53 protein-coding genes (1 of these 53 only partly in view) are annotated in these 56,883 nt (G+C 59.3%); 28 read left to right on the top strand and 25 right to left on the bottom strand.

Going from position 1 to position 56,883, the window contains the following annotated elements; genetic code table 11:
* The 4 genes in view from trkA to def are tightly spaced (at most 57 nt apart) and all read right to left on the bottom strand, a layout consistent with a single transcriptional unit that may run on beyond the window.
* A protein-coding gene (gene trkA / locus FQ185_RS19975; RefSeq protein WP_149418934.1) for a Trk system potassium transporter TrkA crosses the window boundary here: on the bottom strand, positions 1–606 show its beginning. Its footprint begins 768 nt before the window's first position; 606 of the gene's 1,374 nt are visible here — the first part of the coding sequence; the start codon lies at positions 604–606; the stop codon falls past the left edge of the window.
* Between the two features lie 21 nt (positions 607–627).
* Positions 628–1,938, bottom strand: coding sequence for a 16S rRNA (cytosine(967)-C(5))-methyltransferase RsmB (rsmB, locus tag FQ185_RS19970; RefSeq protein WP_149418933.1), 1,311 nt, complete (start codon positions 1,936–1,938; stop codon positions 628–630).
* A complete protein-coding gene (gene fmt / locus FQ185_RS19965) occupies positions 1,935–2,894 on the bottom strand; it encodes a methionyl-tRNA formyltransferase (protein ID WP_149418932.1) in 960 nt (319 codons plus the stop codon). Before fmt ends, rsmB begins: the two co-directional genes overlap by 4 nt.
* 57 nt (positions 2,895–2,951) lie before the next feature.
* A complete protein-coding gene (def, locus tag FQ185_RS19960) occupies positions 2,952–3,458 on the bottom strand; it encodes a peptide deformylase (protein ID WP_046056612.1) in 507 nt (168 codons plus the stop codon).
* Positions 3,459–3,629: 171 nt separating this feature from the next.
* On the opposite strand from def, the gene FQ185_RS19955 reads away from it, so the two are divergent.
* The 3 genes from FQ185_RS19955 (at position 3,630) to FQ185_RS19945 (ending at position 6,455) form a co-directional block, all read left to right on the top strand.
* The gene (locus FQ185_RS19955) at positions 3,630–4,655 is read left to right on the top strand and encodes a LysM peptidoglycan-binding domain-containing protein (RefSeq protein ID WP_149418931.1); all 1,026 of its coding nucleotides are present in this window, start codon (positions 3,630–3,632) and stop codon (positions 4,653–4,655) included.
* Between the two features lie 80 nt (positions 4,656–4,735).
* Positions 4,736–5,842: a DNA-processing protein DprA gene (dprA, locus tag FQ185_RS19950; RefSeq protein WP_149418930.1), complete on the top strand. Its 1,107-nt coding sequence runs from the start codon at positions 4,736–4,738 to the stop codon at positions 5,840–5,842.
* 55 nt (positions 5,843–5,897) lie between these two features.
* Positions 5,898–6,455 (top strand): L-threonylcarbamoyladenylate synthase, encoded by a 558-nt coding sequence (locus FQ185_RS19945; protein ID WP_149418929.1) that lies wholly within the window; start codon positions 5,898–5,900, stop codon positions 6,453–6,455.
* A gap of 41 nt (positions 6,456–6,496) precedes the next feature.
* Here the strand turns inward: FQ185_RS19945 and FQ185_RS19940 are convergent, their stop codons facing one another.
* Complete coding sequence (locus tag FQ185_RS19940; protein ID WP_149418928.1) at positions 6,497–7,474, bottom strand: NADPH:quinone reductase; 978 nt, start codon at positions 7,472–7,474, stop codon at positions 6,497–6,499.
* 163 nt (positions 7,475–7,637) lie between these two features.
* On the opposite strand from FQ185_RS19940, the gene hemF reads away from it, so the two are divergent.
* Both hemF and aroE read left to right on the top strand, forming a co-directional pair.
* Complete coding sequence (hemF, locus tag FQ185_RS19935) at positions 7,638–8,552, top strand: oxygen-dependent coproporphyrinogen oxidase (protein WP_149418927.1); 915 nt, start codon at positions 7,638–7,640, stop codon at positions 8,550–8,552.
* A 13-nt stretch (positions 8,553–8,565) separates the two neighbouring features.
* Entirely contained in the window at positions 8,566–9,387 is an 822-nt protein-coding gene (gene aroE / locus FQ185_RS19930; protein ID WP_149418926.1) for a shikimate dehydrogenase, read from the top strand.
* A gap of 119 nt (positions 9,388–9,506) precedes the next feature.
* Here aroE and FQ185_RS19925 read toward each other — a convergent pair whose 3' ends face one another.
* The 3 genes from FQ185_RS19925 to betC form a co-directional block, all read right to left on the bottom strand.
* Positions 9,507–11,075 (bottom strand): SulP family inorganic anion transporter, encoded by a 1,569-nt coding sequence (locus FQ185_RS19925; RefSeq protein WP_149418925.1) that lies wholly within the window; start codon positions 11,073–11,075, stop codon positions 9,507–9,509.
* 99 nt (positions 11,076–11,174) lie between these two features.
* A complete protein-coding gene (choX, locus tag FQ185_RS19920; protein ID WP_149418924.1) occupies positions 11,175–12,095 on the bottom strand; it encodes a choline ABC transporter substrate-binding protein in 921 nt (306 codons plus the stop codon).
* Positions 12,096–12,111: 16 nt separating this feature from the next.
* On the bottom strand, positions 12,112–13,626 hold the full coding sequence (gene betC, locus FQ185_RS19915; protein WP_149418923.1) for a choline-sulfatase: 1,515 nt from the start codon (positions 13,624–13,626) through the stop codon (positions 12,112–12,114).
* Between the two features lie 114 nt (positions 13,627–13,740).
* Between betC and FQ185_RS19910 the strand changes: the two genes are divergently transcribed.
* Positions 13,741–14,691, top strand: a complete 951-nt coding sequence (locus FQ185_RS19910; protein ID WP_149418922.1) for a LysR family transcriptional regulator — start codon at positions 13,741–13,743, stop codon at positions 14,689–14,691.
* On the opposite strand, the gene FQ185_RS19905 is transcribed toward FQ185_RS19910, so the two are convergent.
* Complete coding sequence (locus tag FQ185_RS19905) at positions 14,684–15,349, bottom strand: NAD(P)-dependent oxidoreductase (protein WP_149418921.1); 666 nt, start codon at positions 15,347–15,349, stop codon at positions 14,684–14,686. The genes FQ185_RS19910 and FQ185_RS19905 overlap by 8 nt on opposite strands.
* Before the next feature lie 83 nt (positions 15,350–15,432).
* Between FQ185_RS19905 and FQ185_RS19900 the strand changes: the two genes are divergently transcribed.
* The gene (locus FQ185_RS19900; RefSeq protein ID WP_149418920.1) at positions 15,433–15,759 is read left to right on the top strand and encodes a DOPA 4,5-dioxygenase family protein; all 327 of its coding nucleotides are present in this window, start codon (positions 15,433–15,435) and stop codon (positions 15,757–15,759) included.
* Here the strand turns inward: FQ185_RS19900 and FQ185_RS19895 are convergent, their stop codons facing one another.
* Positions 15,760–16,161, bottom strand: a complete 402-nt coding sequence (locus FQ185_RS19895) for a GFA family protein (RefSeq protein WP_149418919.1) — start codon at positions 16,159–16,161, stop codon at positions 15,760–15,762.
* 320 nt (positions 16,162–16,481) lie between these two features.
* On the opposite strand from FQ185_RS19895, the gene FQ185_RS19890 reads away from it, so the two are divergent.
* The 9 genes from FQ185_RS19890 to FQ185_RS19850 all read left to right on the top strand — a co-directional run bounded on the left by FQ185_RS19890 (position 16,482) and on the right by FQ185_RS19850 (position 26,888).
* On the top strand, positions 16,482–17,789 hold the full coding sequence (locus FQ185_RS19890; RefSeq protein WP_149418918.1) for a CitMHS family transporter: 1,308 nt from the start codon (positions 16,482–16,484) through the stop codon (positions 17,787–17,789).
* Positions 17,790–17,874: 85 nt separating this feature from the next.
* Positions 17,875–18,642, top strand: a complete 768-nt coding sequence (locus tag FQ185_RS19885; RefSeq protein WP_149418917.1) for a TerC family protein — start codon at positions 17,875–17,877, stop codon at positions 18,640–18,642.
* 291 nt (positions 18,643–18,933) lie between these two features.
* The gene (locus FQ185_RS19880; protein WP_149418916.1) at positions 18,934–20,592 is read left to right on the top strand and encodes a Na/Pi cotransporter family protein; all 1,659 of its coding nucleotides are present in this window, start codon (positions 18,934–18,936) and stop codon (positions 20,590–20,592) included.
* A gap of 191 nt (positions 20,593–20,783) precedes the next feature.
* Entirely contained in the window at positions 20,784–22,172 is a 1,389-nt protein-coding gene (locus FQ185_RS19875; RefSeq protein WP_149418915.1) for a pitrilysin family protein, read from the top strand.
* Positions 22,173–22,293: 121 nt separating this feature from the next.
* The gene (locus FQ185_RS19870) at positions 22,294–23,322 is read left to right on the top strand and encodes a DUF5924 family protein (RefSeq protein ID WP_149418914.1); all 1,029 of its coding nucleotides are present in this window, start codon (positions 22,294–22,296) and stop codon (positions 23,320–23,322) included.
* Between the two features lie 54 nt (positions 23,323–23,376).
* Positions 23,377–24,525: an ABC transporter permease gene (locus FQ185_RS19865; RefSeq protein WP_149418913.1), complete on the top strand. Its 1,149-nt coding sequence runs from the start codon at positions 23,377–23,379 to the stop codon at positions 24,523–24,525.
* The gene (locus tag FQ185_RS19860) at positions 24,522–25,325 is read left to right on the top strand and encodes an ABC transporter ATP-binding protein (protein WP_149418912.1); all 804 of its coding nucleotides are present in this window, start codon (positions 24,522–24,524) and stop codon (positions 25,323–25,325) included. The genes FQ185_RS19865 and FQ185_RS19860 overlap by 4 nt, the downstream gene beginning before the upstream one ends.
* A 1-nt stretch (position 25,326) precedes the next feature.
* Entirely contained in the window at positions 25,327–26,265 is a 939-nt protein-coding gene (locus tag FQ185_RS19855) for an MlaD family protein (RefSeq protein ID WP_149418911.1), read from the top strand.
* Positions 26,262–26,888, top strand: a complete 627-nt coding sequence (locus FQ185_RS19850) for an ABC-type transport auxiliary lipoprotein family protein (RefSeq protein WP_149418910.1) — start codon at positions 26,262–26,264, stop codon at positions 26,886–26,888. The genes FQ185_RS19855 and FQ185_RS19850 overlap by 4 nt, the downstream gene beginning before the upstream one ends.
* Before the next feature lie 119 nt (positions 26,889–27,007).
* Here the strand turns inward: FQ185_RS19850 and FQ185_RS19845 are convergent, their stop codons facing one another.
* The 5 genes from FQ185_RS19845 to FQ185_RS19820 form a co-directional block, all read right to left on the bottom strand.
* Positions 27,008–28,237, bottom strand: a complete 1,230-nt coding sequence (locus FQ185_RS19845) for a nucleoside recognition domain-containing protein (RefSeq protein WP_149418909.1) — start codon at positions 28,235–28,237, stop codon at positions 27,008–27,010.
* A gap of 190 nt (positions 28,238–28,427) precedes the next feature.
* Complete coding sequence (gltP, locus tag FQ185_RS19840; protein ID WP_149418908.1) at positions 28,428–29,759, bottom strand: glutamate/aspartate:proton symporter GltP; 1,332 nt, start codon at positions 29,757–29,759, stop codon at positions 28,428–28,430.
* Between the two features lie 706 nt (positions 29,760–30,465).
* Positions 30,466–30,930 (bottom strand): inhibitor of vertebrate lysozyme family protein, encoded by a 465-nt coding sequence (locus tag FQ185_RS19830; RefSeq protein ID WP_149418906.1) that lies wholly within the window; start codon positions 30,928–30,930, stop codon positions 30,466–30,468.
* Between the two features lie 2 nt (positions 30,931–30,932).
* On the bottom strand, positions 30,933–31,097 hold the full coding sequence (locus tag FQ185_RS19825; RefSeq protein WP_003177151.1) for a DUF1328 domain-containing protein: 165 nt from the start codon (positions 31,095–31,097) through the stop codon (positions 30,933–30,935).
* Between the two features lie 81 nt (positions 31,098–31,178).
* Positions 31,179–31,463 carry a hypothetical protein gene (locus tag FQ185_RS19820; RefSeq protein ID WP_149418905.1) on the bottom strand — a complete coding sequence of 95 codons (285 nt, stop codon included), beginning with the start codon at positions 31,461–31,463 and terminating at the stop codon, positions 31,179–31,181.
* 436 nt (positions 31,464–31,899) lie between these two features.
* Between FQ185_RS19820 and algB the strand changes: the two genes are divergently transcribed.
* Complete coding sequence (algB, locus tag FQ185_RS19815; protein ID WP_149418904.1) at positions 31,900–33,246, top strand: sigma-54-dependent response regulator transcription factor AlgB; 1,347 nt, start codon at positions 31,900–31,902, stop codon at positions 33,244–33,246.
* Positions 33,247–33,256: 10 nt separating this feature from the next.
* Complete coding sequence (locus FQ185_RS19810; RefSeq protein WP_149418903.1) at positions 33,257–35,047, top strand: ATP-binding protein; 1,791 nt, start codon at positions 33,257–33,259, stop codon at positions 35,045–35,047.
* 12 nt (positions 35,048–35,059) lie between these two features.
* On the opposite strand, the gene FQ185_RS19805 is transcribed toward FQ185_RS19810, so the two are convergent.
* The 7 genes from FQ185_RS19805 to FQ185_RS19775 form a co-directional block, all read right to left on the bottom strand.
* On the bottom strand, positions 35,060–36,676 hold the full coding sequence (locus FQ185_RS19805) for an EAL domain-containing protein (RefSeq protein ID WP_149418902.1): 1,617 nt from the start codon (positions 36,674–36,676) through the stop codon (positions 35,060–35,062).
* Between the two features lie 72 nt (positions 36,677–36,748).
* Positions 36,749–37,528 carry an N-acetylmuramoyl-L-alanine amidase gene (locus FQ185_RS19800; protein WP_149418901.1) on the bottom strand — a complete coding sequence of 260 codons (780 nt, stop codon included), beginning with the start codon at positions 37,526–37,528 and terminating at the stop codon, positions 36,749–36,751.
* A gap of 102 nt (positions 37,529–37,630) precedes the next feature.
* Positions 37,631–39,709 (bottom strand): diguanylate cyclase, encoded by a 2,079-nt coding sequence (locus tag FQ185_RS19795; protein ID WP_149418900.1) that lies wholly within the window; start codon positions 39,707–39,709, stop codon positions 37,631–37,633.
* A complete protein-coding gene (locus FQ185_RS19790; RefSeq protein WP_149418899.1) occupies positions 39,706–40,584 on the bottom strand; it encodes an endonuclease/exonuclease/phosphatase family protein in 879 nt (292 codons plus the stop codon). The genes FQ185_RS19795 and FQ185_RS19790 overlap by 4 nt, the downstream gene beginning before the upstream one ends.
* Before the next feature lie 14 nt (positions 40,585–40,598).
* A complete protein-coding gene (locus FQ185_RS19785) occupies positions 40,599–41,240 on the bottom strand; it encodes a thiol:disulfide interchange protein DsbA/DsbL (protein ID WP_149418898.1) in 642 nt (213 codons plus the stop codon).
* A gap of 200 nt (positions 41,241–41,440) precedes the next feature.
* Positions 41,441–42,052 carry a cytochrome c gene (locus tag FQ185_RS19780; RefSeq protein WP_149418897.1) on the bottom strand — a complete coding sequence of 204 codons (612 nt, stop codon included), beginning with the start codon at positions 42,050–42,052 and terminating at the stop codon, positions 41,441–41,443.
* A gap of 46 nt (positions 42,053–42,098) precedes the next feature.
* Positions 42,099–42,389 carry a cytochrome c5 family protein gene (locus FQ185_RS19775; protein WP_074872298.1) on the bottom strand — a complete coding sequence of 97 codons (291 nt, stop codon included), beginning with the start codon at positions 42,387–42,389 and terminating at the stop codon, positions 42,099–42,101.
* A 191-nt stretch (positions 42,390–42,580) separates the two neighbouring features.
* Between FQ185_RS19775 and yihA the strand changes: the two genes are divergently transcribed.
* On the top strand, positions 42,581–43,225 hold the full coding sequence (yihA, locus tag FQ185_RS19770; protein ID WP_149418896.1) for a ribosome biogenesis GTP-binding protein YihA/YsxC: 645 nt from the start codon (positions 42,581–42,583) through the stop codon (positions 43,223–43,225).
* Between the two features lie 287 nt (positions 43,226–43,512).
* Here the strand turns inward: yihA and polA are convergent, their stop codons facing one another.
* Positions 43,513–46,284, bottom strand: a complete 2,772-nt coding sequence (gene polA, locus FQ185_RS19765; RefSeq protein WP_149418895.1) for a DNA polymerase I — start codon at positions 46,282–46,284, stop codon at positions 43,513–43,515.
* 74 nt (positions 46,285–46,358) lie between these two features.
* Between polA and FQ185_RS19760 the strand changes: the two genes are divergently transcribed.
* A complete protein-coding gene (locus FQ185_RS19760) occupies positions 46,359–46,649 on the top strand; it encodes a DUF2782 domain-containing protein (protein ID WP_128874653.1) in 291 nt (96 codons plus the stop codon).
* A 59-nt stretch (positions 46,650–46,708) separates the two neighbouring features.
* On the top strand, positions 46,709–47,659 hold the full coding sequence (locus tag FQ185_RS19755; protein WP_149418894.1) for a homoserine kinase: 951 nt from the start codon (positions 46,709–46,711) through the stop codon (positions 47,657–47,659).
* A gap of 106 nt (positions 47,660–47,765) precedes the next feature.
* Here the strand turns inward: FQ185_RS19755 and znuA are convergent, their stop codons facing one another.
* Positions 47,766–48,686, bottom strand: coding sequence for a zinc ABC transporter substrate-binding protein ZnuA (gene znuA / locus FQ185_RS19750; protein ID WP_149418893.1), 921 nt, complete (start codon positions 48,684–48,686; stop codon positions 47,766–47,768).
* A 66-nt stretch (positions 48,687–48,752) separates the two neighbouring features.
* On the opposite strand from znuA, the gene zur reads away from it, so the two are divergent.
* The 4 genes from zur to FQ185_RS19730 are packed head-to-tail and all read left to right on the top strand — an operon-like array spanning position 48,753 to position 51,555.
* Positions 48,753–49,235: a zinc uptake transcriptional repressor Zur gene (gene zur / locus FQ185_RS19745; protein ID WP_149418892.1), complete on the top strand. Its 483-nt coding sequence runs from the start codon at positions 48,753–48,755 to the stop codon at positions 49,233–49,235.
* Positions 49,235–50,020 carry a zinc ABC transporter ATP-binding protein ZnuC gene (gene znuC / locus FQ185_RS19740; RefSeq protein ID WP_149418891.1) on the top strand — a complete coding sequence of 262 codons (786 nt, stop codon included), beginning with the start codon at positions 49,235–49,237 and terminating at the stop codon, positions 50,018–50,020. Before zur ends, znuC begins: the two co-directional genes overlap by 1 nt.
* Entirely contained in the window at positions 50,013–50,801 is a 789-nt protein-coding gene (gene znuB / locus FQ185_RS19735) for a zinc ABC transporter permease subunit ZnuB (protein WP_149418890.1), read from the top strand. Before znuC ends, znuB begins: the two co-directional genes overlap by 8 nt.
* A 37-nt stretch (positions 50,802–50,838) precedes the next feature.
* A complete protein-coding gene (locus FQ185_RS19730) occupies positions 50,839–51,555 on the top strand; it encodes a PA5502 family lipoprotein (RefSeq protein ID WP_149418889.1) in 717 nt (238 codons plus the stop codon).
* Between the two features lie 134 nt (positions 51,556–51,689).
* Here FQ185_RS19730 and katE read toward each other — a convergent pair whose 3' ends face one another.
* Entirely contained in the window at positions 51,690–53,828 is a 2,139-nt protein-coding gene (gene katE, locus FQ185_RS19725; RefSeq protein ID WP_149418888.1) for a catalase HPII, read from the bottom strand.
* A 266-nt stretch (positions 53,829–54,094) separates the two neighbouring features.
* On the opposite strand from katE, the gene FQ185_RS19720 reads away from it, so the two are divergent.
* From FQ185_RS19720 to FQ185_RS19710, 3 genes are all read left to right on the top strand, one after another.
* Positions 54,095–55,102, top strand: coding sequence for a methionine ABC transporter ATP-binding protein (locus tag FQ185_RS19720; protein ID WP_149418887.1), 1,008 nt, complete (start codon positions 54,095–54,097; stop codon positions 55,100–55,102).
* Complete coding sequence (locus FQ185_RS19715) at positions 55,102–55,776, top strand: methionine ABC transporter permease (RefSeq protein ID WP_149418886.1); 675 nt, start codon at positions 55,102–55,104, stop codon at positions 55,774–55,776. Before FQ185_RS19720 ends, FQ185_RS19715 begins: the two co-directional genes overlap by 1 nt.
* A gap of 62 nt (positions 55,777–55,838) precedes the next feature.
* Positions 55,839–56,612 carry a MetQ/NlpA family ABC transporter substrate-binding protein gene (locus tag FQ185_RS19710; protein WP_149418885.1) on the top strand — a complete coding sequence of 258 codons (774 nt, stop codon included), beginning with the start codon at positions 55,839–55,841 and terminating at the stop codon, positions 56,610–56,612.
* The last annotated feature ends 271 nt before the right edge of the window (positions 56,613–56,883 follow it).

The following is a 56,883-nucleotide window of genomic DNA, read 5'->3' as shown; positions in this document are numbered from 1 at the left end:
GATCACCGTATCGCCCTGCGGCAGAATCGGTCGGTCACGCCGGAAAATCGCCGCGACGCGGGTTTCGACATTCGGCATGTGTTCGCGCAACTGGCGCAGTTGCTGACCCACCAGCGGGCCGCCGTAGTACGCCTTGACCGCCACCAATTGGGCTTTACCTTCGGCGAAGTCGATCACCTGCAAGGCGCCCGGATGCTGGATCAGGCGCTTGATGTAATTGGTGACCACTTGCTCCGGGCTGATCAGCACGTCCACCGGAATTGCTTCGTTGTCGAACAGGTCGGTGCGGGTCAGGTACGCGGCTTCGCGGACCCGGGCGATCTTGGTCGGCGTATGAAACAGGGTGTGGGCGACCTGGCAGGCAACCATGTTGGTTTCGTCACTGCTGGTGACTGCCACCAGCATGTCGGCGTCGTCCGCACCGGCCTGACGCAGCACGGTCGGGAGCGAGCCGCGGCCCTGTATCGTGCGGATATCCAGCCGATCGCCGAGGTCGCGCAGGCGTTCGCCGTCGGTGTCGACCACGGTGATGTCATTGGCCTCGCTGGCCAGGTGTTCCGCCAGCGAACCGCCGACCTGCCCTGCGCCGAGGATGATGATTTTCATCCAGTCACTCCTTAAAACCCATTAACCGCGTGCGGCGGCGATCTTGATCAACTTGGCGTAGTAGAACCCGTCGTGGCCGCCGTCCTGGGCCAGCAGTTGACGGCCATGAGGCTGTTTGATGCCGGCGACCGTTGCGAGGTCCAGTTCACGGGCGCCCGGTGTACGAGCGAGAAAGGCTTCAATGACTTCGGTGTTCTCGGTCGGCAGCGTGGAGCAGGTGGCGTAAAGCAGGATGCCGCCGACTTCCAGAGTTATCCACATGGCGTCGAGTAACTCTCCCTGAAGCACCGCCAGCGCGGTGATGTCGTCGGGTTGGCGAGTCAACTTGATGTCCGGGTGACGGCGGATGACGCCAGTCGCCGAGCACGGCGCGTCCAGCAGGATGCGCTGGAACGGTTTGCCGTCCCACCAGGTCGCTGTGTCGCGGCCGTCGGCAGCGATCAGTTCGGCGCTCAGGCCCAGGCGTGCGAGGTTCTCGCGCACTCGCACCAGACGCTTGGCTTCCAGATCCACCGCCACGACGCCAGCCAATTCAGGCTCGGTTTCAAGGATGTGGCAGGTCTTGCCGCCCGGTGCGCAGCAGGCGTCCAGCACCCGTTGGCCCGGCGCCAGGTCCAGCAGATCGGCGGCCAGTTGCGCGGCTTCGTCCTGCACGCTGATCCAGCCTTCGGCGAAACCCGGCAAGCTGCGCACGTCGGCAGCGGCTTGGAGAATGATGCCGTCCTGACTGTAAACACACGGCGTGGCGGCGATGCCGGCGTCGGTCAGCAACCCGAGATAAGCATCGCGGCTGTGATGACGACGGTTGACCCGCAAAATCATCGGCGGATGCGCGTTGTTCGCTGCGCAAATGGCTTCCCACTGCTCAGGCCAGAACGCTTTCAGGGATTTTTGCAGCCAGCGTGGATGGGCAGTGCGCACCACCGGGTCGTGTTCCAGCTCCGCCAGCAGCGCTTCGCTTTCACGCTGGGCGCGGCGCAACACGGCGTTGAGCAAGGCTTTGGCCCAGGGCTTTTTCAGTTTGTCGGCGCAACCGACGGTTTCACCGATGGCGGCGTGGGCCGGGACGCGGGTATAGAGCAATTGATAGAGACCCACCAGCAGCAACGCCTCGACATCGGCGTCCGCAGCCTTGAATGGTTTTTGCAGCAGCTTGGCCGCCAGCGCCGACAGACGCGGTTGCCAGCGAGCGGTGCCGAACGCCAGGTCCTGAGTGAAGCCGCGATCGCGGTCTTCGACTTTGTCCATTTGTGTCGGAAGAGAGCTGTTGAGTGAGGCTTTTCCGTTAAGAACAGCAGCCAGTGCCTTGGCGGCGGCCAGACGTGGATTCATTGAGCGTCCGCCGTTTGACCTAGGACGGTGCCGACGGCGAATTTCTCACGACGGCTGTTGAACAAGTCGCTGAAGTTCAGCGCCTTGCCGCCGGGCAATTGCAGACGGGTCAGACACAGGGCTTGCTCACCGCAGGCGACGATCAAACCCTCCTTGCTGGCGCTGAGGATTTCACCCGGATTGCCCTGCTCTTCAGCGATGCTCGCGGCGAGCACTTTCAGCGCTTCACCGTTCAGCGTGCTGTGGGTAATCGGCCACGGGTTGAAGGCGCGAACCAGACGTTCCAGTTCAACCGCCGGGCGGCTCCAGTCGATACGCGCTTCGTCCTTGTTCAATTTGTGAGCATAAGTGGCGAGGCTGTCGTCCTGCACTTCGCCTTCCAGCGTGCCCGTAGCGAGGCCGGTAATCGCCTGAATCACCGCTGGCGGACCCATTTGCGCCAGACGGTCGTGGAGGCTGCCGCCGGTGTCTTCAGCGGTGATCGGCGTGGTGACTTTCAGCAGCATTGGTCCAGTGTCGAGGCCCAGTTCCATGCGCATGACGGTCACGCCGCTTTCGCTGTCGCCCGCTTCGACGGCGCGCTGGATCGGCGCCGCACCGCGCCAGCGTGGCAGCAAGGAGGCGTGGCTGTTGATGCAACCCAGGCGCGGAATATCCAGCACCACTTGCGGCAGGATCAGACCGTAGGCGACCACCACCAGCAAATCCGGCTTTAGCGCGGCCAGTTCAGCCTGGGCGTCTTCGTTGCGCAGCGTCGGCGGTTGCAACACCGGGATGTTGTTTTCCAGCGCCAACTGCTTGACCGGACTTGGCATCAACTTTTGCCCGCGACCCGCCGGACGGTCCGGTTGGGTGTAGACCGCGACGATCTCGTAAGGGCTGTCGAGCAGGGCCTTGAGGTGTTCGGCGGCGAATTCCGGGGTGCCGGCAAAGACGATGCGCAGTGGCTCAGTCATGGGAGCAATCTCTGAAAAGAAAAAGGCTTGCCGCAGCAAGCCTTTGAAAGGAGGGCATCAAGCGTTCTGGCGATGGAGCTTTTCCAGTTTCTTCTTGATTCGGTCGCGTTTTAGATTAGACAGGTAGTCGACGAACAATTTGCCGTTCAGGTGGTCGCATTCATGCTGGATGCACACCGCGAGCAGGCCTTCGGCGATCAGTTCGTAAGGCTGGCCGTCGCGGTCCAGGGCCTTGATTTTGACCTTCTGCGGGCGATCGACGTTTTCGTAGAAGCCCGGCACAGAGAGGCAGCCTTCCTGATACTGCTCCATCTCGTCGGTCAGGGTTTCGAACTCGGGGTTGATGAACACCCGTGGTTCGCTGCGGTCTTCGGAGAGGTCCATCACGACGATACGTTTGTGCACGTTGACCTGGGTCGCGGCGAGGCCGATGCCTGGCGCTTCATACATTGTTTCAAACATGTCATCGACCAACTGACGCACTTCGTCGTCCACTACGGCCACAGGTTTGGCGATAGTGCGCAGGCGCGAGTCGGGAAATTCGAGGATGTCTAAAATGGCCATAAGCTTATTTGCTGCACGTGTGAGGTAAAGTCGGGTCGATGGCCTGACGTGTCCGAAGATGCAGGCTACCGTTGTAAAACGTAGCTCCCTTTTCTTCATAAACAAATGGGGGAGCGAGCCACGGGGGCTCTGGCGTTCTACGCGAATGCACATAATAAAGGGATTCACCGCATGAGGAAATCACTACTCGCCTTGCTCCTTCTGGCCTCGGCCGGTTTTGCGCACGGGCAAGTGCAACTCAAGGAAGGTTTTCCACAGCAATACACCGTGGTAACGGGCGACACACTCTGGGACATATCGAGAAAATTCCTCCGTGAGCCGTGGAAATGGCCGGAGCTATGGCAGGCCAATCCACAGATCGAAAACCCCAATCTCATCTATCCCGGCGACTTGCTGTCGCTGGTCTACGTCAATGGCCAGCCGCGTCTGACCCTCAATCGCGGGGCTTCCAGGGGCACCATCAAGCTTTCGCCACGGGTGCGCAGTTCGCCGGTTGCCGATGCGATCCCAAGCATTCCGCTGCAAGCGATCAACAGCTTTTTGCTGAGCAATCGCATCGTCGACAAGGTTGAGGATTTCGACAAGGCGCCTTACATCGTCGCCGGTGATGCCGAAAGAGTGCTCAGCGGCACGGGGGATCGCATCTTCGCTCGTGGCCACTTCGACCCGGCTCAGCCGGTCTACGGCATCTTCCGTCAGGGCAAGGTCTACACCGATCCGCAGAGCAAGGAGTTTTTGGGGATCAATGCCGACGACATTGGCGGCGGCGAGATTGTTGCCACCGAAGGTGACGTCGCTACGTTGGCCCTGCAACGCACGACTCAGGAAGTGCGACTCGGCGATCGGCTGTTCAGTGGCGAAGAGCGATCGATCAACTCGACCTTCATGCCCAGCGCACCGAAGAGCGAGATCGACGGCTTGATCATCGATGTGCCACGCGGGGTTACCCAGATTGGCGCGCTGGATGTGGTCACCCTGAACAAGGGCCAACGTGATGGTCTGGTCGAAGGCAACGTGTTGGTGGTGATGAAAACCGGCGAAACCGTGCGTGATCGAATCACTGGCCAGCCGTTGAAAATCCCTGATGAACGCGCCGGTTTACTGATGGTGTTTCGTACCTACGACAAGCTCAGCTACGGGCTGGTGCTCAACGCATCGCGCTCCTTGGCGGTGATGGACAAGGTGCGAAATCCGTAAGCCTGCTCCACAAGTTACCAACAGAGTTATCCACAGCTTATTCCCGTTTGAACGGGGCTCATAACGATCAAGGATGATCCATGTCGCTGTCTACCGTCACACCGGTTTCCCCTGCGGAACTGGAAGCTCGTTTACGTCTGCATCGCTTGCCGGATCTCGGCCCTGCGCGATTCAAGAAATTGCTTGAGGCCTTCGGTTCGGCGTCCAAAGCCATCAGCGCCCCCGCCAGCGCCTGGCGTTCGCTGGGTCTGCCATTTGCTTGTGCGGAGGCCAGGCGCTCCAATGAAATCCGTGACGGCGCGAGCCACGCATTGGCCTGGTTAGAGCGTCCGGGTCAGCATTTGCTGATGTGGGACCAGCCTGAGTACCCAGCGCTGCTGGCGGAAATCAGTGATGCGCCGCCGCTTTTATTCGTTGCGGGCGATCCAGGCATCCTGGAAAAACCGCAGCTGGCGATGGTTGGCAGCCGTCGCGCTTCACGGCCGGGTATGGACACCGCCGCCGCATTTTCGCGAAGTTTGGCCGGCGCCGGTTTTGTCATTACCAGCGGTCTGGCCCTGGGCATTGATGCCGCTGCGCACCAGGCAGCGCTGGACGTTGGCGGGCGAACGGTAGGGGTACTTGGCACGGGCCTTGAAAAGTTTTATCCACAGCGCAACCGTCGGCTGGCGGACGCCATGATCGCCTCGGGCAGCGCGGTGCTTTCGGAGTTCCCGCTGGACGCCGGCCCGAGCGCCAGCAACTTCCCCCGGCGCAATCGAATCATCAGCGGTTTATCCCTCGGCGTGCTGGTGGTTGAGGCCAGCGTCGCCAGCGGTTCATTGATCACCGCGAGACTGGCGGCGGAGCAAGGTCGCGAGGTGTATGCGATCCCGGGATCGATCCATCATCCCGGCGCGCGCGGTTGCCATCAGTTGATCCGCGATGGCGCGGTGCTGGTGGAAACCATCGAACACATCCTCGAAGCCTTGCGCGGCTGGCAACAGTTGCCGTTATCCACAGAGGCGTCGTCAATTGCGGTGTCTCATCCTTTGCTCATGTTGCTTCACGCGGCACCGCATACCAGTGAGGCTTTGGCACAAGGCAGCGGCTGGACCTTGCCGAAAGTGCTGGCAGCGTTGACTGAACTGGAAATGGAAGGCCGGGCGGTCTGCGAAAGCGGGCGCTGGTTTGCACGGGTGAGCTAGGTTTTATAAGGAAGATCGGTAAACTGCGCAGAGCCTTATTCCGGAGAGTTTTTTCATGGTCAACAGTTGGCGTGTGCAACAAGCCGCACGAGCCATTCGCGCAGGCGCGGTGATTGCCTACCCAACCGAAGCGGTCTGGGGCCTGGGTTGCGATCCGTGGGACGAAGAGGCGGTCTATCGTCTGCTGGCGATCAAGGGGCGGTCGGTGGAAAAAGGGTTGATCCTGGTGGCCGACAACATTCGCCAGTTCGACTTCCTCTTCGAAGACTTCCCGGAATTGTGGATGGATCGCATGGCCAGCACCTGGCCAGGACCGAACACCTGGCTGGTGCCGCATCAGAATATGTTGCCGCAGTGGATTACCGGTGTGCATGAAACGGTGGCATTGCGGGTCAGCGATCATCCGCAGGTGCGGGATTTGTGTGCGTTGGTGGGGCCGTTGGTGTCGACTTCCGCCAACCCTCAGGGCAGGCCGGCGGCGCGGACGCGGATTCGTGTCGAGCAGTATTTCCGTGGGCAGGTCGATATGGTGTTGGGCGGTAACCTCGGTGGGCGCAAGAACCCCAGCGTGATTCGCGATCTGGCGACCGGCAAGGTTTTGCGCCCGGACTAGCACAAGATCGTTCCCACGCAGAGCGTGGGAACGATCAGTGTTCAGGGCAACAGAATCGTCGAGCCAGTCGTACGCCGCGCCGACAACTCAGTCTGCGCCTTCGCCGCTTCGGCCAATGGATATTTCTGGCTGATGTCCACCTTCAGCTTGCCGCTGATGATCATTTCGAAGAGTTCATCCGCCATGCGCTGCAGGTTTTCGGCGTTGTTGGCGTAGGTCGCGAGCGTCGGCCGGGTCACATACAGCGAACCCTTCGCCGAAAGAATCCCCAGGTTCACGCCATCCACTGCGCCGGACGCATTGCCGAAACTCACGACCAACCCGCGTGGCGAAACGCTATCGAGCGAAGTCACCCAGGTGTCCTTGCCGACGCCGTCGTACACCACCGGGACTTTTTTGCCGTCAGTCAATTCCAGTACGCGTTGTGCGACATTTTCATGGCTGTAATCGATGGTTGCCCAAGCGCCGTTAGCCTTGGCCAGTGCGGCTTTCTCGGGGGAACTGACCGTGCCGATCAGCTTTACACCCAAGGCCTTGGCCCATTGGCAGGCCAGGGAGCCGACACCACCGGCTGCGGCGTGGAACAGAATGGTTTCACCACCCTTGAGTTCATAAGTCTGACGCAGCAGGTACTGCACGGTCAGGCCTTTGAGCATCACACCGGCAGCCTGTTCGAAACTGATGGCGTCCGGCAAATGCACCAGATTAGCCTCCGGCAATACGTGGACGTCGCTGTAGGCGCCCAACGGACCGCTGCCATAAGCCACGCGATCGCCAACCTTGAACCGGGTGACTTCGCTGCCCACCGCCTCGACCACCCCCGCGCCTTCTGAGCCCAGACCCGATGGCAGGGCCGGGAGTGGATAAAGGCCGCTTCGGTAATAGGTGTCGATGAAGTTCAGGCCGATGGCCTTGTTGGCCACGCGCACCTGCTGCGGGCCCGGTTCGGCGGGTTGGTAATCCGCATATTCGAGTACTTCGGGGCCGCCATGGGCACGGAACTGGATACGCTTAGCCATCTGCCTACTCCTTGGTTCGTTTGCGAAGCTCCCTATCGAACTCCTAAGCTTGACCTTCGTCAACTGCGAAGGGTCGACCTGCGATGTTATGCTACGCGCCCATTTGCGCCGGCCCCTGCTCCAAGGGAGCGCCGCGTAGCTTTGCCCGATTCAAGGTGATGACATGACAACCCGCACCGAGGCCGTAAAAGCCTACCTGCTCGACCTGCAAGACCGCATTTGCGCGGCCCTCGAAGCTGAAGACGGCGGCACGCAGTTCGTCGAAGACGCCTGGACCCGGCCTGCCGGCGGTGGCGGTCGCACCCGGGTGATCGAAAACGGCTTGGTGATCGAAAAGGGCGGCGTCAACTTTTCCCACGTCTTTGGCAGCGGACTCCCACCGTCCGCCAGCGCGCATCGGCCGGAACTGGCCGGGCGTGGTTTCGAAGCCTTGGGCGTGTCGCTGGTGATTCACCCGCACAATCCGCATGTGCCGACTTCCCACGCCAACGTGCGATTTTTCATCGCTGAAAAAGAAGGTGAAGAACCGGTCTGGTGGTTCGGCGGCGGCTTCGACCTGACCCCTTACTACGGCAACGTCGAGGATTGCGTGCACTGGCACCGGATCGCCGAGCAGGCCTGCGCGCCGTTTGGCCCGGATGTCTACTCGCGCTACAAAGCCTGGTGCGACAGCTACTTCCACATCAAGCATCGCCACGAACCACGGGGCATCGGCGGTCTGTTTTTCGATGACTTGAACGAGTGGGACTTCGACACTAGCTTCGCTTTCATGCGCGCCATCGGGGATGCGTTTATCGAAGCGTATCTGCCGATTGTGCAGCGTCGCAAAAATACTGCGTTCACCGCCAAGCAGCGTGAGTTCCAGGAATTCCGCCGTGGCCGCTACGTTGAATTCAATCTGGTCTACGACCGCGGCACGCTGTTCGGCCTGCAATCGGGCGGACGTACCGAGTCGATCCTCATGTCCCTGCCGCCGCAAGTACGCTGGGGATACGACTGGAAAGCCGAGCCCGGCAGTGAAGAAGCGCGCCTGACCGAGTATTTCCTGCAAGACCGCGATTGGTTGGCCAAGGCCTGAACGAGGAGTTCTGATGGACCGTTACGTCGTATTCGGTAACCCGATCGGCCACAGCAAATCGCCGCTGATCCATCGTTTGTTCGCCGAGCAGACTGCTCAGCAATTGGACTACAGCACTTCGCTGGCGCCGCTCGACGATTTTTCCGACTTTGCGCGGGCGTTTTTCCGTGAAGGTCGCGGTGCGAACGTGACAGTACCGTTCAAGGAAGAGGCCTACCGCCTGGCGAACAGTCTGACGGCGCGGGCCCAGCGGGCCGGTGCAGTGAACACGCTGAGCAAACTGGCCGACGGCAGTTTGCTGGGCGACAACACCGATGGTGCCGGGCTGGTGCGGGACCTCACGGTGAACGCCGGTTTCAGCCTCAAGGGCAAACGCATCCTGCTGCTCGGTGCCGGCGGCGCGGTGCGCGGTGCGCTGGAACCCTTGCTGGCCGAGCAACCGGCGTCGGTCATTATCGCCAACCGTACGCTGGAAAAAGCCGAACTGCTGGCGGAGTTGTTCGCTGATCTGGGGCCGGTGTCGGCCAGCGGTTTTGACTGGCTGCAGGAGTCTGTGGACCTGATCATCAACGCCACGTCCGCCAGTTTGTCAGGCCATATACCGCCGATTGCCAGCAGCTTGATCGAGCCGGGCAAGACGGTTTGCTACGACATGATGTATGGCAAGGAACCGACCTCATTCTGCCGCTGGGCCAGTGAACACGGTGCAGCGGTATCGATGGACGGTTTGGGGATGCTGGCCGAGCAGGCGGCCGAGGCCTTCTATCTTTGGCGTGGTGTGCGACCGGATACGGCGCCGGTACTTGCCGAGCTGCGTCGGCAGTTGGCCCTTTAAAAGCATCGCGGGCAAGCCCGCTCCCACAGTAGATCCTCAGTGAACACAGATTTTGTGAACGACGAAAATCCAGTGTGGGAGCGGGTTTGCTCGCGAATGGCAGCGACACCGATTTCGGACTAATCCTCAAACCGGATCGGACATTTCTCCGCGCCTTCCAGCTTGCGCAACTCCTCCACCACCTGTGGCCGCGCCCGCCGCAGGGTCAGGCTGCGATCCTGGCGCAGTAGCCGTCGTGCTTCCTGGTGCAGCATCTCCACACCCGAATAGTCGATGAAGTTGATCTGTTGCGCCTCGATCACCACGCGCGCGCCATGCATGCGTTGCAGACGTACTTGCAAATAATGGCTGGCGCCGAAAAAGATCGAACCACCGACCCGCAGAATATCCTCCTCCCCTTCGCGCCAATGCTGCACTCGCGGTTGCGAGGTGCGTTTGAGGTAGAAGAACAGGGAAGCCAGCACGCCGGCATAGATCGCCGTCTGCAATTCCAGCAACAGTGTGGCGACGCAGGTCAGCGCCATGACCAGGAACTCGGCGCGGCTGACCCGTAATAACGCACGAATGCCGCGATGATCCACCAATCCCCAGGCGATCAACAGAATGCTGCCGGCCATGGCCGGGATGGGAATGTGCGCGATCAATGTCGCGCCAAAAATGGCGAACAGTGCCACCCATAACGCCGAGAAAACGCCGGCCAGAGGCGAGCAGGCACCCGCTTCGTAGCTAAGACCGGAGCGGGTGAAAGAACCGGCCGACAGTGAGCCGGAAAAAAACGCACCGACAATATTCGATAAACCCTGGGCGCGGACTTCCTGGTTTGCATCAAGCAATTGTTGCGAGCGCGCCGACAAGGAACGGGCAATCGACAGACTCGTCACCAGCCCAAGCATGCCTACCGCCACTGCGCTGGGCAGCAAACGCAGGATCAGATCCACGTCCAGCGGCAGCGGACTGAAGGGCGGCAGGCGCCCGACAAACGCGCTGACCAACTTCACATGGCCGAACATTGACGGCCAGAACCACACCAGCAGTCCGCTCAGCACTAAGGTGATCAATAGCGTTGGCCAGCGTGGCAGTAGCAATTTGAGGATCACGCCCACCACGACCGTCGCCAGGCCCAGCACCAGTGAAGGTTTGTCCACTGTGCCGAGATGACTCAAGAGCATCATCAAGCTGTTCAGCGCCGTTGCCTGATAGGGCAAGTCCAGCCCCAGCAGGTTTGGCAGTTGGCCGATGGCAATTACCACCGCTGCGCCGAGGGTGAAGCCCAGCACCACCGAGTGAGAAACGAAATTCACCAACGCGCCAAAACGCAGCAGACCGAGCAGCCATTGGAAAATGCCGGCGAGTAGTGTCAGAAGCAGGATCAGCGTGATGTAGTCCTGCGACGCGGGGACCGCCAGAGGACTGACGCTGGCGTACAGGACAATGGAAATGGCCGCGGTCGGACCGCAGATCAGGTGCCACGACGAACCCCAGAGGCAGGCGATCAACACCGGAATAATCGCAGCGTACAAGCCGTATTCCGGTGGGAGACCGGCGATCAAGGCGTAGGCAATGGATTGCGGTAACGCGAGAATTGCACCGCTCAGACCGACGATAAGGTCACGACCGACACTGGCGCGCGTCTGCCGGGGCAACCAGCTGAGGAAGGGAAAGAGTGAATGGCGGCTGGGGAAGGCCATGGGTCCTCTCGGGTGGGATTTTGCGCAAGGGTAGCAGGACCGGCCAAAGATCGTTCCCACACGGAGCGTGGGAACGATCAAAACGATCAGCGGCGAGCGTTAGAGCTTGGCTTTGACCGCCGTCAGCGCATCTTTCCCATCCACTGTCTTCACGCCATCCAGCCATTTATCCAGCACCGCCGGATTGGCCTTGATCCACGCCTTGGCCGCGTCAGCATTGCTGACTTTCTTGTTCACCACCTCAGCCATGATGCTGTTCTCCATCTCCTGGGTAAAACTGAGGTTGGTGAGCAGCTTGCCAACGTTCGGGCAGGCCTGTGCATAACCTTTGCGGGTGAGTGTATAAACGCTGCCGGTATCGCCGAAATACTTCTCGCCGCCCTTCAGGTAATGCATCTTCAGCTGAACGTTCATCGGGTGCGGAGTCCAGCCGAGGAAAGTGACAAATTTCTGCTTCTTCACCGCGCGAGACACTTCGGCCAGCATCGCCTGTTCGCTGGACTCGACCAGTTTCCACTGACCCATCTCGAAGTCATTCTTCTTGATGATTTCCTGCAAGGAAATGTTTGCAGGAGCGCCGGAGCCGATGCCGTAGATCTTTTTGTCGAACTTGTCGGCGAATTTATTCAGGTCGGAAAAGTTACGCACACCCGCGTCCCAGACGTAGTCCGGGACCGCCAGGGTGAATTCGGTGCCGTCGAGGTTCTTCGCCAGTTGAGTGACATCGCCAGTGGCCACGAACTTGTCATAGAAGCCCTGCTGCGCCGGCATCCAGTTACCCAAAAACACATCTACCTGACCATCCTTGAGCCCGCCAAAGGTAATCGGCACCGCCAAGGTGTCCACTTTGGCCTTGTAGCCCATGCCGTCCAGCAGAAACCCGGTGATGGCGTTGGTCGCGGCGATGTCACTCCAGCCTGGGTCGGCCATTTTCACCGTCTCGCAACTCTGATCGGCATACGCCGATGCACTGCCCAGGGCTAGCACCCCGACCGTCAGTACTGTGGATAACTTACGCATGGCATTCCCCTTAACATTATTGGTTTTGGCAGGGTTGTGGATAACGTGCTTTGCGCTCCAGATCGTCGAGGTCGATGTGGTTGCGCATGTACTGCTGACTGGCGTCCACCAGCGGCTGGTGATCCCAGCTCTTCAGCTTGCCGAGAGTCAGTGCGTCGGCGACGAATCGCCGGCGGCGCTGGCTCGCGAGCACCTGTTGGTGAATGGCCGGGATATCCCATTTGGCCCGTGCTTCGCTCAGAAATTCCTCGAACAGTTGCTGATGTTGTGGCGACTGGCTGAGTTCTTCCTGCTCGCGCGGGTCGTTGTGTACATCGAAGAGTAGGCAAGGGTCGTCTTCGCTGTAGATGAATTTGTAGGCGCCGCGGCGAATCATCATCAGCGGGCTGATGGTGCCTTCGGCCATGTACTCGCCGAAAACTTCGTCATGACCGCCCTGCCCTTGCAGATGCGACACCAGCGAGCGACCGTCCAGCGGCAAGCCCGGTTCCAGGGAACCTCCGGCCAGTTCCACAAAAGTCGGCAGCAGGTCGGCGGTAGACACAGCCGCACTGACCCGACCGGCGCCGAACTGTCCTGGCGCACTTATCAACAGCGGGACTCGCGCGGCCATTTCGTACCAATGCATTTTGTACCAGAGCCCACGCTCGCCAAGCATGTCGCCGTGATCGCCGGAGAACACAATAATGGTGTCGTCGATCAGCCCGGTTTCCTCGAGTGTTTGCAGGAGTTTGCCGACGTTACTGTCGATATAGCTGCATGCACCGAAGTAAGCACGGCGAGCATCGCGAATCTTATCCACAGGCAGCGGTTTGTCCCACAAGTCATAAACCTTGAGCAAACGTTGAGCGTGCGGATCAAGTTCGGACTGGTCCGGGGTTTCGGGCATCGGGATGTCGGCGTCGTCATACATATCCCAGAAAGCTTTGGGAATTGTGTACGGGTCGTGTGGGTGAGTCATCGAAACGGTCAGGCAGAACGGCTGATCGCCATCCTCACGGATGTGGTCGAACAGGTATTGCTGGGCCTTGAATACAACCTCTTCGTCGAAATCCAGCTGATTGGTACGTACGCACGGCCCGGCTTGCAGCACTGACGACATATTGTGATACCAAGTTGGACGCACGTCTGGCTCATCCCAGTTCACTGACCAGCCGTAGTCGGCCGGGTAAATATCGCTGGTCAGGCGTTCTTCATAGCCGTGGAGCTGATCAGGACCACAGAAATGCATCTTGCCTGACAGCGCGGTGCGGTAGCCGAGTCGTCGTAGGTAGTGGGCATAAGTCGGTACATCGGCGGGAAAATCGGCCGCGTTGTCGTAGGCGCCGATCTTGCTCGGCAACTGACCGCTGACCAAGGTAAATCGCGATGGTGCGCACAATGGGCTATTGCAATAAGCAGCATCGAACACCACGCCTTCGGCGGCGAGGCGGCTCAGATTAGGCAATTTGATGGGCGAAGGGCCGTAAAACGGCAACATTGGCGCGGCCATTTGATCGGCCATGATGAAAAGAATATTTTTGCGCTTCATGTGATCGCGGCATTCCATAGTGAATATTTATGCGAGAGTGCTGCGATCGAGCATGTAGCCCATACACTTTGTGGTAAAGCCCATGCCAAGCAATGACTAGGATAAGCACAGCTTATGTATGACGCCCTTGGTGATTTGTCTCTGGATTTGCTGCGTGCCTTCGAAGTGGCGGCCCGTCAGCGCAGCTTCACTGCCGCCGCCGTGGAGCTCGGCACGACGCAGCCGGCGATCAGTCAGCAGATCAAGCGGCTGGAAGAGCAGCTCGACACACGGTTGTTCGATCGCATCTATCGCGGTATCGAACTGACCGAGGCCGGAACGATTCTTTTCGAGCAAGTTCAACTAGGTTTGCAGAATATCGACGCAGGATTAAGCGCAATCAGTGCACAACATCAGCATGAAGTGCTGCAGGTCGCTACCGACTTCGCCTTCGCCGCGTATTGGCTGATGCCACGCCTGCACCGCTTTCATGCCGCCAACCCTCAGGTTGATGTGAGCCTGGTCACCAGCGAACGCAGCCTCAACATGCTGCGCACCGATATCGATGTAGCGATATTGTTCGGCGATGGCCGCTTCAAACAGGGCGAGAGCCATTGGCTGTTCAGCGAAGAAGTGTTTCCGGTTTGCAGTCCACTGCTATTGAAGGATCGTCCGCTGCCCATGCCGGCCCAGGCATTGCTGGAATTTCCGCTGCTACACCTGCGAGGTGAAAACAGCAGCAACTGGTTTGACTGGAGCGGTGTATTTCGCGAACTGGGGATTACTTCCGCGCCCGCGCCGGGGCAATTGCGCTTCGACAATTACACGCTGCTGATTCAAGCGGCGATTGGTGGCCAAGGCGTGGCGATTGGATGGCGCCACCTTGTGGATAACTTGCTGGCACAAGGTTTGTTGTGCCGGCCGATCGCGGACACGGTGATTTCCAGGCTGGGTTATTACGTGGTCTTGCCCCAACGCAAACGGCGCGGAGCATTGATTCAACAGTTTGTGGACTGGTTGATGGCCGAGCAGGCCAGCAGCGCACAATCGCTGAACGGCCTGTCGCTGCCGTCTATTGCTATCTAGCGTCGGTCGCGACGAAGGTCACGTGTTCGCCGACATGCAGGTTCAACTGTAATTCATCGGCAATTCCCACCGCCACCCGACTCAACCGTTCAATCGGTTGGGCCAGACCCGGCTCAAGGCTGCTGCTGACCTGGCTGAAGTGTTCGATGGTCAGCCCCGGCGTAGCGCGTGGCGCATTCACCATTGTCCAGTGCAAGAGGCTGCTTTGCAGGGCCTCGCGGATTTCTTCGGCGGCATGGCGTTGCAGTTGATCTTCAATCTCCGGATCGTCCAGGACCTCGAAATCTCCGACCAGAAACAGCCGGACAATCCCTGAGGCCTGCATGCCATCAATCAGAGCATCCACCGCCAGCACTTGCTCGACCGGGCCGGGCACGATGGCTTTTTCCACGTGCTCGCTGTTCATCGGCAACCCGGGTGCATCCAGCAGACAGATCACCGCCGAACACCCGGCGACGCTCTGCTTGACCCGTTTGGCGTCGAACAAATCACCGGTCTTGGTCCGCAATCCCGGGCGCGGTGCGAGCGCCGTCAGGTCATCGAGAATTGCGATCACTTCATGTTGACGCCGCAGCATTTCAGCCATCAGCGCACTGCCCAGGCTACTCATGGCACCATAGAGCACCACTTTCACCACGGGGGTTTCGGCGTTTTTCATCGCTGAGTTCCTTGTTTCCTACCTATATGGCGTGTGACCTGTAGGAAACGGTGAGGGTTCTACCGGTTTTTCGAGAGGTTCACATGCAGCAGATCACCGGCTACCACGCCCATGTCTATTTCGACGCCAGCACGATCGACCAGGCACGGTCTTTGTGTGAGCAGGCGGCGCAATTATTCCCGTTGAAGATGGGGCGCGTGCATGAGCGCCCGGTGGGGCCGCACCCGGACTGGAGCTGCCAATTGGCCTTCGAGCCGCAACACATTGGCGACGTGCTGCCGTGGTTGGCGCTCAATCGCCAAGGATTGGTGGTGTTCCTGCACCCGGACACCGGCGACGATCTGCTTGACCACACCGAGCATGCGATCTGGATGGGCGCGATTCGACCGCTGAATCTGTCTGTTTTTTGATCAGAGTGTTTCTTCCGGCTCACCGGGCAATTGCTCGTCCAGGTGCAGCCAGGGGAGGCGGCTGTCAGTCCAGATGTGTCGTTCGGCTGGGGCCTGTTCGGGATGATCGAGGGTGGCGATGGTCACGTCGATGCTTTCGGGGCTGAGGCGAGTCACCAACGCCAACTGCGCCCCACAACTTGGACAGAAATACCTTACGCAGGTAGATGAAGAGTCGTACTGCGCGGGTATCCCCTTCACCCATTCGAACGCTGGCGCGGGCACGGTGATCCAGGTGGTCACAATCCCGCCACTGACCCGTCGGCAAATCGAACAATGACAATGGGCGATGTCGTGCAACGGCGCGTTGAATTGATAGCGCAGATGTCCGCAGTGGCAGCCGCCCGTATGCATTCCGTCCATTTTTTTTACCTCCTGCCCCGTATTCCGGGACTTTAAACCCGTCCGACGACCGGTTGCACATCGGGTCAATGCTTTTATCCGCGAAAGCTGGGTGAAAGCTTCCGCGATTAGGATCGCCTCACTGCCGGCAACAGACCGGTTGGCCAAAGCGAGTGTTTGATTGCTCGCACGGTCCATTTAACAACAACAATGGTGATCCTGATGTCCCTTACTACCCGCCGCTTCGCTGTCACTCCGCCCGTATCTCTCGTGCTTCCCGTTCTGCGCTGACCCCACCCGGTTCGCCCATTCCTTAGCCGCGCTATGCCTGGAGTATTCCCATGCTGACTTTCCTTGGCTTTGCCATGGTCATCACGTTCATGTTCCTGATCATGACCAAGCGCCTGTCCGCGCTGATCGCTCTGATCGTCATCCCGATCGTGTTCGCCCTGTTCGGCGGTTTTGCGCCGAAGATCGGTCCGATGATGCTCGAAGGCATCACCAAGCTTGCACCGACCGGTGTGATGCTGATGTTCGCCATTCTTTACTTCGCCCTGATGATCGACTCCGGCCTGTTCGACCCGGCTGTGCGCAAGATCCTCAAACTGGTCAAAGGCGACCCGTTGAAAGTTTCGGTCGGCACCGCCGTATTGGCGCTCGTCGTTTCCCTCGATGGTGACGGCGCGACCACTTATATGATCTGCGTGGCCGCCATGCTGCCGCTCTACAGCCGCATCGGCATGAGCCCGCGGATCATGGCTGGCCTGATCATCCTCGCCGGTGGCGTCATGAACATGACCCCATGGGGTGGCCCGACCGCCCGTGCGGCCAGTGCGCTGCATGTGGATCCGTCCGATATCTTCGTACCGATGGTTCCTGCGATGTTGGCCGGCGTGGTCGCAATCCTGGCGATTGCCTACTTCTACGGTAAACGCGAGCGCGCTCGTCTGGGCGAATTGCACCTGGTCGGTGATGAAATCGACCACAGCGAAATCAGCGTTTCCCAGTTCCCTGACGCCCGTCGTCCGAAGCTGATCTGGTTCAACGGCGCCCTCACGCTGGCGTTGATGTGCACCCTGATTGCTGGTCTGTTGCCGCTGCCCGTGCTGTTCATGGTGGCTTTCAGTATCGCGATGATCGTCAACTACCCGTGCCTGCAACAGCAGAAGGATCGCATTGCGGCCCATTCCGGTAGCGTGCTGGCGGTGGTCGGTCTGATCTTTGCCGCGGGTATCTTCACCGGCATCCTGTCGGGCACCGGTATGGTCGACGCCATGTCGAAAAGCCTGCTGGCGGTGATCCCCGATTTCCTCGGCCCGTACCTGGCCGTGATCACGGCGCTGGTGAGCATGCCGTTCACCTTCTTCATGTCCAACGATGCATTTTATTACGGCGTGTTGCCGGTACTTGCCGAAGCGGCCAGTCACTACGGTATAACCGCAGTTGAAATGGCACGTGCCTCGATCGTCGGTCAGCCCGTCCACTTGTTGAGCCCGCTGGTACCATCGACGTATCTGTTGGTGGCGCTGGCCGGTATCGAATTTGGTGATCACCAGCGCTTTACGCTGAAGTGGGCAGTGCTGGTTTGCCTGTGCATACTGGTCGCCGCATTGCTGATGGGGATTTTTCCGCTGTTCAGCACTCTATAAGCCCAAGACTCACCATGACGGGTCCAGGCTTCGCTGTTTGAAGCCCGGGCCCTTCGTGGTTTAACAACTGCTCAAAGGAATACACATGGAATGGCTGACCAACCCTGAAATCTGGGTTGCCTTCTTTACCCTGACCGCCCTGGAAATCGTCCTGGGTATCGATAACATCATCATGATTTCGATCCTGGTCAGCCGCATGCCCAAACACATGCAGCAGCGCACCCGGATCTTCGGCCTCGCCCTGGCCATGATCACGCGGATTCTGTTGCTGCTGTCGATCACCTGGGTCATGCGTCTCACCGCCGACCTGTTCGAAATGTTCGGCCAGGGTATTTCCGGGCGTGACCTGATCCTGTTCTTCGGTGGTCTGTTCCTGCTGTGGAAGAGCTCCCAAGAGATGTACCACGCACTGGAAGGCGAAGACGAAAGCGGCGACGAACCTTCGGGCAAGGGCGGCAACTTCCTCTACACCATCATCCAGATTGCGATCATCGACATCGTGTTCTCGCTGGACTCCGTGATCACCGCGGTGGGCATGGTTTCCCACGTACCGGTCATGGTTGCAGCGATCATCGTTGCGGTGCTGGTGATGATGGTCGCCTCGCGCACCATCAGCGAGTTCATCGACAAGCACCCTTCGTTGAAAATGCTGGCGCTGTCGTTCCTGTTGCTGGTCGGCACTGTGTTGATTGCCGAGTCTTTCGACGTGCACTTGCCAAAAGGCTACGTCTACTTCGCCATGGCGTTCTCGCTGGCGGTGGAAACGATCAACATCAAGATGCGCATCGCGATGATGAAAAAGAAGAAGCAGCAGGATCCAGTGAAACTGCGCAAGGATGTTCCGGGTCAGTAACACCTATGGGAGCGAGCCTGCTCGCGAAGAGGGGGTGTCAGCCAACATCAACGTTGCCTGGCACATCGCTTCGCGAGCAGGCTCGCTCCCACATGAACCAAGGGGCCTCCGGGCTCCTTTTTTACATCTGCGTCAAGCTGTTTTTATGACAGTTTTGTTTCAATCGCTTCTTTAGCTGTGCGATGCTGGCGCGCAGACCGTTAGCCAACTACAGCTTAAGTACACAACGTAGAAAGTCGCGCGGCACCGTCAACTTGCCCCTTTGGGGCGCTACCACCACAGGGGGCCTGCATGCTCACCCTGCTCAATTTGTTATCTGCCGTGGCCTTGTTGATTTGGGGCACGCACATCGTCCGAACCGGCATCCTGCGGGTCTACGGTTCCAACCTGCGCCATGTGATTGGCCAGAATATGTCCAGGCGCTGGCTGGCATTCATCTCGGGGATCGTCGTGACCGCGATGGTCCAGAGCAGCAACGCCACCGCCATGCTCGTCACCTCCTTTGTCGGTCAGGGCCTGATGGCGCTGACCCCTGCCCTGGCGACCATGCTCGGGGCGGATGTCGGTACTGCGCTGATGGCGCGGGTGCTGACCTTCGATTTGTCGTGGCTGTCGCCGCTGCTGATCTTCCTCGGGGTGATTTTCTTCCTGTCCCGCAAGCAGACCCGATTGGGCCAGATGGGCCGGGTCAGCATCGGTTTGGGACTGATCATTCTGGCGCTGCAATTGATCGTCGAATCCGCGGCACCGATCACTCAGGCGCAGGGTGTGAAGGTGATTTTCGCCTCTCTGACCGGCGACATCCTGCTCGATGCCCTGGTTGGCGCGCTGTTCGCGATGATTTCCTACTCCAGCCTGGCCGCCGTCCTGCTGACCGCGACACTGGCGGGTGCCGGGGTGATCAGTTTGCCAGTGGCCATTGGCCTGGTGATTGGCGCCAACATCGGCAGCGGCATCCTTGCCTTCCTCAGCACCAGCATGCAGAACGCCGCCGGCCGGCAGGTGGCCCTCGGCAGCCTGTTATACAAACTGATCGGCCTGCTACTGATCATTCCAGTGCTCGACCCGTTGGTGCATTGGATCGACAGCCTCGACTTCAGTCCCCAGGAAATGGTCATCGGCTTCCATCTGCTCTACAACACCGTGCGCTGCTTGATCCTGCTACCCAGCGTCGGTCCGATGGCCAGGCTCTGCGCCTGGTTACTGCCGGAGCGCCCGGAAATCAACGGCACCGCCAAACCCCGTCATCTCGACCTGACGGCGTTGGTCACCCCCAGCCTGGCACTGGCTAATGCCGCCCGGGAAACCCTGCGCATCGGCGACCTGATCGACAACATGCTCGAAGCCATGCTCGACGTGCTACGGGGTAATCAAACCGCCGTCACCCAGGAAATGCGGCGCATGACCGATGATGTGGAGTCGCTCTACAGCGCGCTCAAACTCTATCTGGCGCAAATGCCCCGCGAAGACCTCAGCGAGCAGGACAGCCGCCGCTGGGCAGAAATCATTGAATTGGCGATCAATCTAAAACTCGCCAGCGACCTGATCGAACGCATGCTGCGCAAGGTTCAGCAGCAGAAAACCTCGCAACGCCGGTCTTTTTCCGAGGTCGGTCTGGAGGAGTTGGCGGGGCTGCACAGTCAGTTGATTTCCAACCTGCGTTTGGGGCTGTCGGTGTTCCTCAGCGCCGATAAGGAAAGTGCCCGCCAGTTGCTGCGCGAGAAACGTCGCTTTCGCGCACAGGAACGCCGCCTGGCCCATGCTCATGTCAGTCGATTGCAACGTAAGATCGTGCAGAGTATCGAGACCAGTTCGTTGCACCTGGAGCTGATTGCCGACATGAAACGTTTGAATTCGCTGTTCTGCAGCAGCGCCTACGTAGTGCTGGAAACGTCTGACACTGGCGCACTGGTGGTCGACGATATGGCTGACATCACGCATTCGCCTTGAACGTCTGGCAGTGTGGTCAGTCAGTAACATTGATTCAGCCTTGAAATCGCCTTCGCGAGCAAGCCCGCTCCCACAGGTTTTGCGGTGGCCACAACTAATTGGCCCGCCTCAATTTCTGTGGGAGCGGGCTTGCTCGCGATAGCGGCCTAAAGGACGACACGGATCTCCAATCAGCCGTATGGAAGCTCGCTATGCGTTGTCTGTTGTTCGCCTGTCTATTGCTGGGTTCATTCCCTTCATTCGCCCTGGATCGTTTTCAGGTCGAAGGTTATACGTTGCGCAATGGCCTGCAATTGCTGCTTAAACCCGGCGTCGAGCGCGGGCATGTGGCGATTCGTCTGGTGGTCGGCGTTGGCCTGGATGATTTCAGTTGCGCGGAAAAAGAGCTGCCACATTTGCTCGAACACTTGCTGTTCAGTGGCATCGACGCGACCGGCGAAGGCGGGCTGGAAGAGCGTATGCAGGCACTCGGTGGTGAGTGGAATGCCTACACCAGCAATGCCGACACGACGTTCGTCATCGAAGCACCGGCGAAAAACCAGCGCAAGGTTCTTGACCTGTTGCTGGCGCTGCTGACCCAGACCCGAATCGACGACAACGCCATCAACGCCGCCAAGCAAGTGGTCGAGCGCGAAGATGGCGGCCATTATTCGCACCTGCAACGCTGGCTGGATCGCCAGGACCTGGGCCACACCGCCAGCAATCAATTGGCGGTGGAACTGGGCCTCAAATGCCCTGAGCGGGCCGAGGTCGATCACCTGACCCGCGAACAACTGGAGACGGTGCGCAAGGCCTGGTACGCGCCCAACAACATGACCCTGATTGTGGTGGGCGAACTCGACAAACTGCTGCCGGCCTATCTGGAACGGTCCTATGGCACGCTTGAAGCGGTCGACCCGACTGATCACCCGCCCTTGCCGGAAATCCAGACCAGTGCTGCCCACGAGCGCACCTTAAGTGACGGTTTCGTCGGCGGTGGCGCCAAGCTGCATTGGCTGGTCCCGGAGCCGGTGCTGGAAAACCAGCACGACGAAACCTTCGATTTGCTCAAGGAGTACCTGGACTGGGCGCTCTATCGCCAATTACGGCTGGCCCATGGTTTGTCCTACGGGCCATCGGCCGAGCGCGAGGTGTTTGGCGGAGTGGGTTTCATGAGCCTGAATGCGGACCTTGAGCGTGACGACGTGGCTGAAGCCGAACAGGTGCTGGATGATTTGAAGGCTGGCCTGCTCAAGGACGGTCTCAACGCGGGCACCTTCAACCGACTCAAACAAGCCGCCATCGCCCGTCAGGCCTGGGCCGTGCAGGGCAACAGCGCGCTGGCCGATTACTACTGGAGCGCTCTCGGGAACTACGAGGACGGCCGATTCGCCGCCCCGGCCAGAGCGTTGCAGGGCGTGACGCTGGACGAGGCAAACAAGGCGATGCGCGAGTTGCTCCTGCAGCCGGGGTATTTGCGGATCGAGAAACCGCTAGTCAGTTATGACCAGTTGATGTGGTGGAGCGCTGGCGTGCTGGGGCTCATTGTATTGATGCCTTTGGGTTGGCGCTTGCACCGCAGAGCGCCGAGAACCCTGTAGCTGCTGGCGCAGCCTGCGTTCGGCTGCGTCAGCTGCTATGTATGGACTGCGGCCCTCGCCACACCGCTCCCCGGGCGGTACCCTGTCGAGGATTTTTCCCACGACTATTGCGAACTGCCGAATGTCTACTCTGACCCTATACGTCCAGCGCATCCTGGAATTGATGAAGCGTTATCCAGGGGTCATTGCACTCGGTGGTTTCATTTCGGGGGTCGGCAGCTTCATGCTGGTGGATCGTCAGCAAGGCCTGGCGACCTGGATCACCACCATCATGCTGATCAGCTGGCTCTGGCTGATGCTGGAAAACAGCCTCACCAAGCTGTTCACCAGGATCTTCAAACGCGAAATACCCCAGCCTCTGCTGCGTTACGCCACGCAGATGATCCACCAGGAAAGCCTGTTTTTCGTCCTGCCATTCTTTTTCATCACCACCACCTGGAACAGCGGCCAGCTGTTTTTCACCGGAATTTTAAGTATCGCGGCGCTGATTTCCATCATCGACCCGCTTTACTACAAGTGGCTGGCGCCTCGGCGCTGGGCGTTCCTGGCGCTGCACACCCTGACGCTGTTCGCCGCATTGCTGACCGCCCTGCCCGTCATCCTGCACCTCACCACCGCGCAAAGTTTCAAACTGGCACTGGGTATCGCCATGCTGTTGTCGTTCCCGAGCCTGGCGTCGATCTTCCCGATCCGTACCGTACGTAATGCGTTGGCAATCCTGAGTATTACCTTGGGCATTGGCGCCCTGGGTTGGGTGCTGCGTTCGTGGGTCCCGCCGGCGACCCTGTGGATGACCGACGTGGCGATCAGCACTCAAATGCAGGATCGCACCCCCGGCAAGAGCCTCGATGAAGTCAGTGCCGAGCAGATTCGCGGCGGCGGTCTGTACGCCTACACCGCAATCAATGCCCCGCGTGGTCTGGACGAACGGATTTATCACGTGTGGCAGTTCAACGGCAAAGAAGTCGATCGCATTCCCCTCGACATCCACGGCGGACGCAAGGAAGGCTACCGGGCCTGGACCCACAAACAGAATTTCCCCGGCAACCCTGCGGGCAAATGGCAGGTCCGCGTGCTGACTGAAGACGGCCAGTTGATTGGCGTGCTGCGATTCGAGATAAAGGACAGCGCAGCGACCAAAGAAAAGTAATGCGGTTCGTGCTATTACGTACACCTGCGTAATAGCCGAACAAGCATGGAGCTTATGACCAGCAACACAATGGCCGGCAATGCCCGACTGGACACCTCTCACTCCCCTGCACAGCTGCGGGTCACGGGTGACTGGACGCTCGCCCATTACGCCGATCTCAAGCACCTGAGCGAAACCCTCCACGGCCAATACGACGACAGCACTCACATCGACCTCAATGGCCTCGGCGCGCTCGATACTGCTGGCGCATCGTTGCTGGTGGAGTTGCTGGGGGCCGAGCGTTTGGGCCGATCCGCCGAACACCCCGATTGCACACTGTCCTCTGCCGACCGCGCCTTGTTGCAGACCGTCTATTGCTCGCTGACCGATTTCTGCGTGCCGATCAAGGAGCCGGAAATCAGCGTTGGCATTCAACTGCTGACCCGCATCGGCCGCGCAGTTGACACGGTCTGGCAGGACACCCTGCAACTGCTGGGCTTCGTCGGCCTGATCCTGGAAACCATCGCCCGTGGCCTGTTTCGGCCCAAACGCTGGCGCCTCACGCCGATGGTGGCGCACATCGAACAGACCGGCCTCGACGCCGCACCCATCGTTGCCCTGCTGACCTTTCTGGTGGGCGCTGTGGTGGCGTTTCTCGGGGCGACGGTGCTGGCGAGTTTCGGCGCGAGCATCTTCACCGTGGACCTCGTCGCGTTCTCTTTCCTGCGCGAATTCGGCGTGTTGCTGACCGCGATCCTGATGGCCGGCCGCACCGCCAGTGCGTTCACCGCGCAGATCGGCTCGATGAAGGCCAACGAAGAAATTGACGCGATCCGCACATTGGGTCTCGACCCGATGGAGCTGCTGGTAGTGCCAAGAGTGTTGGCCCTGCTGGTCGCGCTGCCGATGCTGACTTTTCTGGCGATGCTCTCGGGGATTATCGGCGGTGGTGTGGTCTGCGCGGTGTCGCTGGGTATCTCGCCGGCAATGTTCCTGTCGCTGCTGCAAACCGACATCGGTGTTCAACATTTTCTGGTGGGGATCGTCAAAGCACCGATCTTTGCGTTCCTGATCGCCGCCATTGGCTGCCTTGAAGGCTTCAAGGTCAGCGGCAGCGCTGAGTCCGTCGGCGCGCACACCACGTCCAGCGTGGTCCAGTCGATTTTCGTGGTGATCGTTCTCGACGCCGTGGCCGCGCTGTTTTTCATGGAGATGGGCTGGTGAGTCGTCTACCCCGAACGCCCTCCGAGGCAGTGATCGAAGTCCGTGGGCTGTGCAATCGCTTTGGTCGCCAGAGCGTGCACGAGAACCTTGATCTGGATTTGTACAAGGGCGAAATCCTCGCCGTGGTCGGCGGTTCCGGCAGCGGTAAATCGGTGCTGCTGCGCAGCATTGTCGGGTTGCGCCAGCCCAGCGAAGGGGTGGTGAAAGTCTTCGGCAAGAACTTGCCGACGCTGTCCGAGCATGAGCGCTCGATGGTCGAACGGCGCTTCGGCGTGTTGTTCCAGAAAGGCGCCCTGTTCTCTTCGCTGACCGTGACCGAAAACGTCGCCCTGCCCCTGATCGAGCACGCCGGTTTGAGCCGCAACGATGCCGAGCACCTGGCGGCGGTGAAGCTGGCGTTGGCCGGGTTGCCTTTGTCGGCGGCGGACAAGTACCCGGCTTCGCTGTCGGGCGGCATGATCAAGCGAGCGGCACTGGCCCGGGCATTGGCGCTGGATCCGGACATCCTGTTTCTCGATGAACCCACCGCCGGCCTCGATCCGATTGGCGCCGCAGCGTTCGATCAACTGATCCTGACCTTGCGCGATGCCTTGGGCCTGAGCGTGTTTCTGGTGACCCACGACCTCGACACGCTCTACACCATCACCGACCGGGTGGCGGTGTTGGCGCAGAAAAAAGTGCTGGTGGCGGACGCCATCGACAAGGTCTCGGAAACCGACGACGCGTGGATTCACGAATACTTCCATGGCCCTCGTGGCCGCGCGGCGCTAACCGCCGCTCAACAGCTCAACGAGGTCTGACATGGAAACCCGAGCCCATCATGTATTGATCGGCCTGTTCACCGTGATTGTGGTGGCAGGCGCCCTGCTCTTCGGCTTGTGGCTGGCCAAGTCCAGCGTCGACACCGAATTCAAGGATTACGAAATCGTCTTCAACGAGGCGGTCAGCGGGCTGTCCAAGGGCAGCGCCGTGCAGTACAGCGGGATCAAGGTCGGCGACGTGGTGACATTGCGCCTGGACCCGAAAGACCCGCGCCGGGTATTGGCGCGGATTCGCCTGGGCGGCGACACCCCGATCAAGGAAGACACCCGGGCCATATTGGCACTGACCGGGATTACCGGCACTTCGATCATCCAGCTCAGTGGCGGCACCCCGCAGAGTCCGAAGCTCAAGGGCAAGGACGGTGATCTACCGACGATCATTGCATCGCCCTCGCCTTTCGCCCGCTTGCTGAACGATAGTGGCGACTTGATGGCGGGGGTGAACATGCTGATGCACAACGCCAATCAGATGTTTTCCTCGGAGAACGTCGAACGTATCAGCAAGACCCTTGAACATCTGGAGCAAACCACCGGCACCATCGCCGACCAGCGCGGCGACATCCGTCAGGCGATGCAGCAACTGGCATCGGTCGGCAAGCAGGCCGGCGCAATGCTGGAGCAGACGTCGGCGTTGATGCGCAACGCCAACGGCTTGCTCAACGATCAGGGCAAGCAGATGTTCGGCAGCGCCGAGCAAGCCATGAAATCCCTGGAACAGAGCAGCGCGACCATCAACACGTTGCTCACGACCAATCAGGATTCTCTGAACAGCGGTATGCAAGGCCTCAATGGCCTGGCCCCGGCGGTGCGTGAGTTGCGCGATACGCTGACGTCGTTGCGGGCTATTTCCCAACGCCTGGAAGCCAACCCCAGCGGTTACTTGCTGGGCAATGACAAGAACAAGGAGTTCACGCCATGAAGCTGACCCGTCTCGCCCTCCTCGTCAGCTTCACGTTGGTCAGTGCCTGCTCGATCCTGCCCAAGTCCGAACCGTCCGATGTCTACCGGTTGCCTTCGGCCCAGAGCAGCCCATCGTCCAGTCATGGGGCGCCTCAACGCTGGTCGCTGCGCCTGACCAAGCCGCAGGCCAGCGAGGCATTGAACAGCCCGAATATTGCGGTAATCCCTCAAGGAGACTTGATCAGCAGCTACAAGGCTTCGCGTTGGAGCGACCCGGCGCCGGTGCTGCTGCGCAATCGTCTGCTTGATGGTTTTCAACGTGATGGTCGGGTGCCGCTTTTGAGCACTGATGACAGCAATTTCCAGGCGGATCTGGAGTTGGGCGGGAATCTGCAGGCGTTTCAGACGGAGTACCAAGGCACGGCTGCAAGCGTGATCGTGCGGCTGGATGCGTTGTTGGTGCGCGGTTATGACCAGCGAATCCTCGCCAGCCGCCGCTTCGAAGTGCGTCAGCCACTGAATGACGTGAAGGTGCCGGCGGTGGTTGCCGGGTTTGGCCAGGCCAGTGATCAACTGACGGCGCAGGTGGTGGCTTGGGCGGTTGAGCAAGGGCAGAAAGTCGCGCCGCCGCCCCGCCCTTAAAGCCAACGCTGGACCCATGTGGGAGTGAGCCTGCTCGCGATAGCGGTGTGACAGCCAACATTTGTGGTGACTGATTTACCGCTATCGCGAGCAGGCTCGCTCCCACAGGGGATCTTTGGTTAACCAAAGAACCAGTAGCAAACAAAAATCGCGCCAATCACCCCGGCCAGCTCCGCCAGCAACGCACACCCCACCGCATGCCGCGCTCGCTGGATGCCCACCGCGCCGAAGTACACCGCCAGCACATAGAACGTCGTTTCAGTACTGCCCTGAATCGTCGCCGCCACCAGCGCCGGGAAGCTGTCTACCCCGGACGTCTGCATCGTTTCGATCAGCATCGCCCGGGCGGCGCTGCCGGAGAACGGTTTGACCATCGCCGTTGGCAGCGCATCAACGAAGCGCGTGTCCCAACCGGCCCACTCCACCAGATGCCGAATTCCGTCCAGACCGAAGTCCAGTGCCCCGGACGCGCGCAGTACGCCGATGGCACAGAGCATCGCCACCAGATACGGCAGCAGGTTCTTGGCCACGTCGAAGCCTTCTTTGGCGCCTTCAATGAACGCCTCGTAGACCTTCACCTTACGTAACGCGCCGATCAGCAGAAACAGCATGATCAGCCCGAACAGCGTCAGGTTGCCGAGGATCGATGACAAGCCGGCCAGAGCGGTCGCCGAGAGCGTCGCCAGCAGCGCCATGAAGCCACCGAGGGCCAGGGCACCGGGAATCAGGTAAGCGAGCACCACCGGGTCCCACAGGCGCAGACGCTGCATGAACGCCACCGACAGCAAGCCGACCAGAGTCGAGCAGCTGGTGGCCAACAGGATTGGCAGGAACACCAAGGTCGGATCGGGCGCGCCTTGCTGGGCGCGGTACATGAAGATCGTCACCGGCAACAGGGTCAGGGAGGAGGCGTTGAGCACCAGAAAGAGGATCTGCGCATTGCTGGCGATTGTGTTGCTGGGGTTGAGCTCTTGCAGCGCCTTCATGGCTTTGAGGCCGATTGGCGTCGCGGCGTTGTCCAGGCCCAGGCCGTTGGCGGCAAAGTTCAGGGTGATCAGGCCGATGGCGGGGTGCCCGGGTGGGACTTCCGGCATCAAGCGCAGGAACAAGGGGCCCAAGGCTTTTGCCAGCCAGTCGACGATCCCGGCCTTCTCGGCGATCCGCAGAAAACCCAGCCAGAGGGTCAGGGTACCGAACAGCAGGACCATGACCTCGACCGACAATTTGGCCATGGCGAAAATGCTTTCCACCATCGCCGCAAAGATCCCGGCGTTGCCGCCGATCAGCCACTGCGCCATCGCCGATACGGCTGCCACGATGAAGAAGCCAAGCCACAGGCCGTTGAGCATCAGTTAAATCCCCCAAAGAATGCGGCGAATGATAGCGGGGTGTGTAGAAACGACAAACCCCGGATTTCTCCGGGGTTTGTTGGGTGCGATGTACGCGGACCATTGTGGGAGCGAGCTTGCTCGCGAAAGCGGTAGGTCAGTCAACGCAGAGGTTGAATGTACCGAAGCCATCGCGAGCAGGGGAATTGCATTAGTTGCTGGACGCTTCACCAACCGGCAATTTTTCCTTGCTGCGCCAGTGCGGCAGGGAATTCCAGTAGCGCTGGCCTTTGGCGTCGTCGTACATGCCTTCCCAGCGGGAGATGACCAACACGGCCAGGGCGTTGCCGATCACGTTCAGTGCGGTACGGGCCATGTCCATGATGCGGTCGACACCGGCGATGAACGCCAGGCCTTCCAATGGAATACCTACGCTGCCCAGCGTGGCCAGCAGCACCACGAAGGACACACCCGGTACGCCGGCGATGCCTTTGGAGGTGACCATCAGGGTCAGCACCAGCAGCAATTGCTGGCTGATCGACAGGTCGATGCCGTAGAGCTGGGCAATGAAGATGGCCGCGATGCTCTGGTACAGGGTCGAACCGTCGAGGTTGAACGAGTAGCCGGTCGGCACCACGAAGCTGCAAATGGCTTTCGGCGCGCCGTAGGCTTCCATTTTCTCGATCACGCGCGGCAGCACGGTTTCGGAACTGGCGGTGGAGTAGGCCAGCACCAGCTCATCCTTGAAGATGCGCATCAGCTTGATCACCGAGAAGCCGAACAGGCGAGCGATCAGGCCCAGCACCACGAAGGCGAAGAAGGCGATGGCGACGTAAACCAGGATCACCAGTTTGGCCAGCGGAATCAGAGAGGCGAAGCCGAAGTTGGCCACCGTCACCGCGATCAGTGCGAAAACGCCGATGGGGGCGTAGTTCATGATCATGTGGGTGACTTTGAACATGCTTTCCGACACGCCCTGGAACATCTTCACCAGCGGCTCGCGCAGGTCCGATTGCAGGCTCGACAGACCGAGGCCGAACAATACGGAGAAGAAGATGATCGGCAGCATCTCGCCGCGGGCCATGGCCGCGAAGATGTTCGACGGGATCAGGTTGAGGATGGTTTCGATGAACGCATGTTCGTGCTGAACCTCGGCGGCAGTGGCCTGGTACTTGGAAATATCCACGGTACCCAGGGTGCTCATGTCGATGCCGGTGCCCGGATGGAACACGTTGGCCAACACCAGACCGACCACGATGGCAATGGTGGTGACGATCTCGAAGTAAATGATGGTCTTCAGACCGATCCGCCCGAGCTTCTTCGCGTCGCCGACGCCTGCAATACCGACGATCAGCGAAGAGATCACGATCGGGATCACAATCATCTTGATCAGACGGATAAAGATATCGCCTGCTGGTTGCAGGACGTTGCTGATCCACCAGGCTTTTTCGGCACTGAAATGGTTGAGCAGCGCACCGATTGCAATCCCCAATACCAGACCGATGAGGATCTGCCAGGCGAGGCTAAGCTTTGCCTTCTTCATATCTTTACCCTTACTTGCGTTTGACTCAGGCAGATGCAAGAACTGGAACGCTCGTGGCGAAAAAGTCTGTGCATCTGCCCCCGTATAAGGTGCCCCGGAAGCGCTCGATAACGGCTCTCTGGCAGGCGAAAAAAGGCGCAACTATTCAGATGCAAGGAAGCAACGTCTAATGCCGTAAACGCCTACCCTATGCCGAATCGGCATGAGCTTTTTTTAATGAAACTGGCGTCCCAACCGGTTCGAATGCGACATTTCGGCAGGTATAAGTACCGTGAACCGGCCATTTCAGAGGAGGTTGGATGTTTTTTGAGCGGGGGGATGAGCGCCAAAACTACAGAAAAATCCTACGTTTAAGAGCGAAATTTCTCTTACATTTTGCCGCAGCTTTCTCGATATACGGTCGCAAAGAATCACGGGGAAATGCATCCCGGGGAATAATTCGACGTTAGGCAGGGAAGACGAGCTGAACGCTCTAAGACGATGCTTTATATAGAAGAAGCTCTTCGCAAGTCCGTCGAGCCATGAGTGGGCCCGCGAACTTGCGCCGCAGCTTTGCCTGGCCCGGCCCTTGCGCAGGCACCCCTTGTGCCCGTAGGTCACTCCGCCCCTGTAACAGGCAGAACGTCCCGACCCCTTGGCCATGCAACTACCTTCCTCGGGTAGCCGCATCGGAAAGAAGCGCTGTGGCTTCTTTCTTGTTTCGAACTCAGTACCAGTTTGGATCTTTCTTCAGTTGTTCCATCAACAGGTCCTGCATGCCTTGGTCCGGCTTTCCGAGGAAGCGGTAGTCGGCATGCCGCGTTGGCGACTTGTCGGCTGGCAGCCCCGAAGGTACTTCTACCAGCATGGCGTAGGCATCCTTCTTGTCGAAGCTGAACGCAACGATCAAGCGGTTGTTGAGGCACGTCTGCCGAGTTTCGCAAAGTGGCCCGACCAGATACTTGTCGCCATCTTCTTCGACAGCATTCATTTGCTCGGCGTCGCCGGACAGGTTCATCACCCATTCCGGCAGGCGTTCTTCCTTCTTCACCACGCCTTGCCATGTTTCACGGTATTGCGGGTCTGCGGTCAACAGCTCATTGACCCGCGCCTGGCCATCATTGGCAGCGATTGCCATGGCACTACCGCCCAGGAGCAGGGCGGCTGCCAGTGTCTTTAACAAAACGCTCATGTTCAGCCTCGGCCGCGACGGCCAAAGAAGAAGGAAGCAATGAACATCACCAGGAACACGACAAAGAGAATCTTGGCGATACCCGTGGCGGTGCCCGCGATACCACCGAAGCCCAGTACTGCAGCAATGATGGCAATGATCAAGAATGTGATTGCCCAGCTCAACATGGTGATTCTCCTTACGCTTCTATTTAAAAGTGGTGCTTGTGGTGCTTTTCCCGGCGCATCGATCGCGCCAAGTTCGTGTGTTTAGAACACCCAGCGTTCCTGACGGGGCATCTCATCCACAGGCTGAGCCTGGTCGACACCCATCATTCGCATCGGTGCGCTGTCAGCGAAGCTGCTGGCTGCGCTGAAATGAGTTTGGGTCGGGTGCTGAGTCGATACGCGTGGCGCTTCGTGCTGCTGGCTCTGCTCCCAGCGCTGAAACTGCTGGCCGCCGATCAAAGTGATCAATAGCGCCAGAACACCACACAGACCTTGCTGGATGTGCAGTGGCGAGATACGCAATTGGGCGGCACGTTGGCGACTCATCCTGAAGCTCCTCCCACACTGGTGGTGATCTGTTTAGGGCGTTCGTTTTTCGCCCTGGGTTATTCAGACTATTGCAGCCTGCATGCCAGCTTTTTGTAAGAAAAATATTATTTAAAATCAGATAGTTATGAATAGAGCGAAAATCGTTTCGGACGCATCCTGCACGATGCCCCCTGCAAGGCCGTGCGTAATGCACGATGGATGCGTAGGAACTTTCATTATTTTTGAATTGCGAGGAGGGCGTGAATGTCACAAGGGGACACCGGTAATCGCGTACAGACCGGCTATCTGATAAAAAAACAACAAAATCAGGTGATTAGCCGTAGCGTGCGGAGAGAGCTAACCTGCTGTGACTGGAATCGACCAGAATCAACCATGCAACTTGCCCGATTTTTCCGGGACTAACCAAAGATCATTCATTAAGGAGCGTAGGAAAATGGAATCAGCCACTGAGCACCAAGGCCGCATTCTGCTGGTGGACGATGAATCTGCCATCCTGCGTACTTTTCGCTATTGCCTCGAAGACGAAGGCTACAGCGTGGCCACCGCCAACAGCGCCGCGCAAGCCGATGCCTTGTTGCAACGTCAGGTGTTCGACCTGTGCTTCCTCGATTTGCGTCTGGGCGAAGATAACGGCCTCGATGTTCTGGCCCAAATGCGCATTCAGGCACCCTGGATGAGGGTGGTAATCGTCACTGCTCACTCGGCCGTGGACACCGCCGTGGATGCGATTCAGGCGGGCGCGGCCGACTATCTGGTCAAACCGTGCAGCCCCGATCAATTACGCCTGGCCACCGCCAAGCAACTGGAAGTGCGACAACTGTCGGCGCGTCTGGAAGCCCTGGAAGGCGAAGTGCGCAAACCCAAGGATGGCCTGGACTCCCACAGTCCGGCGATGAAAGTGGTGCTCGAAACCGCCCGCCAGGTTGCCAACACCGATGCCAATATTTTGATTCTCGGTGAGTCCGGTACGGGTAAGGGCGAGTTGTCCCAAGCCATTCACGGCTGGAGCAAGCGGTCGAAGAAATCGTGCATCACCATCAACTGCCCGTCGCTGACGGCCGAACTCATGGAAAGCGAGCTTTTCGGCCATAGCCGTGGCGCGTTCACGGGGGCTAGCGAAAGTACGCTGGGTCGCGTCAATCAGGCTGACGGCGGGACGCTATTTCTCGACGAGATCGGCGATTTTCCGTTGGTTTTGCAGCCTAAGTTGCTACGTTTCATCCAGGATAAAGAATACGAACGGGTGGGCGACCCGGTCACTCGCCGCGCCGATGTTCGCATCCTTGCAGCCACTAACCAGAACCTCGAAGACATGGTGCGCGACGGCCGTTTCCGTGAAGACTTGCTCTATCGCCTGAACGTCATCACCTTGCACTTGCCGCCGTTGCGCGAACGCCGGGAAGACATTCTGAACCTGGCCGATCGCTTTCTGGCGCGCTTCGTCAAGGAGTACGCGCGTCCGGCTCGGGGCTTCAGTGACGAGGCTCGCGAAGCGCTGCTCGGTTATCGGTGGCCCGGCAACATCCGCGAACTGCGCAACGTGGTGGAGCGGGCGAGCATCATTTGTCCACAGGAGCGAGTCGAGATCAGTCACTTGGGTATGACCGAAACGCCGGTCAACAACGCACCGCGTATTGGCGCTGCGTTGAGTCTGGATGAATTGGAAAAAGCCCACATCGGCGCCGTCCTCGCCACCGCCGATACGCTGGATCAGGCCGCCAAGACCCTGGGCATCGACGCCTCGACGCTCTACCGCAAACGCAAGCAGTACAACTTGTGAGCCTTGCCCGATGAAACTGGCGATGAAGTTGCGGACGCGCTTGTTCCTGAGTATTTCCGCATTGATCACGGTGGCCCTGCTGGGGCTTTTGCTCGGGCTGGTCAGCGTGATGCAGATGGCCGGGACTCAGGATGCGGCGGTTCGAAACAACTTCGTCACCCTTGATATGGGCCTCAAGCTGCAGCAGATCCTCGGCGATCAACTGATCATCATGCTTAGCGATAAACCTGATCCTGCGGCATTCGAAGCGTCCAGGCAGCATTACTTCGAGCTTCTGGACGAAGGCATTGCCCATGAGCAATCAGGCCAGGGCGGCCAGTACGGTTTCAAACAAGCCAAGGCCGATTACCAGCGTTTTCTCCAGACTTACGACGTGTCACGCGACCCGACATACGTGTTGAGTGGCAATGACGAGTTCACCCAAAAATTCAACGCGCTGCGCAATGGCTTGATCTCCGAACACAAGCGCGCGCTGGACAACGTCAATGATGCCCAGCGCAAGGCCCGTGATCGGGCGCTGCTGATCGCCGGCCTGCTTGGGTTGGTGGGACTGGCGGTGTTGATCATTGGCTTCGCCACCGCCCATGCGATCGCGCGGCGTTTCGGCGCTCCGATCGAGGCCTTGGTCCAGGCCGCGGACAACATCGGCCAGGGCAATTTCGAAGTGACCCTGCCGATTTCCTCGGCGGCGGAAATGAATCAACTGACCCGCCGCTTTGGGGTCATGGCCGAAGCTCTGCGCGAGCACCAGGCCACTAATATCGATGAACTGCTCGCCGGCCAGCAGCGTTTGCAGGCTGTGCTCGACAGCATCGACGACGGTTTGCTGATGATCGACCGCGATGGCCATCTGGAACACCTCAACCCGGTGGCGCAGCGTCAGTTAGGTTGGGAGACCGACCGTCTTGGCCAAGGGCTGGGTACGGCGCTTGAGCGTCCCGAACTTGATGAACAGCTGCAACTAGTGCTGCGTGGCGGCACTTTGGAGCACGCGCCAGAGGACCTGAGTATCGAGGTCGATGGTGAGTCGAGGTTGCTGACCTATAGCCTGACGCCGGTCAGCCATACACAGGGGCATATCCTCGGCGCGGTGATGGTGCTGCATGACGTCACCGAACAGCGGGCATTTGAACGGGTGCGCAGCGAGTTTGTTTTGCGCGCTTCTCATGAACTGCGAACGCCGGTGACCGGAATGCACATGGCGTTCGGACTGTTCCGCGAGCGCGCGCATTTTGCCGAGGACTCGCGTGAAGCCGATCTGCTGGACACCGTGAATGAAGAGATGCAGCGCTTGATGCAGTTGATTAACGACCTGCTGAACTTCTCCCGTTACCAGAACGGCTTGCAGAAACTCACGCTGGCGCCGTGTGCCATCGAAGATTTGCTGGAGCTGGCCCGTGCTCGATTTACTGGGCCGGCAGGGGAGAAGGGCATCGACTTGTTGGTGGAAGTGCAGGGGCCATTGCCTTGGTTGCAGGCTGATCAACCGCAGTTGGACCGAGTGCTCGATAACCTGATCGACAACGCGCTGCGCCATACCGCGATTGGCGGACAAATACGCTTACAGGCTCGGCGTCATGGGGAACGGGTGATCATCAGCGTCGAAGACAACGGCGAAGGCATTGCCTACGGTCAGCAGGGGCGGATCTTCGAGCCCTTTGTCCAGGTCGGTCGCAAGAAGGGTGGGGCCGGGCTCGGACTGGCGCTGTGCAAGGAAATCGTGCAGTTGCACGGTGGGCGGATGGGGGTCTATTCGCGGCCGGGGCAGGGTACCCAGTTCTATATGGCGCTGTCGGTATAAGTCGAAGCCGCTTCAAGCTTCGTCATCCAGGCGCCGGGCGGCCAGTCGGCGGCCACGCGTAATCAGTTCGATGAACTGCGCCGAACTCAACGCATGCGCGAATAGCCATCCCTGACCGAACTTCACGCCTTCACTGCTGAGAAACGCCGCCTGAGCCTCATGTTCGATGCCCTCGGCAATCACCTTGAGTTGCAGGGCATGGGCCATATGAATGATGTACGGTGCCACGCCACTGCTTGCAGCGTCATGGCCCAGGGCATCGATAAATGCCTTGTCGATTTTCAGGCAATCCACTGGCAGGGTTTGCAGGTAGGCAAGGCTGCAATAGCCGGTACCAAAGTCATCAATCAGCACCTGATGCCCGACATCCCGCAAGGCTTGCAGGTTTTCCCGGGCTACCACGACATTGATCAATCCCCGCTCGGTCACTTCAAAGGCAATTTGCTTCGCCGCGACCCGGTGCAAGGTCAACAGGCGCGCCATCACTTGGCCGATACGCGGGACCATGACATCGCAGGCTGCCAGGTTGACCGAGATATACAGCTGCGGGTTGGCTCGCAGCAGTTGCCCCAACTGCTCAAGCAAGCGCTGCAGCACGAAGTCGGTCATCTGGCGGATCTGGCCGGTGTTCTCCGCCATCGGGATGAACAGATCGGGGCTGGTCAGGGTCCCGTCCGGTCTTCGCCAGCGCAGCAAGGCTTCTGCCCCGACACAGTTACGGCTGTCGAGGTCGAAGATCGGTTGATACAGGACCTGCAGTTCGCCACGCCGAATGGCGCCACTCAGTTCGGCGTCCAGCGACTGTCGCTGGCGCACCAGCAGAAAAACCAGAAAGCCCACACACGCGGCCAACGCCAAGCTGGCCGGCAGCAACCACCACCAGACCGGGGGCACATGCATGCTGGTGCGTGGGCTGATCAGCACCAATTGGTATTCAGGATTGTTGGTGGGCATGCGATAGATCAAGCGAGATTGCGTGACTTGTAGCGAGTCGAGGCTTTTCGGGGGCCAGGGTTCGGTGGGTGGCCAGACCTGTGAAACGCCCAGCACCGGAATCGCGCGCGTGCCGTGATCGAGTATCACCAGCACGCTGCTTCCCGGCGACAAATCGACCATGTCAGTCAAATGTCCCCGAGACGTCGCGACTCGAAAGTTACCGCGCCCCAGCATCAACGCGGCACGGTTTTCATCGGGTTCGGTGGTGGTGTTCAGCCAGTAGCTGTAAGTCGGCCCCGTGATGTCCGGGGGTCTTATCATCGACAGCCCTTCCTGGCGGGGACGGTTTGAACAGATCCGCGAGGCGTCCATGTAAGCGGCTTCGTAAACGAAACGGTAATTGAAACTGACCTGCTGCAAGGTCGCGATCATTTCGTCATCACAGCCCCGTAATGGCTGAGCTTCCAGATCATCCAGACTTTCACGCAACTGCCCGAAGAGTTGCTCCAGGCGAACAAGGAAACGCTCACCTTGGGCATTCATTTCCTGGCTTTCGTTCTGTTCTAGCTGATGCATGGCCACGAACAGACTGCCGGCCATCAATAGCGTCGCGCTCAAGGCAGCAGCCAGTATCGCCAGGAACCAAGGGCGATAGAACCAACTACGAAGTGTCTCTCGAGCAGCGGGCATCATGGAATATCCGAAGAATTACCAATGAGTTATAGCTGCTGATTGGGAAAAGCGCTGACCGTCGGACGGGCGTCATTATTTTGTCTGGTTCAAGACTTGTAGCAGCGCCGCTGTTTGCGCATCCGGTGTCCCGTCGAAACGCGAAGGTCGGAAATGCATCTGAAAGGCAGCAATTACATGTCGTGTTGTTACATCCAGTTCACCTGTTTGTGGCGTGGCATAACCCAAGCGAGCCAGTTGTCCCTGAAACCAGCTGATGGTCGGCAGTTGTACTTCGAACTGTGTTTGCTGGCGCGCTACGACCTGCTCGTTCGGCCATATTCCCAAGCCTTCGCCAGCCAGGCGTTTCCAGGGGAACAGCGGTCCCGGATCAAGCTTGCGCAACGGTGCGATGTCGCTATGGCCGATGATATTGCGAGGATTGATGGCGTAACGCTTGCTGATGTCCTTCAACAGGATGATCAAGGACTGGACCTGGTCTTCGCTGTAGGGATACCAGAGACGCCCGGAGGGGGTGTCCTTGAAGCCCGGATTGACGATTTCGATGCCGATGGAACTGGAATTCAACCAGGTGCGGCCTTGCCATTCGCTTTCCCCGGCGTGCCAGGACCGGAGGTTTTCATCCATCAGCTTGTAGATGGTGGCGCCCTTGTCGTCACCGATCAGATAGTGACTGCTTACCTCGCCATGGGTCAGCAATTGCAACGAGCGCTCCAGCGATGCGGAGGTGTAATGCATCACCACGAACTGGACACGACTGTCGTGATTGGCTGAGGGGTGGCTGGTGTTGAACCGGGGGCCGCTGGCGCAGCCGCCCAGCAGAATCAGCGACGCGATGAGAGCAAGGTATTTCATGGCAGAGGCAATACACGCAAGACAGTAATGCAACAGTGTAACGTATTGTTTTGCTCCCGGATGGCGAACGCGATGTTTTAAATAAAATGGAACAATTGCCCCTCAGCCCAGTTCCACTCGGTTGCGGCCTGCGTGTTTCGCACGATATAGCGCCTGATCGGCTCTTTTAAGCACCAGATCCCCATGTTCACCGGGTTTGAACGCCGTCAGCCCCATGGAAAGGGTGATCGTCACCCGCTCACCCTTGAAGTGGAAAGGGCAGGCTTCAATCGATGCACGCAGGTTTTCCAGCAGTTTTGCGCCGGTTGCGGGCACTGTGGCGGGCATCAACAGCACAAACTCTTCACCGCCAAACCGGGCAATGAAATCCGACCCGCGCAAGCGCTTGCGCAGCACGCTGGCGATGATCTTCAGCACTTTGTCGCCCGCCAAGTGGCCATAGTTATCGTTGATGCGTTTGAAATGGTCGAGGTCGAGCATTGCCAACAAGAGGGTGTTGCCGTGTTGCTGCCATTGGTTGATTTCGTGTTCCAGTCGCTCGCTCCATGCCGCCCGGTTGGGCAGGCTGGTCAGCGGGTCGATCAAGGCTTTCTGGCGCTGCTCTTCAAGATGCTCGCGGTAGCCCAGGGCTTCCTGCTCCATGTGGGCCACGCGTTCGGCCAGGCCATGCAGGCGGGTCGCTATCTCCTGCTCGCGCTCGTCGCGCTGCTTCTGGTGCTGGTCCATGGTGCCGAGCAGGCCTTCGAGATGATTCTCAAGTACCTGCTTGAGATCGTCCAGGTCCGCTGCTTCCTGCATGCTGCTCTGCAAGCCATCGACTTGCTCGCGTATCTGCGTGTCCATCTCGCGCGCGGCCGAGCTGTTGTCGGCATGGCCTTCGCTGGCCGCTTGCAAGTTGCCTTGGAACGATTCCAGGCGCTCGTTGAGTTGCTGCAGATAGGCTTCGAATTCGTGCTGGCCGCTGTCGGTGATCGCCAGCATCAAAGTCGCCAGATCGTCGAGAATGGGCAGCAGCTCGTACCAGTTCAAACCGTTTTGCAGACGATCGCGCATCGATTCGGCTTGTGGGCGATGACGCTCGGGTAGTGTCAGGTCGTCGAGCAGGCCCAGTAGCGTGTCTTCGATATGTCTGGCCACTGAGCTGTAGGACGGCTCGGGTGAGTCCGGCAGGGCGTAGAGAATATCCTGGTCGGTTTGTTCGGGGTCGACAGTGGCCAATGCCTCAGCCACGGACGAGGGTAGAGGCGGGGTGTCGAGATACGCCACCGGGGTCAGTTCATCGGGATTGATAACCGACTGTGCCAGTGTCGCTGGCGCAATGGTCGGTGGAGCCGACACTTCTGGTTGTTCAATTACCGGCTGGGGTTGTGCCTCGGGGGTGGAGCGTATTGGCTGCGGTTCTAGTACCGAGGGGACAAATGCCACGACTGCTGGGGACGGCTCCGTTGCGGGCGCTGTCTCTGGCACCTGTGATTCGGATACGACAACCGCCGACACGGCGACTTGTGCCGCCACCACGGGCGGCTTATCGATGTTTGGTGTGATATCGACGGTTACTTGCGGTGCGTCGTGGTAAGGCGCAGCAATCGCTTCGATCAGCAGTGGGGCGGGCGTCTGCACAACCACCGGGGCGAGCTGTAATGTCACATCATCTGCTTCACGGCTACCAAACAGTCGCTGCAGCAAACCCGGGCGGCCGGACTCTGCAGGGTTCTCAAGCTGACTCAGGGCTTTACCTTGCAGACCACTCAGTTCGCTGAGCAGTAAGGGTATCTCACGCACCTGGCCGACTCTTGCATCCAGTTGCTTGGCAAAGGTCTTGAGCGGCCGGCTCACTTCCCGGGGCAACGGCAACGTTTGCAGCTGCGAAATCAGTGCGGTCAGTGCGGCGCTGGTCTGGTTGACCCGGGTTTCCCGGCGCTGTTCGGAGTCGAGTACGGCTTTTTCCAGTCGCGGAAGCAGGGCGGCCAGGCCGGCGTCCATGTCATCAGTGCGCACAACTTCGCGCATTTCTTTCATGCACAGGTCAACAGCGCGGTCCGTGCCCTCGGCTGCCAGGGTGCTGCGTACCAGACCGCGACGCAGCAGGTCGAGCCGGGCGTCCCATCGACGTTCGAGCTTTTCCTGTTGTTCGATGCTTTTGAGGTATTTCTCTTTCCAGCGCTGTGCTTCGTCGCTCATTCATGGGATCCGCGAGGGGCAGGACTCAACGCGGGGAATGCATCAGCCGTGAGCGAACCCGGCAGGCGAATCTCTACCGCGACCGGCAAGTGATCGGAAATGGGTTGTGCCAGTACCTCAACCTTTTCAAGGGTTAGGGTCGGGCTCAGCAGAATGTGGTCCAGGCAGCGTTGCGGGCGCCAGCTGGGGAAGGTTGCTTCCAGCTGCGGCGCGAGCAGGCCGAGGTCACGCAACGGGGAGTTTTGCAGCAAGTCACTGGCATGGGTGTTCATGTCGCCCATCAGCACCAGGTGTTTGTATCCACCGATCAGCTCGCGGATGTAAGCCAGTTGCATGCTGCGGGTGCGAGCACCGAGCGCCAGGTGCATCATGACCACCACCAGTGCCTCGGGACCTTCGCCAAAGCGCACCAGAATTGCCCCGCGACCCTTGGGCCCCGGCAGCGGATGATCTTCAATCGCCCACGGACGCAGGCGGCTGAGCACGCCGTTACTGTGTTGGCCGAGGCGGCCGAGATTGCGATTGAGTTGTTGATACCAGTAGGGGAATGCACCGAGCTGGGCCAGGTGTTCCACCTGGTTGACGTAGCCTGATCGCAGGCTGCCGCCATCGGCTTCCTGCAAGGCGACCAGATCGAAGTCGCCCAACAGATTGCCAATCTTTTGCAGATTGTCGGCACGCCCGGTGTGGGGCAGCAGATGCTGCCAGCCTCGGGTCAAGTAATGCCGATAACGCTCGGTACTGATGCCGACCTGGATATTGAAACTGAGCAAGCGCAAACGGCTGTCTGCGGGCAAGCCCGTGGATTCCAGGTGATGCTCGTTGACCCGCGGATCATGCAGGCCGACGACGCGTTCAGTTCCCCAGCGGCGCATGGCGGTCGCCGCGCTTAGTTGGCAGCAGCCTTGTTAGCCGCTCGCTCTTTGTCGACCAGTTTATCGGCCAACTGCAGTGCTTGTTCGGCACCGCCGGCGGAACCTACGTCGAAGCGATACTTGCCGTTGACGATCATGGTTGGAACACCGGAGATTTCATACTTTTTGGCCAGTTCGCGAGCCTTGGTCATCTGACCCTTGATGGCGAAGGAGTCGAAGGTTGCGAGGAACTTGTCCTTGTCTACGCCTTGGGTCGCCAGGAAGTCAGCCATTTCGTTCTTGTCGGTCAGTTTCTTGTGTTCCTTCTGGATGGCGTTGAACACCGCAGCGTGCACGCCATGCTCGACACCCATGCTTTGCAGGGTCAGGAACATTTGCCCGTGGGCGTCCCAAGGACCGCCGAACAGGGCTGGAATACGCACGAAATTGACATCGGAAGGCAGTTTTTCAACCCAAGGATTGATCACCGGCTCGAATGAATAGCAGTGCGGGCAGCCGTACCAGAACAACTCCACCACTTCGATCTTGCCAGGTACAGCCACCGGAACAGCGTTAGTCAGTTCGACGTAAGGGGCGGCGGGTGCTTCGGCGGCTTGGGCGGTCATGCCGAACAGGCTGGCAGCGACGAGTGCGGCGCTGATGATCAGATTACGCATGCTTTACTCCTGGACAAATTAGATCGCCTCGCGCGACCTGTTTTCAGACAGGTCCTGGCGGGCTTGAGTTCTGTAGTGTAACGGCAGCGGCCACAAAAAAGGGCGGCCAAGGCCACCCTTTTTATGCTTGCATCGACGGATTAATCGAGCGTTAACGTTGCAGGAGATGTACGCCCTGAGCAACGCTCTGTCCGCAGACCTTAGTGCAGGCCTTGAATGTAGCTAGACACTGCCGCGATATCTTCGTCACTCAGCCTTTTGGCAATGGTCTGCATGGTTTTGGTGTCGCCATCGTTGGTGCGGCCGCCTTCTTCCTTGCGGAAATCGGTCAGTTGCTTGGCGATGTATTGCGCGTGCTGTCCGCCCAAATGCGGGAAACCGGCAGCGGCGTTGCCTTTGCCATCTGGAGCGTGGCATCCGGTGCAGGATGGCAGGCCCTTGGCCAGGTCGCCACCACGAAACAGTGCTTCACCTCGAGCGACGATTTTCGGATCGGCGGCGCCAACGCTACCTTTCTGGGTGGAGTAGTAGGCGGCGATATCAGCCAGGTCCTGATCGCTCAGGTTAGTCAGCAGGCCGGTCATTTCCAGCACCGTGCGTTTACCGGACTTGATGTCGACCAGCTGCTTGTTCAGATAACGTTCGCCCTGGCCTGCCAGTTTCGGAAAGTTAGGCGCCATACTGTTGCCATCCGGGCCATGACAGGCGCCACATACTGCGGCTTTCGCCTGACCAGCAGTCGCATCACCTGCGGCATGGGCAATGCCGGAGATCCCCACGGTCAACAGCAGACTCACGATCAATTTGTTCATCAGCTAATCCAACTACGGCTAAGGGTTAAAGAGTTATGGGCCGGGATCACTCGCTCATCCACTGGATGATTGCTTGGTAATCCTCGGCACTGCAGTCCATGCACAAACCACGCGGCGGCATCGCCTTGAAACCCTGGGTCACGTGTTGCACCAGCGTCTCCATACCTTTCGCCAACCTCGGCGTCCAAGCTTCCTGATCGCCCTTTTTGGGCGCCATGGGGAGTTGGCCGGAATGACAGGCACCACAAACACGGTTGTACACAGCTTCCGGATCCTGTGTAGCCTGAGCGCTGTAAAGCGGCATCAAGATACCGGCAGCTAGCAGCCATTTCGTCATAAAACGACCTTTTCAGGGTTGAGAGCGTTCTGCGTTCTAGTGCGCAATCAAGGTCAATCGCTCTCGTGAACTTCATCCTACGCTGGGACAAAGCGCACACAAAATCTGCGGCATTATATACTGGCGTCACTGAAACGGAAACGACACTGCTCGCCGCGTCCATTCCCGGCGCCGCCCACATCGGAAATCCCATGCAACTCAAGAACCCCATCCTCGGTCTGTGCCAACAGTCCACCTTCATGCTCAGCGCCGCCAAAGTCGACCAATGTCCGGACGACGAGGGCTTTGAAGTCGCCTTCGCCGGGCGTTCCAACGCCGGTAAATCCAGCGCGCTGAACACCCTGACACACGCCAGCCTGGCGCGAACCTCGAAAACACCGGGGCGCACGCAGCTCTTGAACTTCTTCAAGCTAGACGATGATCGTCGTCTGGTCGACCTTCCGGGTTACGGTTACGCAAAAGTACCGATCCCGTTGAAGCTGCACTGGCAGCGTCACCTGGAAGCTTATCTGGGTGGTCGCGAGAGTTTGAAAGGTCTGATTCTGATGATGGACATCCGTCATCCAATGACCGATTTCGACTTGTTGATGCTCGATTGGGCCGTCGCCAGCGGCATGCCGATGCACATTCTGCTGACCAAAGCGGACAAACTGACCTACGGCGCGGCGAAAAACGTCCTGCTCAAGGTTCAGGCAGATATCCGCAAGGGTTGGGGCGATGCGATCAGTATCCAACTGTTTTCGGCGCCAAAACGCATGGGCCTGGAAGACGCCTACACTGTACTGGCGGGCTGGATGGAATTGGCGGACAAGGGCGCCGAGGTTGCCGGGCAATAAATTGCAGGCAAAAAAAACCCCGGACTTCTTATGGGGAGGGGGAAGTTCCGGGGTTCAAGTTCCGGACCGCTAGGGCGGGGTCCAGATATCTGCCAACACTTAACACAACATAGGAGCATCGAAGGGCTTCACCACCCATTCAGTAACTCTGAGTGGCAATTTACGAGATTAGTTCAGAATTTTTTCAAAAGCCTTTGGAATAGCCAAAGCATTTTTTGAACTATGCGCGCCCTTCGCTCTATCTGCTGCGGCAATATGCCGCAGCAGAACACGTCTTTTCAGACGGCTCAGTGAGCCTCGTCCCAGTTATTTCCTACACCAACCTCGACCAGCAGCGGCACATCCAGCTTCGCGGCATCGCTCATGTGCGCGCGAATTTCGTCACGGACCTGGTCGACCAGATCTTCACGCACCTCAAGAACCAATTCATCGTGCACCTGCAGGATGACTTTGGCGTCGAGGCCTGAGGCTGTCAGCCAGCTATCTACGGCAACCATGGCTTTCTTGATGATGTCCGCCGCAGTGCCTTGCATCGGCGCGTTGATCGCCGTGCGTTCGGCACCTTTGCGCAGGGCCGGGTTTTTCGCGTTGATTTCCGGCAGGTACAGGCGACGACCGAAGATGGTTTCGACGAAACCTTGCTCTGCGGCCTGCGCGCGGGTGCGCTCCATGTACGCCAGAACGCCCGGGTAACGGGCGAAATAACGATCGATATAAGCCTGGGATTGCTTGCGATCAACGCCGATCTGCTTGGCCAGGCCAAACGCGCTCATGCCGTAGATCAAGCCGAAGTTGATCGCTTTGGCGCTGCGCCGTTGGTCGGTGGTGACTTCGGCCAGTTCAACCCCGAAGACTTCGGCGGCGGTGGCCTTGTGCACGTCCAGGTCATTGCGGAAGGCGTGCAGCAAACCTTCGTCCTTGGCCAGATGAGCCATGATCCGCAGTTCGATCTGCGAGTAGTCCGCGGCCAGCAGCTTGTAGCCTTTTGGCGCAACGAATGCCTGACGAATCCGACGACCTTCGGCGGTACGAATCGGAATGTTCTGCAGGTTAGGATCGCTGGACGACAAACGACCGGTCGCCGCTACGGCTTGATGATAGGAGGTGTGAATCCGCCCGGTGCGTGGGTTGATCTGTTCCGGCAGGCGATCGGTGTAGGTGCTTTTCAGCTTGCTCATCGAGCGGTACTGCATCAGCACTTTGGGCAACGGATAATCCTGCTCGGCCAGTTCCGCCAGCACGGCTTCGGCGGTGGACGCCTGGCCCTTGGCGGTTTTGCTGAGAATCGGCAGGCCGAGTTTTTCGTACAGGATCACGCCCAATTGCTTCGGCGAGCCGAGGTTGAATTCTTCCCCGGCGATGGCGAACGCCTCACGCTCGAGGGCGACCATTTTCTCGCCCAGCTCCACGCTCTGAATGCCCAGCAGGTTGGCATCGACCAGCGCGCCCTGGCGTTCGATTCGTGCCAGAACCGGCACCAGCGGCATTTCGATTTCGCTCAGGACCTTGCTCAGGCTCGGGATGGCGTTGAGTTTTTCTTGCAGCGTCTGATGCAAACGCAGGGTGATGTCTGCGTCTTCGGCGGCGTAAGGCCCCGCCAGTTCCAGAGAGATCTGGTCAAAGGTTAGCTGTTTGGCGCCCTTGCCGGCGATGTCCTGAAAACTGGTAGTGGTGTGATTCAGGTACTTGAGTGCCAGGCTGTCCATGTCGTGGCGGGTCGCGGTCGAGTCCAGCACGTAGGATTCGAGCATGGTGTCGAAGGCGATGCCTTGCACGGTGATGCCGCAGCTCTGATCGCCGCCGATGGCGCAGTTGGCCAGGATGTTCATGTCGAACTTGGCGTGCTGGCCAACCTTGAGTTTGCTCGGGTCTTCCAGAATCGGCTTCAGTGCGCGCAGCACGGTGTCGCGATCGAGCTGATCTGGTACGCCCATGTAGGAATGGGTCAACGGGATGTAGGCCGCTTCGTTGGCTTGTACAGCGAAAGACAGGCCCACCAGTTGCGCCTGCTGCGCATCGATGCCAGTGGTTTCGGTGTCGAAGGCAATCAGCCTGGCGTCGTTGAGCTTCTTCAGCCACAGGTCGAAATCAGCCTGGGTGAGGATGGTGGTGTACTTGAGTTCGGTATCGACGGCCGCTTCTTCAGCCACCGGAGCGGCGACTTCCTGGCCGGAACGCTTGGCATCGCGCTGGTTCTCTTCGAACCAGCTCTTGAATTCCAGCAGGGTGTAGAGCTCGGCGAGTTTGTCGTGATCCGGCTTGCCCATCTGCAGGTCGTCGAGGCCAATGTCCAGCGGCACGTCGATCTTGATGGTTGCCAGTTGATAGGAGAGGAACGCCATCTCCTTGTGCTCTTCGAGTTTGGCCGGCAAGGTCTTGGCGCCGCGAATCGGCAGGGTCGGGACGATATCGAGCTGCGCATAGAGCTCGGTCAGGCCGCCGTTCACACCGACCAACAGGCCCGAAGCGGTCTTCGGGCCAATGCCCGGGACGCCCGGAATGTTGTCGGACGAATCGCCCATCAGTGCCAGATAATCGATGATCTGCTCGGGAGCGACGCCGAATTTCTCCTTCACGCCCTCCACGTCCAATGCGCTACCGGTCATGGTATTGACCAAGGTAATGTGGCCGTCGACCAGCTGTGCCATGTCCTTGTCGCCGGTGGAGATCACCACCGGGCGGTCGGCCGCCGCGCTGCTGCGCGCCAGGGTGCCGATCACGTCATCGGCTTCGACGCCTTCGACGCACAGCAGCGGGAAGCCCAGGGCGATCACGCTCTGGTGCAGCGGCTCGATCTGTACGCGCATGTCATCGGGCATGCTTGGGCGGTTGGCTTTGTATTCGGCGAACATTTCGTCGCGGAAAGTCCCGCCCTTGGCGTCGAACACCACGGCGAACGGACTGTCCGGGTATTGCTTGCGCAGACTCTTGAGCATGTTCAACACGCCCTTGACCGCACCGGTCGGCAGACCTCTGGAAGTGGTCAGCGGTGGCAGGGCGTGAAAGGCGCGGTACAGGTATGAAGAACCGTCCACCAGGACGAGGGGGGCTTGGCTCATGAGCAGGATCAACCTTTTCGGCGGGTCCGGCGCTAGAATAGCGGGACCGTTGACGACAAAGGGACAAGGTTATCATGCGCACACTAAATCGCTTGCTGCTGGCTGGCTTGTTTGCAACCGTTCCGTTCGCCGTCATGGCAGCGGATGATGCGCCGACTCCGGAGCCTGAAGTCACGATCCGCACGGAAGGGGACAAGGTCATTCAGGAATACCGCCAAAACGGTTTCCTGTACGCGATCAAGGTTACGCCGAAGGGCGCTCCACCGTACTTTCTGGTGCGCGCGGACGGTACAGATGCGAACTTCATTCGCTCGGATCAGCCGGATATGCTGATTCCGTCGTGGAAGATTTTCGAGTGGAAGTAAATTCTTAATTTCAATCGGCGTTGGCTCCAGTAGCAGCGCCCGTACTGGCAGTTTTAACCATGTCTGTGTTCACCCCCCTGGCTCGGCCCGAGCTGGAAGCTTTTCTCGCCCCTTATGGCCTCGGCCGCCTGCTTGATTTCCAGGGGATTGCCGCCGGTAGCGAAAACACCAATTTTTTTATCAGCCTGGAGCAGGGTGAATTTGTCCTGACCCTGGTCGAGCGCGGTCCGGTTCAGGAGATGCCGTTCTTCATCGAACTGCTCGATGTCCTGCACGAGGCCGATCTTCCGGTGCCGTACGCGTTGCGCACCACCGACGGCGTTGCCTTGCGCGAACTGGCCGGTAAACCTGCGCTGTTGCAGCCGCGCCTGGCCGGCAAGCACATCAAGGAAGCCAACGCGCAGCATTGCGCCCAAGTGGGCGAGTTGCTCGGTCATCTGCATCTGGCGACCCAAGCCAAGATGATCAAGCGCAAAACCGATCGTGGTCTGGACTGGATGCTGGAAGAAGGCACGCAGTTTCTGTCGCACGTGAATGCCGAGCAGAAAGAACTGCTGCAACGGGCGCTGGACGAAATCACACAGCAGAAGACGAAAATTCTGGCGCTGCCGCGAGCCAATATCCACGCCGACCTGTTCCGCGATAACGCGATGTTCGAAGGCACGCACCTGACCGGGTTGATCGACTTCTACAACGCCTGTTCGGGGCCGATGCTTTACGACGTGGCGATTGCCTTGAACGACTGGTGTTCGGACGAGGGCGGGCTGATCGACGGCGCGCGGGCGCGGGCATTGCTTGGGGCATATGCGGCGCTGCGAGCGTTCACGGCGGCCGAGGCGGAGTTGTGGCCGACCATGCTGCGGGTAGCGTGTGTGCGGTTCTGGTTGTCGCGGTTGATTGCCGCCGAGGCGTTTGCCGGGCAGGACGTGTTGATTCACGATCCGATGGAGTTTCAGCAACGCCTGGCACAGCGGCAGAAGGTCAGTACGCCGTTGCCGTTCGCCCTCTAAAAAGCATCGCGGGCAAGTCGGATCGCCGCGCCGTCGCTCCCACAAGCATCACCGCGAACCTGTGGGGGCGGGCTTGCCCGCGATCGAGGCGACGCCGATGTCGGAGTTACAACGACTCCAGACACCCAGCCAAATCATTCCCCAACTTCTCCAGCATTTGCTCATACCCTTGAGCAGTCGCTGGCGTGTACCCGCCCAACGCATCCAGTTCCGCCAGTTTCACCGGCAAACCCGCCACCAGAGTTTCTGCCAGGCGCGGTCGCAGGGGCGGCTCACTGAACACGCAAGTCTTGCCGACTTCCTGCAATCGCGTGCGCATCGCCGCGACATGCTGGGCGCCGGGCTGCACCTCTGCGGCAACACTGAAAACGCCGACATGCTCGAGGCCATAGGCATCTTCGAAGTAGTCGAACGCTTCGTGGAACACGAAGTAGGGTTTGCCTTCAACACTGGCCAGACGTTTCTTCAAACGCAGATCCAGCGCATCCAGGCGCTCGTCGAACGCCTTGAGGTTGCTCTGATAACGTGCCGCATTGACGGGATCGGCTGCGCTCAGGTCCGCGGTCATTTTCGTGGCAATCACTCGAGCATTGACCGGCGACAACCACAAATGCACATCCAGGCTGCCGGGACGGTGATCGTGGTCATGGTCGTCGGCTTCTTCGGCGTGAGAGTGACTGTCTTCGACGAAACGACGCAGTTTCAGACCAGGCAAATCCTGCACGGCAACGCTGGGCAACGTGCGACCCTTCAGCACGCGAGGCAGGAAACCTTCCATGTCCGGACCGATCCAGTAAACCAGATCGACCGATTGCACCTTCCGTACGTCGGAAGGGCGCAAAGCATAGTTATGCGGCGAAGCGCCGGGCGGCAGCAACACTTCCGGAATCGCTACACCGTCCTGCACAGCAGCGGCGATCAGCTGTAGAGGCTTGATGCTGGTAAGGACTTTGACTTCGGCGTGGGCTGAACCCATCAGCAGAAAACTTGCGACAAATGCGACAAAGATAGAAAAAAGTCGGGACACGATGACCACTCGAAGAGGCGAGAACGGGTAACATAATAACGTCTCTCACAAAACTCGTCGCCGCTCATGCCTAAAACACCGATTGCCAGCCGTCCCCACGACCACTCTCACTGCGTTCATAGCGCATTGTCTGAGGCCGATGCCCTGTGCGCACGTCAAGGCCTGCGCCTGACGGCCTTGCGTCGGCGGGTGCTGGAACTGGTGTGGCAAAGCCACAAACCATTGGGCGCCTACGACATCCTCGCGGTGCTCAGCGAGCAGGACGGCCGTCGAGCCGCGCCGCCAACCGTGTACCGCGCGCTGGATTTCCTGCTGGACAATGGCCTCGTTCACCGCATCTCGTCGCTGAACGCCTTCGTTGGCTGCAATCACCCGGGACACGCCCACCAAGGGCAGTTCCTTATCTGCCGCGAATGCCACGCTGCCATTGAACTTGAACAGAAATCCATCAGCGACGCGATCATCGCTAGCGCCAGGGATGTCGGATTTGTCGTCGAGGGCCAGACCGTCGAAGTGGGCGGTCTGTGCTCGGGCTGTCAGGGGGCTTGATGAGCAACGCGCTGATCCGCCTCGAGCAGGTTGCCGTCACCTTTGCCGGGCAAAACGTGCTCGATAACATTGAGCTGAGTGTCGAGCCGGGGCAGATTGTCACCCTGATCGGCCCCAACGGCGCCGGCAAAACCACGCTGGTGCGCGCCGTGCTCGGCCTGTTGAAACCCGACAGCGGCAGCGTCTGGCGCAAGCCGAAATTGCGGGTCGGTTACATGCCGCAAAAACTCCACGTCGATCCCACGCTGCCGCTTTCGGTGCTGCGCTTTTTGCGTCTGGTGCCGGGTGTGGACCGCACTCGCGCGTTGGCGGCACTCAAGGAAGTCGGCGCCGAACAGGTGATCGACAACCCGGTGCAGAGTGTTTCCGGTGGCGAAATGCAGCGGGTGCTGCTGGCTCGGGCATTGTTGCGCGAACCGGAACTGCTGGTGCTCGACGAACCGGTACAAGGCGTCGACGTGGCTGGTCAGGCCGAACTCTACAGCCTGATCACCCGTCTGCGTGACCGTCACGGCTGCGGTGTGTTGATGGTTTCCCACGATCTGCACTTGGTGATGAGCACCACCGACCAGGTGGTCTGCCTTAACCGTCATGTTTGCTGCTCCGGGCATCCCGAGCAGGTGAGCGGCGATCCGGCTTTCGTCGAGCTGTTCGGAAAGAACGCACAAAGCCTGGCGATTTATCACCACCATCACGACCACGCCCATGACTTGCATGGTTCGGTGGTCAGCGCGGCACCGTCGGCCCAACCCCACGTTCATGGAGATAGCTGCAAGCATGGCTGATTTTCTGCTCTACGCCCTGCTTGCAGGTCTTGCTCTGGCGCTGGTCGCGGGCCCGCTGGGTTCGTTTGTGGTGTGGCGGCGCATGGCCTATTTCGGCGACACCCTTTCCCACGCAGCATTGTTGGGCGTAGCCCTGGGTTTTCTGCTGGATGTCAGCCCGGCCGTGGCGGTCACCGTAGGCTGTTTGCTGCTGGCGGTGTTGCTCGTGACGCTGCAACAGCGTCAGCCGCTGGCGTCCGACACGCTTTTGGGAATTCTCGCACCGAGCACGCTCTCTTTGGGCTTGGTGGTACTAAGCTTCATGCACGAAGTGCGGATCGACCTGATGGCTTATCTGTTCGGCGACCTGCTGGCGATCAGTCCGACCGATCTGGCCTGGATACTCGGCGGCAGTGCGGCCGTTCTGGCCTTGCTGGTGACGTTGTGGCGGCCATTGCTGGCAGTCACGGTGCACGAAGAATTGGCCAGGGTTGAAGGTTTGCCGGTGGCGGCGTTGCGCCTGGCCCTGATGCTGCTGATCGCTGTGGTGATCGCGGTGGCGATGAAAATCGTCGGTGTGTTGCTGATTACTTCACTGCTGATCATCCCGGCGGCTGCGGCACAACGTCACGCCCGCTCGCCGGAGCAGATGGCATTGGGCGCGAGCCTGCTGGGTATGCTCGCGGTGTGTGGCGGGCTGGCGTTGTCCTGGTTCAAGGACACCCCGGCCGGCCCGTCGATTGTGGTGGCAGCCGCCGCGCTGTTTCTGCTGAGTTTTGTCCTGCCCCGTCGAGGGGTGTAGACTTGCTCGTTTTTTGCGCAAATAGAGAGTCGCAGGAATGAAGCTGTTCGCCTCCCGTTATCTGCTCCTTGTCGCATTTTCTCTGCTACTGGGCGCTTGCCAAAGCACGCCACCGGCGGCCACCGAAGCCACTGATGCGCGGGCCACGGCCATCGCACAACTGGAACAAAGCCTGGCCCGCAGCGAGCTGGCTACCGCCGAAGGTCAATTGGCTGCCTTGCAGACCGAATCGCCCAACGATCAATCCCTCGAGCAATACCAGCGTCAGTTGGCCGAAGCCTATCTGCTGCGCAGCCGTATCGTGCTGCAAAAAGGCGATGTGAATGCCGCCGCCACCGCCCTCAGTCGTGCTCGGGTATTGATGCCCAAGGCGCCAGCGCTGACCGGAGGGGTCAACAATGCCATTGTTAATGCTCGCAAGGCCGAGCTGGATAAAGCCGAAGCCGCGCTCATGGCTGCCGAAGCCAAGCCGCAGGCGAAAGTTATCGACCCGACTGCTGAAAGCACCACCGTTGCGTTAAACCTGACCGATATGACGAAACTTCGTCGCCAATTGGATGCGATCGCCGCCGATGTGGTGAATTACCAGTGCGACGTGAGTATTCAGGCGCCACGCACCCAGGATTACCCTTGGTTGGCTACACTGCTGACCAAGCGGGTCAAAAAGCTCGATTCGGAGTTTGATTTGAACCTTGAGAAGCAGATTCTGCGCAACATCCCGGCGCAGATGGTTCTGAGTCCGCGCAAACCTTAAAAGCATCGCGGGCAAGCCCGCTCCCACAGGGTTTTGGGTAGACCACAAATATGTGGTTTATCCCTCATCCGATGTGGGGGCGGGTTTGCCCGCGATGGCGTCCTCGCCATCACTACAGCATTTTCAGACAGCCCTTAAGCCGGAATCGCCTTGGCTTTCGGCTCCCTGTCCCACACCCGATGCTGCCCTATCGCGGCAAAAAACGGCTTGATCAGTTTGGCATCTGCCCCAACGATCAACCCCGCATCGACCTCCAGCTTCAACACATCCAGCAACTGTTTCGCCTCGCCATGCAGCGCTATTGCCTTCAGGTGCTTATACGCCTCCAACACGTAATGCAGCGCCACACCGTCAGTGCTCAACGCCTTGATCGACGCCGCGCCACCGGGCACAAACACCGCATCGAACGCCACCGACGGCAAGCCTTCCATCGACGCATCCACCGCCAGCGCTTTGCCGTCGGCGGTCGTCACCGGTGCAGAAGTCGGGCCGAGCAGTTTGGCGTGAGCCCCTTCAGCCTTCAGCGCTTTTTTCATCGCATCGATTGCCGCGCCATCGACACCGTTGGCCGCCAGGATGGCGACTTTCCGGGTTTTGATATCGGCCGGCAGAAGATTGGCCTGACTCAAGGCTGGAGAGCGATCCAGTGAGGTTTTACGCACCTCGACCGTCCCGGCTTTCGGCGCAGGCAGGCCCAGGTTCAGTGCCACACGCTTGGCCAGTTCCAGGTCGATGTTGGCGAGGATCTCATTGACCTGACGCGCCCGAATGAACTCGCGCTCGACCTTGCCAAGCTCAAAGCTGTAAGCCGAGATGATGTGTTCCTGCTCGTGCTTGCTCATGCTGTGGAAAAACAATCGCGCCTGGGAGAAGTGGTCGCTGAACGACTCGCTGCGCTGGCGGATCTTGTTGGCGTCGATGCGCTCCGGATAAGTCTCGAACCCGCCATCTTGCGCGGCGGGCGGCGTTTCTTTCGGCCAGCCACTGTCGATGGAGTTTGGCTCGTAAGACGCGCGGCCCTTGTCGATGGTGGTGCGATGCAACGCATCCCGCTGGCCGTTGTGGAACGGAGACACGGGACGGTTGATCGGAATCTCGTGAAAGTTCGGCCCGCCCAGTCGGCTGATCTGCGTATCGGTGTAGGAAAACAGCCGTCCTTGCAACAGTGGGTCGTTGGAGAAATCGATCCCCGGCACGATATGCCCGGGACAGAAGGCGACTTGCTCGGTTTCGGCGAAGAAGTTGTCCGGGTTGCGGTTGAGGGTCATTTTGCCCAGCGGCGTGATCGGCACGATTTCTTCAGGGATGATTTTGGTCGGGTCGAGCAGATCGAAATCGAAAGTGTGTTCGTTTTCCTCCTCGACGACTTGTACGCCCAGTTCCCATTGCGGGTAGTCCCCCATCTCGATGGACTCCCAGAGATCGCGACGGTGGTAGTCGGTGTCTTTACCGGCGAGTTTCTGTGCTTCATCCCAGACCAGCGAACAGGTCCCGGCGGTGGGGCGCCAATGGAATTTGACGAAGCGTGACTTGCCTTCGGCATTGACCAGCCGGAAGGTGTGCACACCGAAGCCTTGCATGCTGCGCAGGCTTTTCGGGATCGCCCGATCGGACATGGCCCAGATCACCATGTGCGCCGATTCCGGCACCAGAGAAACGAAGTCCCAAAACGTATCGTGAGCCGAGCCACCGGTAGGAATCTCGTTGTGTGGCTCAGGTTTTACCGCATGCACGAAGTCAGGAAACTTGACCGCATCCTGAATGAAGAACACCGGCATGTTGTTGCCCACCAGGTCGAAGTTGCCTTCGTCGGTGAAGAACTTCACGGCGAAACCTCGTACGTCCCGCACGGTATCGCCTGACCCGCGAGGGCCTTGCACCGTAGAAAAGCGCACAAATACCGGCGTTTTCTTGCCGGGGTCTTGCAGGAAACCTGCCTTGGTCAGTACGGAATGATTTTCATAACTCTGGAAAAAACCATGAGCACCGGTGCCGCGGGCGTGGACGATACGCTCGGGAATGCGTTCATGGTCAAAGTGCGTGATCTTTTCACGCATGATGAAATCTTCCAGCAACGATGGCCCGCGGGCGCCGGCCTTCAACGTGTTCTGGTTGTCCGAGACTTTCACGCCTTGATTGGTGCGCAGGGCCTGTTCAGTGGCGTCGGAGCGAAATTTTTCCAGGCTGTCGAGCTTGGCGTTGGTGTTGCCGCGGTCCAGGGTATCGGTCCCGGCGAGTGCGCTTTTGGTTGTGGCAGGCTTTTTAGTACTCATCAGACATAAACTCCCTCGTTGCGATTCCCGCCGTAGCCAGGACTCTTGAGTAATACCCCCGGCACGGCACCGGAGGCGTTTTCGAGTTGCCTAATTAGTGACTGATGGCTTTTTTAGCCGTTCCTTTTTTCTGACCTTTGATCGCGTTATTGCCAAATGGCAGGATGATTGCGAAATAAATGCTAAGAACCTCTATACGGACAGGCTAAAATGCGCGCCCGGCTAACCGCTGATCCTTTTCCAACGCGCCCCACAAGGTTCGCTACGTGATCGAGTTTCAAAACGTCCACAAAACTTACCGCGTCGCCGGTAAGGACATTCCGGCCCTGCATCCGACCAGTCTGACGATTGAGAATGGTCAGGTCTTCGGCCTGATCGGCCATTCCGGTGCAGGAAAAAGTACCCTGCTGCGTCTGATCAATCGCCTGGAAAACTCCAGTGGCGGCAAGATCTTCGTCGATGGCGAAGAAGTCACCGCGCTTGATGCCAACAGCCTGCGGCGCTTCCGTCAGCAGGTCGGGATGATTTTTCAGCACTTCAATTTGCTGGCCTCCAAGACCGTTGCCGACAACGTCGCGCTACCGCTGACCCTCGCCGGTGAACTGTCCCGCAGCGAGATTGACCGGCGTGTGGCCGAGTTGCTGGCGCGGGTGGGTCTGTCCGACCATGCCAAGAAGTACCCGGCGCAGTTGTCCGGTGGTCAGAAGCAGCGCGTCGGCATCGCCCGCGCCTTGGCAACCAAGCCGAAAATCCTGCTGTGCGATGAAGCCACCAGTGCTCTGGACCCGCAGACCACTGCGTCGGTCCTGCAATTGCTGGCTGAGATCAACCGCGAACTGAAGCTGACCATCGTACTGATCACCCACGAGATGGACGTGATCCGCCGGGTTTGCGACCAGGTGGCGGTGATGGACGCCGGCGTGATCGTCGAGCAAGGTTCGGTGGCCGAGGTGTTCCTGCATCCGAAGCACCAGACCACCAAACGCTTCGTACAAGAAGACGAGCAGATCGACGATAGCGAACAGCGCGATGACTTCGCTCACGTGCCGGGCCGCATCGTGCGTCTGACCTTCCAGGGTGAAGCGACCTACGCGCCATTGCTGGGTACTGTCGCCCGCGAAACGGGTGTGGACTACAGCATCCTGGCCGGTCGTATCGACCGCATCAAAGACGTGCCCTACGGGCAGTTGACCCTGGCCGTTACCGGTGGCGACATGGAAGCGGCGTTCGCCCGCTTCACTGCGGCTGACGTTCACATGGAGGTGCTGCGCTGATGGAAGTCCTGACAAGTTTCTTCGCCAACATCGACTGGTACGAAATATGGCTGGCCACCGGCGATACTCTGCTGATGCTCGGCGGCTCGCTGTTGTTCACCGTTTTGCTGGGCCTGCCGCTGGGCGTGCTGTTGTTTCTCTGCAGTCCGCGTCAGTTGCTGGAGGCCAAAGGCGTCTACGCGATGCTGTCGCTGGTGGTGAACATTCTGCGTTCGCTGCCGTTCATCATCCTGCTGATTGTGATGATCCCGTTCACCGTATTGATCACCGGCACGTCCCTCGGTGTTGCCGGTGCGATTCCACCGCTGGTGGTAGGTGCTACGCCGTTCTTCGCACGACTGGTGGAAACCGCCCTGCGTGAAGTGGATCGCGGCATCATCGAGGCGACCCAGGCCATGGGCGCGACGACGCGGCAGATCATCACCAACGCCTTGCTGCCGGAAGCCCGCCCGGGCATCTTCGCGGCGATTACGGTGACAGCCATTACACTGGTGTCCTACACGGCGATGGCCGGTGTAGTGGGGGCCGGTGGTCTGGGTGACCTGGCGATTCGTTTCGGCTACCAGCGTTTCCAGACTGACGTAATGGTGGTCACGGTGGTGTTGCTGCTGGTGTTGGTGCAAGTGCTGCAAACCGTTGGCGATAAGCTTGTGATCCACTTTTCCCGTAAATGACAAATGAGCCGGCCATTCGCTGGCAGGCGCCGAAGACAGGCGCCTCACATGGAGTTAGCTGAATGAAAAAACTACTCGTCGCGTTCGCTGCCGTTGCAGCCTTTTCCGCTCAAGCCGATGAAACCCTGACCGTGGCCGCCACACCAGTCCCGCACGCGGAGATCCTGGAGTTCGTGAAGCCGGCCCTGGCTAAAGAAGGCGTGAACCTGCAGGTCAAGGTCTTCACCGACTACATTCAGCCGAATGTGCAAGTGGCCGAGAAACGTCTGGACGCCAACTTTTTCCAGCACCAGCCGTACCTCGATGAATTCAACAAGGCCAAGGGCACCGATCTGGTTGCCGTTGCCGGCGTACACCTGGAACCGCTGGGCGCTTACTCCAGCAAGTACAAAGCGCTGACCGAGCTGCCAGGCGGCGCCAACGTCGTGATCCCGAACGACGCCACCAACGGCGGTCGTGCGCTGTTGCTACTGGCCAAGGCCGGCGTGATCAAGTTGAAGGATTCGAACAACATCCTGTCGAGCGTGAAGGACATCACCGAGAATTCCAAGGACCTGAAATTCCGTGAGCTCGAAGCCGCGACCATCCCGCGTGTACTGACCCAGGTCGACCTGGCGCTGATCAATACCAACTACGCGCTGGAAGCCAAGCTTGATCCGTCCAAGGACGCGCTGGTCATCGAAGGCAGCGACTCGCCATACGTGAACATCCTCGTTGCCCGCCCGGACGACAAGGACAGCGAGGCGATGAAGAAACTGGTTGCTGCATTGCATAGCCCGGAAGTGAAAGCGTTCATTCTCGAGAAGTACAAAGGCGCGGTAGTGCCGGCGTTCTGATTTAACGCTTTAACAAAAATGGGGCGCATTGAATGCACCCCATTTTTTATGCCCGAAACACCGTCCCCTGTGGGAGTGAGCCTGCTCGCGATAGCGGTATAAGCCTCGACACAAATGTTGAATGTACCGGCCCCATCGCGAGCAGGCTGAACTGGTCAAGTAAATCCGGACACCGGTTACGGTGCTTATGCCGCTTTTTGCTCCATAGCTATTGGCGACAGGTAGTTGTTGTAGCTGTGGAGTCTGGTGCGGTTGTAGTACATGAAGAAGC

The sequence above is a fragment of the Pseudomonas sp. ANT_H12B genome, from assembly GCF_008369325.1.
Lineage (GTDB): Bacteria > Pseudomonadota > Gammaproteobacteria > Pseudomonadales > Pseudomonadaceae > Aquipseudomonas.
This window is presented reverse-complemented; position numbering and strand designations above follow the sequence as displayed.

Bases quoted from the DNA above. Each gene is read 5' to 3' on its own strand.
- rsmB (WP_149418933.1), bottom strand. From the start codon at position 1,938: ATGAATCCACGTCTGGCCGCCGCCAAGGCACTGGCTGCTGTTCTTAAC.
- fmt (WP_149418932.1), bottom strand. From the start codon at position 2,894: ATGACTGAGCCACTGCGCATCGTCTTTGCCGGCACCCCGGAATTCGCC.
- def (WP_046056612.1), bottom strand. From the start codon at position 3,458: ATGGCCATTTTAGACATCCTCGAATTTCCCGACTCGCGCCTGCGCACT.
- FQ185_RS19955 (WP_149418931.1), top strand. From the start codon at position 3,630: ATGAGGAAATCACTACTCGCCTTGCTCCTTCTGGCCTCGGCCGGTTTT.
- dprA (WP_149418930.1), top strand. From the start codon at position 4,736: ATGTCGCTGTCTACCGTCACACCGGTTTCCCCTGCGGAACTGGAAGCT.
- FQ185_RS19945 (WP_149418929.1), top strand. From the start codon at position 5,898: ATGGTCAACAGTTGGCGTGTGCAACAAGCCGCACGAGCCATTCGCGCA.
- FQ185_RS19940 (WP_149418928.1), bottom strand. From the start codon at position 7,474: ATGGCTAAGCGTATCCAGTTCCGTGCCCATGGCGGCCCCGAAGTACTC.
- hemF (WP_149418927.1), top strand. From the start codon at position 7,638: ATGACAACCCGCACCGAGGCCGTAAAAGCCTACCTGCTCGACCTGCAA.
- aroE (WP_149418926.1), top strand. From the start codon at position 8,566: ATGGACCGTTACGTCGTATTCGGTAACCCGATCGGCCACAGCAAATCG.
- FQ185_RS19925 (WP_149418925.1), bottom strand. From the start codon at position 11,075: ATGGCCTTCCCCAGCCGCCATTCACTCTTTCCCTTCCTCAGCTGGTTG.
- choX (WP_149418924.1), bottom strand. From the start codon at position 12,095: ATGCGTAAGTTATCCACAGTACTGACGGTCGGGGTGCTAGCCCTGGGC.
- betC (WP_149418923.1), bottom strand. From the start codon at position 13,626: ATGAAGCGCAAAAATATTCTTTTCATCATGGCCGATCAAATGGCCGCG.
- FQ185_RS19910 (WP_149418922.1), top strand. From the start codon at position 13,741: ATGTATGACGCCCTTGGTGATTTGTCTCTGGATTTGCTGCGTGCCTTC.
- FQ185_RS19905 (WP_149418921.1), bottom strand. From the start codon at position 15,349: ATGAAAAACGCCGAAACCCCCGTGGTGAAAGTGGTGCTCTATGGTGCC.
- FQ185_RS19900 (WP_149418920.1), top strand. From the start codon at position 15,433: ATGCAGCAGATCACCGGCTACCACGCCCATGTCTATTTCGACGCCAGC.
- FQ185_RS19895 (WP_149418919.1), bottom strand. From the start codon at position 16,161: ATGGACGGAATGCATACGGGCGGCTGCCACTGCGGACATCTGCGCTAT.
- FQ185_RS19890 (WP_149418918.1), top strand. From the start codon at position 16,482: ATGCTGACTTTCCTTGGCTTTGCCATGGTCATCACGTTCATGTTCCTG.
- FQ185_RS19885 (WP_149418917.1), top strand. From the start codon at position 17,875: ATGGAATGGCTGACCAACCCTGAAATCTGGGTTGCCTTCTTTACCCTG.
- FQ185_RS19880 (WP_149418916.1), top strand. From the start codon at position 18,934: ATGCTCACCCTGCTCAATTTGTTATCTGCCGTGGCCTTGTTGATTTGG.
- FQ185_RS19875 (WP_149418915.1), top strand. From the start codon at position 20,784: ATGCGTTGTCTGTTGTTCGCCTGTCTATTGCTGGGTTCATTCCCTTCA.
- FQ185_RS19870 (WP_149418914.1), top strand. From the start codon at position 22,294: ATGTCTACTCTGACCCTATACGTCCAGCGCATCCTGGAATTGATGAAG.
- FQ185_RS19865 (WP_149418913.1), top strand. From the start codon at position 23,377: ATGACCAGCAACACAATGGCCGGCAATGCCCGACTGGACACCTCTCAC.
- FQ185_RS19855 (WP_149418911.1), top strand. From the start codon at position 25,327: ATGGAAACCCGAGCCCATCATGTATTGATCGGCCTGTTCACCGTGATT.
- FQ185_RS19850 (WP_149418910.1), top strand. From the start codon at position 26,262: ATGAAGCTGACCCGTCTCGCCCTCCTCGTCAGCTTCACGTTGGTCAGT.
- FQ185_RS19845 (WP_149418909.1), bottom strand. From the start codon at position 28,237: ATGCTCAACGGCCTGTGGCTTGGCTTCTTCATCGTGGCAGCCGTATCG.
- gltP (WP_149418908.1), bottom strand. From the start codon at position 29,759: ATGAAGAAGGCAAAGCTTAGCCTCGCCTGGCAGATCCTCATCGGTCTG.
- FQ185_RS19830 (WP_149418906.1), bottom strand. From the start codon at position 30,930: ATGAGCGTTTTGTTAAAGACACTGGCAGCCGCCCTGCTCCTGGGCGGT.
- FQ185_RS19825 (WP_003177151.1), bottom strand. From the start codon at position 31,097: ATGTTGAGCTGGGCAATCACATTCTTGATCATTGCCATCATTGCTGCA.
- FQ185_RS19820 (WP_149418905.1), bottom strand. From the start codon at position 31,463: ATGAGTCGCCAACGTGCCGCCCAATTGCGTATCTCGCCACTGCACATC.
- algB (WP_149418904.1), top strand. From the start codon at position 31,900: ATGGAATCAGCCACTGAGCACCAAGGCCGCATTCTGCTGGTGGACGAT.
- FQ185_RS19810 (WP_149418903.1), top strand. From the start codon at position 33,257: ATGAAACTGGCGATGAAGTTGCGGACGCGCTTGTTCCTGAGTATTTCC.
- FQ185_RS19805 (WP_149418902.1), bottom strand. From the start codon at position 36,676: ATGATGCCCGCTGCTCGAGAGACACTTCGTAGTTGGTTCTATCGCCCT.
- FQ185_RS19800 (WP_149418901.1), bottom strand. From the start codon at position 37,528: ATGAAATACCTTGCTCTCATCGCGTCGCTGATTCTGCTGGGCGGCTGC.
- FQ185_RS19795 (WP_149418900.1), bottom strand. From the start codon at position 39,709: ATGAGCGACGAAGCACAGCGCTGGAAAGAGAAATACCTCAAAAGCATC.
- FQ185_RS19790 (WP_149418899.1), bottom strand. From the start codon at position 40,584: ATGCGCCGCTGGGGAACTGAACGCGTCGTCGGCCTGCATGATCCGCGG.
- FQ185_RS19785 (WP_149418898.1), bottom strand. From the start codon at position 41,240: ATGCGTAATCTGATCATCAGCGCCGCACTCGTCGCTGCCAGCCTGTTC.
- FQ185_RS19780 (WP_149418897.1), bottom strand. From the start codon at position 42,052: ATGAACAAATTGATCGTGAGTCTGCTGTTGACCGTGGGGATCTCCGGC.
- FQ185_RS19775 (WP_074872298.1), bottom strand. From the start codon at position 42,389: ATGACGAAATGGCTGCTAGCTGCCGGTATCTTGATGCCGCTTTACAGC.
- yihA (WP_149418896.1), top strand. From the start codon at position 42,581: ATGCAACTCAAGAACCCCATCCTCGGTCTGTGCCAACAGTCCACCTTC.
- polA (WP_149418895.1), bottom strand. From the start codon at position 46,284: ATGAGCCAAGCCCCCCTCGTCCTGGTGGACGGTTCTTCATACCTGTAC.
- FQ185_RS19760 (WP_128874653.1), top strand. From the start codon at position 46,359: ATGCGCACACTAAATCGCTTGCTGCTGGCTGGCTTGTTTGCAACCGTT.
- FQ185_RS19755 (WP_149418894.1), top strand. From the start codon at position 46,709: ATGTCTGTGTTCACCCCCCTGGCTCGGCCCGAGCTGGAAGCTTTTCTC.
- zur (WP_149418892.1), top strand. From the start codon at position 48,753: ATGCCTAAAACACCGATTGCCAGCCGTCCCCACGACCACTCTCACTGC.
- znuC (WP_149418891.1), top strand. From the start codon at position 49,235: ATGAGCAACGCGCTGATCCGCCTCGAGCAGGTTGCCGTCACCTTTGCC.
- znuB (WP_149418890.1), top strand. From the start codon at position 50,013: ATGGCTGATTTTCTGCTCTACGCCCTGCTTGCAGGTCTTGCTCTGGCG.
- FQ185_RS19730 (WP_149418889.1), top strand. From the start codon at position 50,839: ATGAAGCTGTTCGCCTCCCGTTATCTGCTCCTTGTCGCATTTTCTCTG.
- katE (WP_149418888.1), bottom strand. From the start codon at position 53,828: ATGAGTACTAAAAAGCCTGCCACAACCAAAAGCGCACTCGCCGGGACC.
- FQ185_RS19715 (WP_149418886.1), top strand. From the start codon at position 55,102: ATGGAAGTCCTGACAAGTTTCTTCGCCAACATCGACTGGTACGAAATA.
- FQ185_RS19710 (WP_149418885.1), top strand. From the start codon at position 55,839: ATGAAAAAACTACTCGTCGCGTTCGCTGCCGTTGCAGCCTTTTCCGCT.